44 protein-coding genes and 1 pseudogene (1 of these 45 running past the window's edge) are annotated in these 57,671 nt (G+C 68.4%); 31 read left to right on the top strand and 14 right to left on the bottom strand.

Features of this window, described 5'->3' with window-relative positions; all coding sequences use genetic code 11:
• The 5 genes from PHP91_RS04865 to PHP91_RS04845 form a co-directional block, all read left to right on the top strand.
• On the top strand, positions 1 to 1,469 hold the 3' portion of the coding sequence (locus PHP91_RS04865; protein ID WP_300137680.1) for a CHAT domain-containing tetratricopeptide repeat protein. 1,513 nt of this gene lie to the left of the window's left edge; only the last 1,469 of its 2,982 coding nucleotides appear in the window; the start codon falls outside the window, past its left edge; the stop codon is at positions 1,467 to 1,469.
• 351 nt (positions 1,470 to 1,820) lie between these two features.
• Positions 1,821 to 2,669 carry a hypothetical protein gene (locus PHP91_RS04860; protein WP_300137677.1) on the top strand — a complete coding sequence of 283 codons (849 nt, stop codon included), beginning with the start codon at positions 1,821 to 1,823 and terminating at the stop codon, positions 2,667 to 2,669.
• A gap of 186 nt (positions 2,670 to 2,855) precedes the next feature.
• Positions 2,856 to 5,141 (top strand): xanthine dehydrogenase family protein molybdopterin-binding subunit, encoded by a 2,286-nt coding sequence (locus PHP91_RS04855; protein ID WP_300137674.1) that lies wholly within the window; start codon positions 2,856 to 2,858, stop codon positions 5,139 to 5,141.
• The gene (locus PHP91_RS04850) at positions 5,138 to 5,617 is read left to right on the top strand and encodes a (2Fe-2S)-binding protein (protein WP_300137671.1); all 480 of its coding nucleotides are present in this window, start codon (positions 5,138 to 5,140) and stop codon (positions 5,615 to 5,617) included. Before PHP91_RS04855 ends, PHP91_RS04850 begins: the two co-directional genes overlap by 4 nt.
• Positions 5,614 to 6,465 (top strand): xanthine dehydrogenase family protein subunit M, encoded by an 852-nt coding sequence (locus PHP91_RS04845; RefSeq protein ID WP_300137668.1) that lies wholly within the window; start codon positions 5,614 to 5,616, stop codon positions 6,463 to 6,465. The genes PHP91_RS04850 and PHP91_RS04845 overlap by 4 nt, the downstream gene beginning before the upstream one ends.
• Positions 6,466 to 6,487: 22 nt before the next feature.
• Here the strand turns inward: PHP91_RS04845 and PHP91_RS04840 are convergent, their stop codons facing one another.
• Positions 6,488 to 7,675 carry an MFS transporter gene (locus PHP91_RS04840; RefSeq protein ID WP_300137665.1) on the bottom strand — a complete coding sequence of 396 codons (1,188 nt, stop codon included), beginning with the start codon at positions 7,673 to 7,675 and terminating at the stop codon, positions 6,488 to 6,490.
• Positions 7,676 to 7,859: 184 nt separating this feature from the next.
• On the opposite strand from PHP91_RS04840, the gene PHP91_RS04835 reads away from it, so the two are divergent.
• The gene (locus tag PHP91_RS04835; protein ID WP_300137662.1) at positions 7,860 to 9,167 is read left to right on the top strand and encodes a hypothetical protein; all 1,308 of its coding nucleotides are present in this window, start codon (positions 7,860 to 7,862) and stop codon (positions 9,165 to 9,167) included.
• Positions 9,151 to 10,260, top strand: coding sequence for a histidinol-phosphate transaminase (gene hisC, locus PHP91_RS04830; RefSeq protein ID WP_300137659.1), 1,110 nt, complete (start codon positions 9,151 to 9,153; stop codon positions 10,258 to 10,260). The genes PHP91_RS04835 and hisC overlap by 17 nt, the downstream gene beginning before the upstream one ends.
• A 396-nt stretch (positions 10,261 to 10,656) precedes the next feature.
• Here hisC and PHP91_RS04825 read toward each other — a convergent pair whose 3' ends face one another.
• Entirely contained in the window at positions 10,657 to 11,373 is a 717-nt protein-coding gene (locus PHP91_RS04825) for a DUF599 domain-containing protein (RefSeq protein WP_300137656.1), read from the bottom strand.
• Positions 11,374 to 11,564: 191 nt separating this feature from the next.
• Here PHP91_RS04825 and PHP91_RS04820 point away from each other — a divergent pair, with 191 nt between their 5' ends.
• Positions 11,565 to 13,829 (top strand): mechanosensitive ion channel family protein, encoded by a 2,265-nt coding sequence (locus tag PHP91_RS04820; RefSeq protein WP_300137653.1) that lies wholly within the window; start codon positions 11,565 to 11,567, stop codon positions 13,827 to 13,829.
• A 40-nt stretch (positions 13,830 to 13,869) separates the two neighbouring features.
• Here the strand turns inward: PHP91_RS04820 and PHP91_RS04815 are convergent, their stop codons facing one another.
• Positions 13,870 to 15,066, bottom strand: coding sequence for an MFS transporter (locus PHP91_RS04815; RefSeq protein ID WP_300137650.1), 1,197 nt, complete (start codon positions 15,064 to 15,066; stop codon positions 13,870 to 13,872).
• Between the two features lie 267 nt (positions 15,067 to 15,333).
• On the opposite strand from PHP91_RS04815, the gene PHP91_RS04810 reads away from it, so the two are divergent.
• The 15 genes from PHP91_RS04810 to PHP91_RS04740 all read left to right on the top strand — a co-directional run bounded on the left by PHP91_RS04810 (position 15,334) and on the right by PHP91_RS04740 (position 30,619).
• Complete coding sequence (locus PHP91_RS04810) at positions 15,334 to 16,392, top strand: extracellular solute-binding protein (protein ID WP_300137647.1); 1,059 nt, start codon at positions 15,334 to 15,336, stop codon at positions 16,390 to 16,392.
• Between the two features lie 86 nt (positions 16,393 to 16,478).
• The gene (locus tag PHP91_RS04805; RefSeq protein ID WP_300137645.1) at positions 16,479 to 17,561 is read left to right on the top strand and encodes an ABC transporter ATP-binding protein; all 1,083 of its coding nucleotides are present in this window, start codon (positions 16,479 to 16,481) and stop codon (positions 17,559 to 17,561) included.
• A 2-nt stretch (positions 17,562 to 17,563) separates the two neighbouring features.
• Positions 17,564 to 18,418, top strand: a complete 855-nt coding sequence (locus PHP91_RS04800; RefSeq protein WP_300137642.1) for an ABC transporter permease — start codon at positions 17,564 to 17,566, stop codon at positions 18,416 to 18,418.
• Positions 18,415 to 19,269 (top strand): ABC transporter permease, encoded by an 855-nt coding sequence (locus PHP91_RS04795; RefSeq protein WP_300137639.1) that lies wholly within the window; start codon positions 18,415 to 18,417, stop codon positions 19,267 to 19,269. Before PHP91_RS04800 ends, PHP91_RS04795 begins: the two co-directional genes overlap by 4 nt.
• Positions 19,270 to 20,127, top strand: a complete 858-nt coding sequence (locus PHP91_RS04790; protein WP_300137636.1) for a glycerophosphodiester phosphodiesterase family protein — start codon at positions 19,270 to 19,272, stop codon at positions 20,125 to 20,127. It abuts the gene before it with no gap.
• Positions 20,128 to 20,410: 283 nt separating this feature from the next.
• Positions 20,411 to 21,811 carry an ATP-binding protein gene (locus tag PHP91_RS04785; RefSeq protein ID WP_300137633.1) on the top strand — a complete coding sequence of 467 codons (1,401 nt, stop codon included), beginning with the start codon at positions 20,411 to 20,413 and terminating at the stop codon, positions 21,809 to 21,811.
• Positions 21,811 to 23,175: a sigma-54 dependent transcriptional regulator gene (locus PHP91_RS04780; protein ID WP_300137713.1), complete on the top strand. Its 1,365-nt coding sequence runs from the start codon at positions 21,811 to 21,813 to the stop codon at positions 23,173 to 23,175. The genes PHP91_RS04785 and PHP91_RS04780 overlap by 1 nt, the downstream gene beginning before the upstream one ends.
• A 130-nt stretch (positions 23,176 to 23,305) precedes the next feature.
• Positions 23,306 to 23,578: a hypothetical protein gene (locus PHP91_RS04775; RefSeq protein ID WP_300137630.1), complete on the top strand. Its 273-nt coding sequence runs from the start codon at positions 23,306 to 23,308 to the stop codon at positions 23,576 to 23,578.
• Between the two features lie 85 nt (positions 23,579 to 23,663).
• Positions 23,664 to 24,086, top strand: coding sequence for a universal stress protein (locus PHP91_RS04770; protein ID WP_300137627.1), 423 nt, complete (start codon positions 23,664 to 23,666; stop codon positions 24,084 to 24,086).
• Between the two features lie 124 nt (positions 24,087 to 24,210).
• On the top strand, positions 24,211 to 25,143 hold the full coding sequence (locus tag PHP91_RS04765) for a sulfite exporter TauE/SafE family protein (RefSeq protein ID WP_300137624.1): 933 nt from the start codon (positions 24,211 to 24,213) through the stop codon (positions 25,141 to 25,143).
• Between the two features lies 1 nt (position 25,144).
• Positions 25,145 to 25,879: a TIGR02186 family protein gene (locus PHP91_RS04760; RefSeq protein ID WP_300137621.1), complete on the top strand. Its 735-nt coding sequence runs from the start codon at positions 25,145 to 25,147 to the stop codon at positions 25,877 to 25,879.
• A gap of 15 nt (positions 25,880 to 25,894) precedes the next feature.
• A complete protein-coding gene (locus PHP91_RS04755) occupies positions 25,895 to 28,486 on the top strand; it encodes a PEP/pyruvate-binding domain-containing protein (protein ID WP_300137619.1) in 2,592 nt (863 codons plus the stop codon).
• A 17-nt stretch (positions 28,487 to 28,503) separates the two neighbouring features.
• Entirely contained in the window at positions 28,504 to 28,896 is a 393-nt protein-coding gene (locus PHP91_RS04750) for a response regulator (protein ID WP_300137616.1), read from the top strand.
• Positions 28,897 to 28,936: 40 nt separating this feature from the next.
• A complete protein-coding gene (locus PHP91_RS04745; protein ID WP_300137613.1) occupies positions 28,937 to 29,731 on the top strand; it encodes a universal stress protein in 795 nt (264 codons plus the stop codon).
• 21 nt (positions 29,732 to 29,752) lie between these two features.
• Positions 29,753 to 30,619, top strand: a complete 867-nt coding sequence (locus PHP91_RS04740) for a universal stress protein (RefSeq protein ID WP_300137610.1) — start codon at positions 29,753 to 29,755, stop codon at positions 30,617 to 30,619.
• A gap of 149 nt (positions 30,620 to 30,768) precedes the next feature.
• On the opposite strand, the gene PHP91_RS04735 is transcribed toward PHP91_RS04740, so the two are convergent.
• The 3 genes from PHP91_RS04735 to PHP91_RS04725 all read right to left on the bottom strand — a co-directional run bounded on the left by PHP91_RS04735 (position 30,769) and on the right by PHP91_RS04725 (position 35,908).
• Positions 30,769 to 33,957, bottom strand: coding sequence for a multidrug efflux RND transporter permease subunit (locus tag PHP91_RS04735; protein WP_300137607.1), 3,189 nt, complete (start codon positions 33,955 to 33,957; stop codon positions 30,769 to 30,771).
• A gap of 6 nt (positions 33,958 to 33,963) precedes the next feature.
• Positions 33,964 to 35,154 carry an efflux RND transporter periplasmic adaptor subunit gene (locus tag PHP91_RS04730; protein WP_300137604.1) on the bottom strand — a complete coding sequence of 397 codons (1,191 nt, stop codon included), beginning with the start codon at positions 35,152 to 35,154 and terminating at the stop codon, positions 33,964 to 33,966.
• Between the two features lie 127 nt (positions 35,155 to 35,281).
• Positions 35,282 to 35,908: a TetR/AcrR family transcriptional regulator gene (locus PHP91_RS04725; protein ID WP_300137601.1), complete on the bottom strand. Its 627-nt coding sequence runs from the start codon at positions 35,906 to 35,908 to the stop codon at positions 35,282 to 35,284.
• Between the two features lie 230 nt (positions 35,909 to 36,138).
• On the opposite strand from PHP91_RS04725, the gene PHP91_RS04720 reads away from it, so the two are divergent.
• The 8 genes from PHP91_RS04720 to PHP91_RS04685 all read left to right on the top strand — a co-directional run bounded on the left by PHP91_RS04720 (position 36,139) and on the right by PHP91_RS04685 (position 46,951).
• Positions 36,139 to 37,224 carry an HlyD family efflux transporter periplasmic adaptor subunit gene (locus PHP91_RS04720; protein WP_300137600.1) on the top strand — a complete coding sequence of 362 codons (1,086 nt, stop codon included), beginning with the start codon at positions 36,139 to 36,141 and terminating at the stop codon, positions 37,222 to 37,224.
• Positions 37,221 to 39,950, top strand: a complete 2,730-nt coding sequence (rbbA, locus tag PHP91_RS04715; protein WP_300137597.1) for a ribosome-associated ATPase/putative transporter RbbA — start codon at positions 37,221 to 37,223, stop codon at positions 39,948 to 39,950. Before PHP91_RS04720 ends, rbbA begins: the two co-directional genes overlap by 4 nt.
• A gap of 1 nt (position 39,951) precedes the next feature.
• Positions 39,952 to 41,082: an ABC transporter permease gene (locus PHP91_RS04710; RefSeq protein ID WP_300137595.1), complete on the top strand. Its 1,131-nt coding sequence runs from the start codon at positions 39,952 to 39,954 to the stop codon at positions 41,080 to 41,082.
• A gap of 95 nt (positions 41,083 to 41,177) precedes the next feature.
• The gene (gene ybaK / locus PHP91_RS04705) at positions 41,178 to 41,639 is read left to right on the top strand and encodes a Cys-tRNA(Pro) deacylase (RefSeq protein ID WP_300137592.1); all 462 of its coding nucleotides are present in this window, start codon (positions 41,178 to 41,180) and stop codon (positions 41,637 to 41,639) included.
• Between the two features lie 134 nt (positions 41,640 to 41,773).
• Entirely contained in the window at positions 41,774 to 42,751 is a 978-nt protein-coding gene (locus PHP91_RS04700; RefSeq protein WP_300137589.1) for an ABC transporter substrate-binding protein, read from the top strand.
• 34 nt (positions 42,752 to 42,785) lie between these two features.
• Positions 42,786 to 43,487 carry a GTP-binding protein gene (locus PHP91_RS04695; RefSeq protein ID WP_300137586.1) on the top strand — a complete coding sequence of 234 codons (702 nt, stop codon included), beginning with the start codon at positions 42,786 to 42,788 and terminating at the stop codon, positions 43,485 to 43,487.
• Entirely contained in the window at positions 43,477 to 44,247 is a 771-nt protein-coding gene (locus PHP91_RS04690; RefSeq protein WP_300137583.1) for an ATP-binding cassette domain-containing protein, read from the top strand. Before PHP91_RS04695 ends, PHP91_RS04690 begins: the two co-directional genes overlap by 11 nt.
• 937 nt (positions 44,248 to 45,184) lie before the next feature.
• The gene (locus tag PHP91_RS04685) at positions 45,185 to 46,951 is read left to right on the top strand and encodes a HAMP domain-containing methyl-accepting chemotaxis protein (protein ID WP_300137580.1); all 1,767 of its coding nucleotides are present in this window, start codon (positions 45,185 to 45,187) and stop codon (positions 46,949 to 46,951) included.
• A gap of 52 nt (positions 46,952 to 47,003) precedes the next feature.
• Here the strand turns inward: PHP91_RS04685 and PHP91_RS04680 are convergent, their stop codons facing one another.
• The 8 genes and pseudogenes from PHP91_RS04680 to PHP91_RS04645 all read right to left on the bottom strand — a co-directional run.
• Complete coding sequence (locus PHP91_RS04680) at positions 47,004 to 49,871, bottom strand: NHLP bacteriocin export ABC transporter permease/ATPase subunit (protein ID WP_300137577.1); 2,868 nt, start codon at positions 49,869 to 49,871, stop codon at positions 47,004 to 47,006.
• A gap of 1 nt (position 49,872) precedes the next feature.
• Positions 49,873 to 52,041, bottom strand: coding sequence for an NHLP family bacteriocin export ABC transporter peptidase/permease/ATPase subunit (locus PHP91_RS04675; RefSeq protein WP_300137574.1), 2,169 nt, complete (start codon positions 52,039 to 52,041; stop codon positions 49,873 to 49,875).
• A gap of 2 nt (positions 52,042 to 52,043) precedes the next feature.
• Positions 52,044 to 53,312: an NHLP bacteriocin system secretion protein gene (locus PHP91_RS04670; protein WP_300137571.1), complete on the bottom strand. Its 1,269-nt coding sequence runs from the start codon at positions 53,310 to 53,312 to the stop codon at positions 52,044 to 52,046.
• Positions 53,313 to 53,349: 37 nt separating this feature from the next.
• Complete coding sequence (locus tag PHP91_RS04665; RefSeq protein ID WP_300137567.1) at positions 53,350 to 53,610, bottom strand: hypothetical protein; 261 nt, start codon at positions 53,608 to 53,610, stop codon at positions 53,350 to 53,352.
• A 270-nt stretch (positions 53,611 to 53,880) separates the two neighbouring features.
• A complete protein-coding gene (locus PHP91_RS04660; RefSeq protein WP_300137564.1) occupies positions 53,881 to 55,149 on the bottom strand; it encodes an amidohydrolase family protein in 1,269 nt (422 codons plus the stop codon).
• A 208-nt stretch (positions 55,150 to 55,357) separates the two neighbouring features.
• Positions 55,358 to 56,299: an ABC transporter permease gene (locus tag PHP91_RS04655; RefSeq protein WP_300137561.1), complete on the bottom strand. Its 942-nt coding sequence runs from the start codon at positions 56,297 to 56,299 to the stop codon at positions 55,358 to 55,360.
• A gap of 3 nt (positions 56,300 to 56,302) precedes the next feature.
• A complete protein-coding gene (locus PHP91_RS04650) occupies positions 56,303 to 57,352 on the bottom strand; it encodes an ABC transporter permease (RefSeq protein ID WP_300137558.1) in 1,050 nt (349 codons plus the stop codon).
• Positions 57,349 to 57,671, bottom strand: a pseudogene (locus tag PHP91_RS04645) (heme ABC transporter ATP-binding protein); the annotation flags it as partial. The pseudogene PHP91_RS04645 and the gene PHP91_RS04650, both read right to left, overlap by 4 nt.

The raw sequence follows: 57,671 nt of genomic DNA, 5'->3' as shown, positions 1-57,671 counted from the left end.
TCTTCGAGTCCCAAGCTCGGTATCGGCAGGCGCTCGGGAACGCTCCGGCAGAGGAAACGGGAGCTGCGGCGGAGTTGGCGGCCGTACGCGCCCAACTCGCCTATGCGGCGTATTCCCCCTCCTCCGAAGGCCGTAGCGGCCGCTCAGTCATCGCCGAGTTGACGGCAAGGAGGGATGAACTCCTGCGTTCACTGAACGCAAAGAACCGGAAGGCCGACGGGCTGGGAGTTTCACCGGAAACGCTTTCCCTGCCCGCGAATGCCGCGCTGGTGGATTTCGTCCACCTCCCCCCTGCGGCGGAACGGCCCGGCGGCTACTGGGCGTTCGTGGTCCGGCCGCAGAAAGGCGTCAACCTGATTCCTCTGGGCGACGCCGAAGAGGTGAATGACGCCATCGCCGCCTGGCGCGGCGAGATTGTCAAGGGAAGCCGGGCCGACGCCGCCGTCCTGGGAGCCCAGGCCGGGCGATTGCGGGCCCTGCTGGTCGATCCTCTGGCCCCGGCCCTTGCAGGAGCCCGGCGACTCCTGGCGGTGCCGGACGGTCCGCTTCAGCGGCTGCCGCTGGAGATCCTGCAACGGGCGGACGGCTCCTTCCTGGCCGAGCATTGGCGCATCACCTATCTGGCCACGGCCAGGGAGCTGGCCCGGCCGAAAAAGCCGGGCGACATCAATGGCGCGGTCGTCATCCTGGCCAATCCGGATTTCGGAACGGCGACCGTGCCGGGTGCGAACGTCAAAGAGTCTCCGAAACCAGGGGCCGACAGCCGGGTGGTGCGACTCTCCCTCGCGCCCCTGCCGGGCACCGAGGCGGAAGGCCAGGCGATTCGGGAACTGGCCGGGAACAACGCCCATCTCATCACCGGAGCCGCCGCCAGCAAATCCGCCCTGTTCGGCGTGCGCCGCCCCAGAGTGCTGCACCTGGCCACCCACGGGTTCTTCCTGGACGACGGGGATGCCGCCGTCGCCGACGAGCGGCGCTCCTTCCGCATCGAGACGACGGGGAGCGCCTCGGTCCAGGCCTGGCTGTCCCCCGCCGCCGATCCGCTGCTCCGGTCGGGCCTGATCCTGGCCGGCGCGGCCGAGGGAGGGAACGGGAACCGCCTGGCCGCGCAGGGCGTCCTCACGGCCGAGGAGGTGCTGGGACTGGACCTCGCGGGGACGGAACTGGTGACGCTGTCGGCCTGCGGCACAGGGCTGGGAGCCATCGCCGACGCCGACGGGGTGTATGGTTTGCGGCGTTCGTTTCTCCTGGCCGGAGCGCGCCACCTGGTCGTCAGCCTGTGGAGCGTTCCCGACGAGGAAACGCGGCGGACCATGGTCGACATGTATGACCGTTTTCTCCAGCAAAACATGCCGGTGGACGAGGCCTTCCATCAGGCGATGCTGGATCGCCTCGCCGCCGAGCGGAAGGCGGGGCGTGCGGACAATCCCTTTTACTGGGCCGGATTTGTTGTCTACGGAGCTCCCTGATGCGTTGGGCATGGCTTCTTGCGGGCGCACTCGTCCTTGCAAGCCTTCGGGGCGCTGCGGCGGGGCAATGGCTGGCCCGGCTGATTCACGCCGGACCGCCGGTTCCGCGAAACGCCAACGGGCTGCTCGGTCATGTTTATTCCCAGTATCTCCGCATGGCCTGACGCTGCCATCTCCAGGTTTATACAGCAAGTCCGAACGGATACTGAAGGACAGAAGTCGCGCGATAGACTTGCGTCGGCGTCGGCCCGCGCCAAAAGCTCCCTGGGCGCGTCACTTTTTCCGCGCATGTCCGACTCCTTGTGCAAAGGCCCGAACGGGCCAGCAAAAAAACAACACAAGGAGTCCGCAATGCGAAACACGTTCACCATCCTGTTCTGGCTGATCCTGGCCCTGGCCGCTTCCGGCTGCGGCATGAAGAACACCGCCGAGACCTTCACCGCCGACGCGGGCGTCTCCGGCGACATCCCCTGCTTCCAGGGAAAAAAGGTCGCCGTATTCGCCCGCTGGGCGCCGGACTATCCCAAAGAGCCGCTTGCCGAGCACCCCTACGTCGCCACCGGGTACAAGGACATCCTGGCGAGGACCGCGAACAACGGCTCCAAGCTCAACGAGAGCACGGCGGGCCAGGCCGTTCTGTCCTCGATGCAGACCGAAAACCAGTTCCAGTACATGCTGGCGGCCGCCCTGGAAAAGGGCGGGGCCGTCCCGAATCTCGTTCTCATCAATCCGGAGGCGTTCAGCGGGATGGCGAGCAGGGAGCAGAGGGAGGCCGAAGCCGCACGCCTGTTGAAGGTCATCAAGCGGAAGCTGGCCGAGGACGGGTACGACTACTTCATCCTCGCGTCCGACCGGAAGGCCATGCCCGGCCAGAAGTCCATCCTGGAGATCGACGGGCACCACGGATCGGAAGCGCTGCGCGGATTCCTGACCCTCGGTCTGGACGCCCTGGTCGCCTCGGACACGGACACCCACACCTATTCCTGGTGCCGGGACGTGAAGGTCACGGACCTGCGGCAGGGACAGGTCGTGTACGAACAGAAATTTCTGACCAACGAAAGCCGGGACATCTCCGTGCACGAGGGCAGTCTGGTCAAGACGCAGAGCAAGTACGTGGAGACGCTGCGGTTCGAAACGGACATCCACAAGAAGGAAGTGCGGCGGGTCGTCGACGACATGACCCGAAAGCTGGCGTCGTAAAACGAAAACAACGCAAGCCGCATCCGCCCGGCAGGCCTGGCCTGTCGGGCGGAACACATTGGAGGGCTGGCCTTTTGCGGGGATCGCGGCGAAAGGAGCGGCGCCGGGCCATGGCCCAGCTCGGCGGGTTTGTTGACAATCCCTGGCGGGTGTATCAATCTTTGCGGAATCAAACCAGGAGCTTCCATGTCGCCTTTGCCTTCCATGGGCTCCCGCTCCCGCCGTTTTGACGCGCCGGACAAGGCGCTCGGCAGGGAGCGGTTCGCCGCCGACGAATATCCGGAGAACCTGCTCTGGGCCGGGGCCTTGCGCGCCGGGGCGCCCCACGGGCTGGTGCGCGGCGTGGACACGGCCCGGGCCGAGGCCATGCCCGGCGTGGTGGCCGTGCTGACCGCCGGGGACGTGCCGGGCGCAAACCGGCAGGGCTTCATTTACTGGGACATGCCGGTCCTGTGCGGCGACAAGGTGCGCCACGCGGGCGATCCCGTGGCCCTGGTCGTCGCCGAGACGCGGGAAATCCTGGCAGAGGCCCTGCTCGCCATCGAACCCGACATCGAGCCGCTCCCCGTGGTGGACGGGCTGGACGCGGCCCTGGCCCCGGACGCGCCCAGGGTGCACGACCTCGAAACCGGCAACGTCCTCAAGCAGGCCACGGTGCGCAAGGGCGACGCCAGGGCGGCCCTCGACCGGTGCGACGTCGTGATCGAGGAGACCTTTTTCACCCCCCAGCAGGCCCACTGCTTCCTGGAGACGGAAAACGGCACGGCCCGCATGGACGCGGCCGGGATCATCCACATGACCGTCTCCACCCAGTCCCCGTTCCGCGACCGGTACGAGGTCGGCCAGGCCCTGGGGATTCCCCAGGAGCGGCTGCACGTCATCGCCCCCTTCCTGGGCGGCGGGTTCGGCGGCAAGGACGGCGTCACGGTCCAGTGCCTGCTTGCCCTGGCCGCCATGCACGCCGGGGGACGGCCGGTCAAGATGTGGTGGAGCCGCGAGGAGAGCCTGCTCGCGGGATACAAGCGCCACGCGGCGCGGATGCGTTTCCGCCTCGGGGCCGGAGCCGACGGGGCCCTGCGCGCCCTGGTCTGCGACCTGGACTACGACACCGGGGCCTACGCCCACCTGGGCGTGGAGATCATGGCCCTGGGCCTGGAGCACGCCAGCGGCCCCTACCGGGTGGAGACCCTGGAGGCCAACGGCCGGTGCGTCTACACCAACAACCCCGTGGCCGGTGCGTTTCGCGGCTTCGGCGTTGCCCAGGTCAGCTTCGCCTTCGAGGGCATGATGGACCGGCTGGCCGACCGGCTGGGCATGGACCCCCTGGAGCTTCGGCTCCAAAACGCCATCCGCCGGGGGGACCGGAACGGGGTGGGCGTGGCCATGACCGCCTCCACCGGCATGGCCGAGTGCCTGGCCGGGCTGCGCGAACACCCGCTCTGGCGGACCCGCGGCGCGTGGGTGCGGGAGGCCCCGCCCCTGACCCGGCGCGGGGTCGGCGTCGCGGCCGTGCTCAACGGCATGGGCTATGGCCGGGGGCTGGCGGACATGGCCGTCGCCAAGGTCCGGCTGACCGTGGACGGGCGCTTCCGGATCTACAACGGCGTCAGCGACATGGGCCAGGGCAACAGCCCGACCTTCGTGCGCATGGCCTGCCATGTCCTGAACCAGGACGAGTCGGGCATGGAGCTGGTCCAGCCCGACACGGACCGTTCGCATCCCTCGGGCTCGGCCGCGGCCGGCCGGACGACCTATACCTACGGCAAGGCGCTGATCCGGGCGTGCGAGGCCATGCGCGACAAGCTGCTGCACCGGGCGGCCATGGCGCTCCTGGTGGACGACGTCGCCGACCTGGAGCTCGCGCCCGGCGCGGTCCGCCATCCGGCCACCGGGCGGGCGCTGCCCCTGGCCCTGCTGGGGAGCAAGCTCCACCCCGACGACCGGTGCTGCGTCAGCGAGGCCATGATGCCCGTGACGCGGGACGTGCCCGAGGGCGGGGAGGCCTTCCGGCTCGGCTTTCCCCATCTCATCTTTCCCTATGCCGCCCACCTGGCGCGGGTGGAGGTGGACGAGCTCACCGGACGGGTGGCCGTGGCCGACTACGTGGCCTTCACCGACGGCGGCCGGGTGCTCGACCCGCAGACCTACGAGCAGCAGGTCCAGGGAGCCGTGGCCCAGGGGCTGGGCTACGCCCTGTGGGAGGACTGCGCGGCCGAGGGCGGGCGGCTGCTGGCCACGGACCTGTCCACCTACGTCATTCCCGGCGCCGGGGACCTGCCGGACATCGAGTCCCACGCGGTGGAGACCGTGGAGGAGTCCGGCCCCTTCGGCATGAAGGGCATCGGCGAGGTGGGCATGAACGGCCCGCTCCCGGCCGTGGCCTCGGCCCTGCTGCGCATGGGGCTGCCCATGACCCGCGCCCCCTTCACCCCGGAACGCATCCTGGCCGCGCTCGGCGGAGACGATTCATGATCCTATCCTTCACCCTCGACGGAGAGCCCCGGACCCTTGACCTGGACCCCGGCCTGCGCGCCGTGGACGTTCTGCGCGAGCATTGCGGCGTCACCGCGCCCAAGGAGGGCTGCGGCACCGGCGAATGCGGAGCCTGCGCCGTGCTGGTGGACGGCGAGGTCCGCCTCTCCTGCCTGATGCTGGCCGCCCAACTGGACGGCCGGACCGTGACCACGGCGCGGGGGCTGGGCGGGGCCGGCCCGCACCCGGTCCAGGAGGCCCTGGCCGACCGGGGCGGGGTCCAGTGCGGCTTCTGCACGCCGGGCGTGGCCGTCACCGCCGCCGCGTTCCTGGAGCGCCATCCCGACCCGACCCGGGCGGAGATCCGCGACGCCCTGTCCGGCAACCTCTGCCGCTGCACCGGCTACCACAAGATCGTGGACGCCGTGGAGGACGCGGCCGAGCGGATGCGCAAGGAACGCGGGGGGCGGAAATGAACGTCCTTTTCCCCGCCACCGCGGACGCGGTTCTGGAGGCGCTGCGGGCCCATCCGGACGCCCGGCTCATGGCCGGGGGAACGGATCTGCTGGTCCGGCGGCGCGCCGGTGCGGTTGCGCCCGGCGTCCTGGTCTGCCTGGAGCGGGTCGCCGACCTCAACGGCGTCGAGGTCCTGGGCGACGCCATCCGCATCGGGGCGGCCACGACCCTGACCGCGATTCTGGAGAACGGCGCGATCCGCGAGCGTCTGCCCCTGCTGCGCGACGCGGCCGGGGCCTTCGCGTCCCCGCCCGTGCGCAACATGGCCACCCTGGGCGGCAACCTCTGCACGGCGTCGCCCGCCGCCGACACCCTGCCGCCCCTGTGCGTCCTGGGCGCGGAGGCGGAGATCCTTTCGTCCTCGGGGACGCGGCGTATGCCCGTGGCGGATTTCGTGACCGGGCCGGGCCGTACGGCCCTGGAGCCGGGCGAACTTCTCGGCTCGGTGACCGTGCCCGTTCCGGGCGGGGGGACCATCCAGCATTTCGAGAAGGTGGGGCGGCGCAAGGCCATGGCCATCGCCGTGGTCAGCCTGGCGGCCCTGCTCCGGGTCGAGGGCGGCGTCATCGCCGAGGCGCGGTTGGCCTGGGGCAGCGTGGGGCCAACGGTGGTCCGTTGCCCGGAGGCCGAGGCCCTGCTCGCGGGGCGCGCGCCGACCCTGGAGACCTTCCGCGCGGCCGGGGAGAGCGTCCGGCGCGCGGTCCGGCCCATCGACGACGTCCGCGCCTCCGCCGGCTACCGGCGGCGGGTGGCGGCCAACCTGCTGCTCCGGCTGGCCGAAAAGGCGGGCCCGGCAGCCCTCGGCTGAGGCGTCGCCCGCCGGTTCCCCGTCAGGATTCCCGTCCGGTCCCGGCGTCTCCGGTGGCGGCCGGGCGCGCCGTCCGGGCCAGGACGGCCCCCAGCAGCGGGCAGACGGCCGCCCAGACGAACAGGTGCGCCGTGGTCGCGCCCGCGGCCAGCAGCCCTCCGGCCAGGAGCGGCCCGAAGACGTACCCCCCGTCCATGGTGAAGAGCATCAGGTTGGTGTTGAACCCCCGCAGGTGGGCCGGGGAGACGTCGACCATGGCCGCGTTCAACTGCGGCAGGGCGAAGCCCAGGCAGGTCCCGTAGGCCCCGGCCAGGGCGAGGAGCGCGCCGGCGTCCCCGGCGAGGCTGAACAGGGCGATGACCGCCGACAGCGCCAGCAGCATGACGAGCAGCATGGCGAACCGGTCCATCCGGTCCAGGAGCTTGCCGAAGAGCACGCGCACCCCGATGGTGGCGGCCGTGGACACGCTGAAGAACAGCCCCGCGTTGAGCGCGCCGAGGGACTCCAGCAGGTCCTTCATGAAAAAGAAGACCACGGTGGTGGCGGTGAAGACCAGGCCGTTGGCCAGCAGCAGCGGTCCGACGCCGGGCGCGCGCAGGTCGGCCCGGATTTCGGCGGGGGTGGGGCGGCGCAGCGCGGCGGCCCCGTCGTTGCCGGGCCGCAGGATGCGTCGGCGCAGGTACGGGAGCGCGGGCAGGGCGAGGAGCAGGGCCGGGGCGAACAGGGCGTAGACGCGGGTCTCGTCGCCCACCAGCGGCAGGAGCCGCTCCACCGCCGGGGGCAGGACCGCGTAGGGCAGCAACCCCGCGATGGCGAAGACGCCGAACCCCTGTCCGGTCCGGCCGGGAGGCAGGGATGCCACCAGCAGCATGGTCAGCGCGGACGCGAGCAGCACAAAGCCCGCCCCGTGGACGATGCGCACCAGGGCCAGGGTCCCGATGGACCCGGCCAGGGAATAGGAGCACAGCGCGCCCATGAGCAGCAGCAGGGAGCCCGCCGCCACCGTGACGCTGTTGCGCACGGTCAGGAACGGGCTGACCAGGGGCCGGAGCACCAGGGCCGTGCAGGGCTCCAGCCCGAGCAGCACGCCGCGCCACATCGAGGGGACGCCGCGCGCCGCCAGGTAGTCGTTCAGCCCGTAGAACAGGGAGACGTTGCAGAAGGTCAGGAAGGTGATCCCCATGAGCACGCAGAACTCAGGGGTCAACAAGGATTTGTCATTTCGGCGGAAAAGAAGCATTGTTACGGCGTTCGGCAATGGTCGCCGATGGTTCGTTCGGGTTCGGGGGCGGGGCCTTCCTGCGAGTACCGCCCCGGCGGGCCTGTTGTAAAGGCGTTCGGCAGGAGCGCCCCCCTTTTCGTCAACGTCGTCAACGTCGTCAGCGAGGATTTCCGTGAACACCGCCGCGCCGCGCATCCGTCTCCAGTTGCCCGCCGACGCCGCCTGGGCCGGGCTCGTCCAGGCCTCGGCCGAACAGGCGGGCCGGGTCTTCGGTCTGGACCCCGCCAAGTCCCTGCGCCTGGTTCACTGCGCCGAGGAGCTGCTGCTCTTTCTCGCCTCGGCCGAGACCGGGGAGGTCGAGGCGACCCTCCGGCCCGTGGCCACCGGCGTGGAGGTCGGGTTCTCCTTCGCCTCGGCGGGCGTGGACCTCTCGGCCCTGAACCTGGCCTCCGACCCCGGCGCGGGCGGCGAGGACGGGGACTGGACCTCGCTCCCCCTGCTGCTGGCCTCGCGCATGACCGACGGGTTCCGGGTGGGGCTGGACGGCCGACGCATGGAGATCGTCCTGCGGGTGGACAAGGCCTATCCCGCGCCCGAGCTGCTTCCGGCGGAGCGCCTCCGGCCGCAGGGGCGGCCGGTCCTGGCCGAGGCCGGGGACGCGGGCGCGCTGTTCGAGGCGTGCAGCGCCATCGCCGGGCTCTACCCGGCCCACGTCGCGCCCGAGTGGTGCCTGAGCCCTGGCCGGACGGCCGACCTGGTCCGGGCCGGGGAGCTTTCGGCCATCGAGGCGCGGGACGCGGGCGGCCGCCTGTGCGGGATCATTTTCTGGCGGATGCGCTCGGAGCGGAGCGTCACCTTTTTCGGCCCCTACGACTTCACCGGGGACGGTTCCATGGCCGGTGAGCTGGTCGAGGCCCTGCTGCGGGCCGTGGGGCGGACCAGCGCCAGGAACGTGTTCAGCAGCCTGGCCACGCAGCCCCTGGCCGACCACGGCTTCGAGCTGCTGGCGGAGTTGCCGTACCTCCTCGCGGACTCGCCGGAGCCGGTCGTGCACCCGGTCTGGGGCCGGATGCTCCAGGAGGACTTCGGCGCGGCTGCCTGGACTCACGAAGGGTTCGCGGACTTCCTGCGCGACCGCTACGACGCCCTGGAGCTGCTGCGCGACCTGCGCCCGGTGCGCGACCTGGGCGAGGCCGTCCAGGCCGGATCGGTGCTCGGGGCGCGCCTGACTCCCGGCCTGAGCGAGGTCTTCCTCCACCCGGAGCTCAACGGCGCGGACATCGGCGACAACATCGCCCGGCACGTCTCGACCCTCGCCTCGGCGGGCTACCGGAACATCTTCTTCGAGATCGACCTGGCCAAGGGCTGGCACGCCGCCATGGGCGGGCACCTGATCCGCTGCGGCTTCCGGCCCGAACTGCTGCTGCCCCTCGGCGGGCAGTCCGACACCCTGATCTTCCGCCATGCCGCTGAATCTTGAGCATCTCATCCCGGAGCACATCCGGCTCTTCGATCCGTACCGCCCCAGCCCGCCTGACGCGGAGCTGATGCGCCTCTACGGCCTCAAGCGCCTGCACCGGCTGAACAACAACGAGAACACGCTGGGCCCCTCGCCCGCCGTGCGCGAGCTGCTGGCCGGTCTGGAGGCGGGCGTCATTCCCGTCTATCCCCACGGCGACAGCCAGGACCTGCGCGAGACCCTGGCCCGGACCCTGGGCCCGGACCGGTCGCAGTTCCTGGTGGGCAACGGCTCGTGCGAGCTGATATCGAGCGTGGTCAAGGCGTTCTGCGAGCCGGGCGACAACATCGTCACCGCCGACAAGACCTTTGCGGTCTACGAGTGGGTGGCGACCTTTTCCGGCGTCGAGGCGCGGCTGATCCCGCTGGACCGGGACCAGCGCTTCGACCCCGACGCCATGCTGGCCGCCGTGGACGACCGGACCAAGCTCGCCTTCGTCTGCAACCCCAACAACCCGACCGGGACGTACTGGGACGAGGCCACCATGCGCCGTTTCCTGGACGGCGTGGACGGGCGGTGCATCGTGGTGGCGGACGAGGCCTATTTCGAATACGTGGAGCGGCCCGACTACCCGGACTGCATCCGGCTGCTGGACGACTACCCGAACCTGGTGGTCTTCCGGACCTTCTCCAAGATGTACGCCCTGGCCGCTTTGCGCGTGGGCTACCTCTGCGCCGGGGAGGCGGTCACGGACGTCATCGGCCGCGCCCACGTGGCCTATTCCGTGAACACCCCGGCCCAGATGGCCGCGCGGGCCGCCCTGCTGGACCGGTCCCCGTTCATCGAGCGGACGAGGGCCATGGTCCGACGGGGGCGCGAGCTGATCCGCGAGACCTGCGAGGCCCTCGGGTTCGAGCACATCATCGGCGAGGGCAACTACGTCATGATCCGTACGCCCATCTCGGACACCCTGCTGCAACGCAAGCTCCTGCGCCGGGGATTCCTGGTCCGCACCATGACGGGCTTCCGCTTTCCGAACTGGATTCGCGTCAGCCTGGAGCGGGAGCCGGTCCTGCGGGAGTTCTGCTCGGTCTTCCGGAGCCTGTTCGAGTAGCCCTTTGCCTCGTGAGCCTGCGGGCGGGGTCCGGTCCCGGCCCTTTTGCCGCCGTTTGCGGCGTCCCGTTCATTTCGCGAGCAACGCCGCCGTCCGCCCCTGGCGGCGCGGAGGGAGAACGGCAGCGAGCGGCGTGAGGAAACGCGACCTCGCCCGGTTGCGCGGGGAGGCCTACGCCATCGAGCCGGGGCGGAAGTTCACGGTGGACGCCTTCCGGCCCGAGGACGCGCCGGGAGTGGCGCGCCTTTGCTACGCCGTCTACGGGAGATGTTCCCCGTGGACCACGTCTACGGCCCCGAGGAGCTGGTCCGCGTCAACGGGGGCGAGACCTCTTCCAGGTGGCCGAGGCGGACTGGCGGGCGCTTCAGGTCGGCGACTGAGCCCCGGCCGGGCTCCCTACCGCTTGGGCAGCGTGCAGGACTGGCGGAAGAAGGACGAAAGGTATTCGCAGTCCAGCTTGGGCGTGCGCTCGATGCGGGCGATCAGGACCACCACCACGGTGGTGGACAGGAGCATGAGCAGGGGGCCGAAGAGCCAGAAAATGAGCGGCACCAGGAAGTAGTAGGCGCGCATCCCCATGTGGAAGTAGTCGCCCGCCTTGTTCAGTTGCATGGCCACGAAGGTGATGGAGGAGCCGTAGCTCGCCTCCTCCGAGGGGGCGTTGATGAGGAAGCCCACGTGGCTGAACAGCCGGATGGCGAAGGAGAAATTGAAGAAGGCGATGAACAGGTTGACCAGGATGACCAGCAGCTTGAGGGTGATGGTGCTCTCCGCCGTGGAGCCGAGCATGTTCATGGTGTGCCAGATCTGCCCCAGCTTTTCCCCCTGGCCGGAAAGGGTGAGCAGGCCCACGGCCAGCAGGATGGAGGTCGAGGCCAGGAAGGTGGCGGCCATGGTCGAGTTGCGCAGGGTCTGGACCGCGAGGATGTCCTTGCGCTCCTCCATGACGCCCACCACCCAGGCGGTCTTGGCCAACTGGTTGGCCCCGAACAGGGTGTAGATGGGGTTGGTCTTCAGCTTCCGCCGCGCATAAAAGTGGTAGGTCGTGAAAAGGCCTGTGGAGATGAGCAGGCAGAGTATGTCCAAGAGGTGCGGGGCCACCATTTCCTTCATCAGGTCCTCCGGCGGGAGTTGAGCGTCGCGCCCCGGGCCTGCGGGGCGATGGTTCCGTCCTCTTCTTTTTACGACGCCGGGGCGCGTTTTGCAACGATCCGGCGGGATTCTTCCGCAACGGTTTACAGGGATTGCATAAATCGGTAATTGAAGGACTATCGACAATTCCTGTCTCGCCCCCGGAGGACGCCATGCGCACACGGCCCCTTTTCGCCATCCCGACCCTGTTGCTGCTCGGTCTGCTCGCGGCGGGAATCCTTGCCGGACCGGCTCTGGCGAATAGCCCCAAACCTGGCGGGAAGGCGGACGCCGACGTCTCCATCCCGCCCGACGCCACGCCGGAGCAGGTCCGCGCCGTCCTGGCCGGGATGAGCGACGAACAGGTGCGCCGCCTGCTCATCAGGGAGTTGAATGCCGCCGCGCCCGCCCCGGCCGCGCCCGAGGAATCGGGCCTGGTGACGGCCCTGCGCAAGTCCAAGGCCGTGGCCCAGGCGGTCCGGACCCGGCTGGCCGCGCTCTTTTCCGGCGACACCGCCGCGCCCCGGCTCCTGCCCGAGGCGTTGCGCGATTCCCTTTCGGGCCGGGGCGTCTATCCCCCCGGCCGCCTGGCCCTGGGCGTGGCCATGGTCCTGGCCGTCTGGCTGGCGGTCCGCCTGCTGCTGGCCCGGCGGATGGCCGGGGTCCGGCTGTCGGTGGAGGACGCGCCGGCCGGGACCGCCGCGCCCGTCCGCGCGGGGCGGCTGCTGGCCCGCGCCGGGCTGGACCTGGCCGCGATCCTGGCCGCCGTCCTCATCACCCTCGTGCCCTACCTGATCGTCTTCGACGAACCGGCGGACGGCCGCCCGGTCATCTTCGCCTGGCTGGCCGCCCTGGCGGGCATGGCCGTGGTCCGGGCCGGGCTGCGGGCCGCGCTCTCGCCCGACGCGCCGGGGCTGCGCTTCCTGCCCCTGTCCGACCAGGCGGCGCGGTATCTCTTCCGCTGGGGGCTGCGTCTGGCCTGGGTGGTGGTCCTGGGCGCGCTCCTGAGCTGTCTGGTGAGCATGGCCCACGGGCCGGAGCTGGCCTATATCCTCGTCCTGGCCCTGACCGGCTTCGCGGCGGCGGCCATGGTCTCCCTGCTGGCGCTGTGGAACAAGCGCCGCGTGGCCGAGGCCATCCGGGCGGCCACGCCCGAGGGGTCCCTGCGCCACCAACTGGCCGGGGCCTGGGCCTCGGGCGTCATCGCCTACGCCATGGTCTTCTGGCTGTTCTGGGTGGTGGCCCTGCTGGCCTTCGGCCGGAAGGCGCTCTCGGCCGGGGTGGCGACCCTGCTCCTGCTGCCCGGCTACCTGCTGGCCGACTGGATGACCCAGCGGCTGGTAGCCTTCGCCGTGAACATGGCCGGGGTCCCGGCGGCAAAGGGTGAAGACGGGGACGGTGAGGGCGCGCGGCCGCCCATCTCGAAGTTCGAGCGCTTCCTCTCGGCCGGATTCCGCATCCTGGTGGCGGCCGGGGCGGTCTTCGCCCTCCTGCGCGCCTGGGGGGCGGACATCCGGTTCGGCCGCAACATGGTGGACGCGGGCCTCAACACCCTCATCACCCTGGTGCTGGCCTACATCTTCTGGATATTCATCTCCAACTTCATCGAGCGCAAGCTGCGGGACAAGCACCCGGCGGGCGACCGCGACCACGGCGAGGGCGACGGCGGGGGCCACGGCGGGGACCGCTTCTCGACCCTGCTGCAACTGGTGCGCAAGTTCATCTTCGCGGCCATCACGGTCATCTCCGTGCTGGTCATCCTCTCCTCGCTCGGCGTGGACATCGGGCCGCTCATCGCGGGCGCGTCCGTGTTCGGCATCGCCATCGGCTTCGGGGCCCAGACCCTGGTCAAGGACATCATCTCCGGCATTTTCTTCCTCATGGACGACGCCTTCCGCGTGGGTGACTACATCGAGACCGGCAGCGCCATGGGCACGGTGGAGGAGATTTCCGTGCGCTCGATCAAGCTTCGGCACCACCTGGGCTTCCTCTACACCATCCCCTTCGGCTCCATGAAGCTCATCAAGAACAACTCCCGCGACTGGGCCGTGATGAAGCTCAAGTACACCGTGCCCTTCGACACGGACCTTCAGAAGGTCAAGAAGGTCATCAAGCGGATCAACAAGGAGATTCGCGCCGTGCCGGAGCTGGACGAGATGATGCTCAGCGACATCAAGAGCCAGGGCGTCAAGGCCATGGAGGAATACGGAATGCTCATGCGGGTCAAGTTCATGACCAAGCCGGGCGGGCAGTTCACCCTGCGCAAGCTGGTGCTGGCCAAGATGCGCAAGTATTTCGCCGAGGAGGGCGTGGAGTTCGCCAAGCCCAGGGTCACGGTGCACATGCCCGTGGCCGGGGACTTCGGCGACGAGGAGCGGGCCGCCCTGGCGGCCGCCGCCACTCGCGCGATGGAGAAGAAGGAAGAGGAAAAGGAGTGACGCCCGGCCGCGCCTATGGCTCCCGGACCATGCGCCAGGCCTATGAAGCCCGGCCGGCCCGGCGGAAGGGGATCAGCCCGGCGGCCACGGCGAGCAGAGCGGCCGCGCCGCCCATGATGAAAGGCGCGCGCGGGCCGATGTGGTCCCAGGCCAGCCCGGCCGCCAGGCTCCCGGCCAGGGTCGTCAGCCCGGTGACCATCAGGAAGAAGCCCATGGCCGTGCCCTTGCGCTCCCTGGGAATGCCAGAGGCGATGATCGCCTTGCCCACGCCCTCGGTCAGGCCCATGTACAGGCCGTAGACCGGGAACAGCGCCCACAGCCCGGCCGGCCCGGTCAGGGCGAAGCCGAAGTAGACCAGGGCGTAGAGCGTCCACCCCCCGAGCATGAGCCGCCAGCGGCCCACGCGGTCGCTGAGCAGCCCGGCCGGATAGGCCGTGGCAGCGTAGGTCAGGTTGAAGAGGACGTAGGCCGCGATGACCTGGAGGTCGCCGAGACCGAGGTCCTTGGCGCGCAGCAGGAGCAGGGCGTCGGTGCTGTTGGCGAAGGCGAACAGGGAGAGCAGGGCCAGGGACCGCCAGTATTCGCCGGGCAGGCCGCGCAGGGACTCGCGCAGCGGGAGCTTGGGCGCGGCCGGGGCGGAAGCCTTGTCGGCGTCGGCGGGCCGGTCGCCGGGCTCGCGCAGACGGAAGGTCAGCCAGACGGCGGCCACGCCCGGCAGGGCGGACAGCAGGAAGATGGTCCGGTACGAGCCGGGGAGCAGGGCGAGGAGCCCCATGGCGGCCAGCACGCCCACGATGGCCCCGGAGGTGTCCATGGCGCGGTGGAAGCCGAAGGCCCCGCCCAGCCCGGCCGGGGGCGCGGCGTCGGCGATCATGGCGTCGCGCGCCGTGGTCCTCAGCCCCTTGCCCAGCCGGTCGGCCAAGCGGGCCACGAAGACCAGCGGCCAGGAAAAGGCCAGGGCCAGCAGCGGCTTGGACAGGGCGGAGAGCCCGTACCCGGCCCGGACGTAGGGGGCGCGGCGGCCCATGCGGTCGCTGTGCCAGCCCGAGACGCCCTTCATCATGCAGACCAGGGCCTCGGCGGCGCCTTCCATGGCCCCCAGGACCACGGCGGGCGCGCCCAGGACCGAGACAAGAAACAGGGGAATGACCGGGTAGACCATCTCCGAGGCCACGTCGGTGAAGAAGCTGACCCAGCCCAGGGTGACGATGGCCCGCGGCAGGGGAGGCCGTTTCATGCGCGGGAGTTTCACGACGCCCGTCCTTTCGGACGGAGCGGAGAGGCCGGAGTCCGGCCGGAGGGAATGCGCCCTGTCTGCATGGCCGGGATTCTGCCCCTGTAAGCCCCGCCGCGCAACAGGGAATCGCGCCGGTTTGTCACGAGAACTTGACGTCGCCGTGACGGGTGGGCGTTGCGCGGCCGTCCCTGGCTCTGCGACAATTGATTGTAGCAAGCAATTGTACTATCCATTTCACTTCACAACTTTTCAATCCGGAGCGTGCTCATGAAAAAGGTTCTCGTATTCGTGCTGATGGCGATGTTCGCCCTGGCCGGGACGGCTCGGGCCGAAACCCTGAAACTGCTCACTTGGAAGGGGTACGCCCCCCAGCAGGTGATCGACGCCTTCGAAAAGGAGACCGGCATCAAGGTCGAAGTGACCTTCTCCAACAACGAGGAAATGATCGCCAAGCTGCGCGCCACGCGCGGCGCTGGCTTCGACCTGGCCCAGCCCTCCCAGGACCGTATCTCCTCGGTCCAGGAGAAGTACAATCTTTACCAGCCCATGGACTACGCCAAGATCGACGCCAAGCTCTTCATCCCCTCCATGCTCGATGCGGTGAAGAAGAACACCCTGGTGGGCGGGAAGTCCTACGCCGCGCCCTTCTGCTGGGGCACCTCCGGCCTGGTCGTGAACAGCGACAAGGCCGCCGGGGCCGATTCCTGGAAAGCGCTCATCGATCCCACGTACAAGGGCCGGGTGAGCTACCGCCTGAAGCGGCCGACCCTGATCGCCATGGGCTTCGCCCTGGGCTACGATCCCTTCGCCCTGTACAAGGACCCCAAGGCCTACAAGGAGATGCTCGACAAGATCGCCGACACCCTCATCGCGGCCAAGCCCATCGTCAAGAACTACTGGGCCAACGGCGACTCCCTGATCGAGTCCATGCGCTCCGGCGAGGTGTTCGTGGCCATGGCCTGGGACGCGGGCGGGTGGAAGCTCAACGCGGACAACAAGGCCATCGACTTCAAGGCCCCCAAGGAGGGCGCGCTGGGCTGGATCGACACCTTCGCCATTCCGGCCAAGGCCGAGAACGTGGCCGCCGCCTACAAGTGGATCAACTTCATCATGAAGCCGGAGAACGCGGGCTACTTTTCCTCCCAGGAGAAGTGCGCCACGGCTTCCCCGGACGCGCTCAAGTACACCGACAAGGCCGTGGCCGCCAACTTCGCGCGCTCCTTCCCCCAGGCGACCATCGACAACATCAAGTGGTACCCGCCCGTGCCCGCCCAGCTTGAGAGCATGGAAGGCAAGGTTCTGGACAAGATCAAGGCCGCCGAGTAGGCTCGGCAACAGACGATCCGAAAGGGGGGGCGGGGGGCGGCGAAACGGCCCCCCGCCTTGTTCAATCCCTCAACCGGCCCGGGACTATGACCAACGACCTCTCCGTCCGCAACGTGGTGAAACGGTTCGCGGATTTTACAGCGGTGAACGACGTCTCCTTCGACGTGCCCTCGGGCTCCTTCTTTTCCATCCTCGGTCCGTCCGGCTGCGGCAAGACCACGCTGCTCCGGATGATCGCCGGGTTCGACTCGCCCACCTCGGGCGACATCGACATCCGGGGCGCGAGCGTGATCGGCGTGCCGCCCAACCGGCGGCCGGTCAACCTCGTCTTCCAGCACCTGGCCCTCTTCCCGATGATGAACGTGGCCGAGAACGTGGCCTTCGGCCTGCGGCGGCGCGGCGCGTCCGGGAACGAGATCAGCCGCAAGACCGCCGCCATCCTCGACCGCGTCGGGCTGCCGGGCTACGGGCGCAAGCGCATCGATCAGCTCTCCGGCGGGCAGAAGCAGCGCGTGGCCATCGCCCGCTGCCTGGTCCTGGACCCCTCGGTGCTCCTGCTCGACGAGCCGCTCGGGGCCCTGGACCTCAAGCTGCGCGAACAGATGAAGCTGGAGCTCAAGAAGCTCCAGGCCAAGATCGGGACCACCTTCATCTACATCACCCACGACCAGTCCGAGGCCCTGGTCATGTCCGACCGGGTGGCCGTGATGCACGACGGCCGGTTCGAGCAGGTGGGCGCGCCCCAGGAGCTCTACGGCCGTCCCGCCACGCCCTTTGTGGCCCGGTTCGTGGGCGACAACAACAAGTGGCGCGGCCGCATCACCCAGCGGGTGGGCGACGACGTCCTGGTGGCCACGGACGAGGGCTTCTCCTTCCGCGCCAGGGCCCAGGGATGCTGCGGGGACGGCAGCGTGGTGGACCTCTTCCTGCGGCCCGAGGCCATGCGCATCGAGCCGCGCGAGACCGACGGGCTGAATCTCTTCGACGTCACCGTGAAGAGCATCCTCTTCGACGGGGCCAACAGCCGGCTGCTCACCGTGACCCGCGAGGACCACGAGCTCCTCGTCACCCTGCCGCAGAACCGGCGGTTCGACCACATCGAGCCCGGCAACGACATCCGCGTGGGCTGGCACCCAGAGTCCGGCATCTGCTTTGAGGCGGAGTCCTAGGCATGCCGCGCTCCCGCCTGGTCTTCTGGCTCTTCTTCGCCCCGGTCCTGCTCTGGCTCCTCCTGCTCATCGTCCTGCCCCACCTCGATCTCCTGACCATGAGCTTCAGGGGCGAGAACGACTACGGCGAGATGGGCTGGACCCTCCAGAACTATCGGAATTTCTTCACCGAGCCGGTCTACTGGCTGACCTTCGTGCGCACCGCGCTCTACGCCCTGATAACCACCTTCATCACCTTCCTGCTGGCCATGCCCGTGGCCTTCTACATCTCGAAGCTCGCCCGCTCGCGGGTGCGCGGGGCGCTGATGATCCTGCTCCTGCTGCCGTTCTGGGTCAGCGAGCTGGTCCGGGTCTATGGCTGGATGATCCTGCTGCGCGAGTCCGGGGTGCTCAATTTCGTGATGCTGAAGCTCGGGCTCATCGACAAGCCCGTCGAGATGCTCTACAACGACGCGGCCATGATAATGGGGCTGGTCTACACCTCCATGCTGTTCATGATCGTGCCCCTGGTCTCGGTCATGGAGAGCCTGGACGACTCGCTCATCGAAGCGGCCCACGACCTGGGCGCGGGCAAGATCGCCATCTGGCGGACCATCATCCTGCCGCACTGCAAGCCCGGCATAACCTCCGGGGCCATCGTGGTCTTCATGCTGGCGCTGGGCAACTACCTGACGCCCAACCTGATGGGCGGCAAGAACTCGCTCTGGTTCACCGAGCAGATCTACAACCAGTTCATCGCCAGCTTCAACTGGAACCAGGGCTCGGCCTTCGGCTTCCTGCTGCTGGCCCTCAGCTCGCTCATCATATGGGCGGGCCTCAAGCTCACGGGCCAGAGGCTCGGGGAGGTGGCGTCTTGATCCGCTCCCTGCCTCGCGGCCGGGGCTATTCCTGGTCCTTCAACGCCTTCATCATCCTGTATTTCATGTTTTTGTTCGCACCGCTGGTGGTCACCTGCGTGCTGGCCTTCAACAATTCGGACTTCCCGTCCCTGCCCTGGCAGGGGTTCAGCCTCGACTGGTTCGCGGCGCGCGGGCCGGAGCGCATCGGCCTGTTCCACGACGACCAGATCCTGCGTTCGCTCCTGACCAGCCTGCAGACGGCGGTCTGCGTCTCCCTGCTCAGCGTGGCGGTGGGCACCTGCGCCAGCTTTCTGTTCGAGAAGGAGAACTTTCGGTTCAAGGGCGTGCTCTACCTGCTGATGCTCGCGCCCCTGGTCATCCCCGGCGTCATCCTGGGCATCTCGCTCCTGCTCGCGTCCAACTCGGCCGGGGCCTTCCTGGACGAGACCTTCGGGCTCGACTTCGCGGTCTTCCGCCCCAGCTTCTGGCTGGTGGTGCTCGGCCAGTTCTCGTTCATCACCACCTTCGTCACCCTGGTGGTCTCGGCCCGGCTGCGCAAGTTCGACCCCTCGCTGGAGGAGGCGGCCCTGAATCTGGGGGCCACCCAGTTCGGCGTCATCCGCCACGTCACCCTCAAGTTTCTGCGGCCCGCCCTCATCGGGGCCGGTGCCGTGGCCTTCCTGATGAGCTTCGAGAACTTCAACACCACCCTGTTCCTGGTGGGCTCGGAACCGACCCTGCCGGTCAACCTCTACCTGCAGGTGCGCGACGGCAGCACCCCGGTCATCAACGCGGTCTCCCTCCTGCTCGTGGTCGGGACCTCGCTGCTCGCCCTGGTCAATCTCTACTTCACCAAGCGGGAGGACTAGATGTTCTTCGATCGGCTGCCCGGCTCGGGCTACGTCTGCGCCCATCGCGGCGCGCGGGCCCTGGCGCCGGAAAACACCCTGGCCGCCGCCCGGCGCGGCCTGGAGCTCGGGGCGGATTTCTGGGAGATGGACGTGCAGAAGACGGCCGACGGCCGGCTTGTGGTGGTCCATGACGACACCCTGGAGCGGACCACGGACGTGGCCGACCGGCCGGAGTTCGCGGCCCGCAGGCCGTGGTGGACCCAGGAATTCACCCTGGCCGAGTTGCGTTCCCTCGACGCGGGCTCCTGGTTCGCGCGGACCGATCCCTACGGCGCCGTGGCCTCGGGCGAGGCCGGGCCGGAGGAACTGGCCCGGGCCGACGCCCGGCGCATTCCGACCATGCGCGAGGTCCTGGCCTTCACCCGCGCCAACGGCTTTCCGCTGAACATCGAGATCAAGGACCAGGTGCGCACGCCGGGCGACCTGTCCATCGTGGCCGACCTGCTGGACCTGGTGCATGAGCTGGAGGCCGAGGACCTGATCCTGGTCTCCTCCTTCAATCACGACTACCTGCGCGAGCTGCGCCGCCTGAACCCGGCCATTCCCCTGGCCGCCCTGACCGAGGAGCGCCATCCCGACGACCTGGCCGACTACCTGCGCTCCCTCGGCTGCGTCGGCTACCATCCGGACGAGGCCGTCACCGACCTCGCCCTGGTGCGCCGCCTGGCCAGCCTGGGCTTCCGCGTCACCCCCTACACGGTCAACGACATGGACCGGGCCGTGGACCTCATCGACGCCGGGTGCTTCGGCATCACCACCGACTACACCCACACCCTGCGCGCCAGGCTGGACGGCGACGGCGGCGAGGCGGCCTGACCCGTCACCGGGAGCCCGCCGCCCCGGAGCGGATCGGCGGGGGCGCAACTCCGCGCCCTCCGTGCCGGGCCGGTCGTGCCGGGGACCGCAACCATTTCACGGTGTTGCGCGATCCGAGCCTCGCCGAGGGTCTGCCGCCGGGCGCGGTCTCGGGAGGCCTCGTGCGCGGGAAGTTGATTTTTTCCCCCGTTTGGAGCGATGTTAGAGAGCGGGTCCGAGGGAAGGCCCCCGCCGACAGAGCGGGGGGCCTTTCACGTCGCGGGCCCGCGCAAAGGGAGTCCGTATGCAAGCGCTCAAGATCAAGGGACTGGTGCTGTTCGGCGCCTACGTCCTGTTCATGCTCCTGACCATGGGCATGTACTGGTGGAACATCGACGCCTTCCGCGACCGGCTGACCACCATGGACGAGTTCCACAACGTCCTCTCCGACATCCTGGAGACCCGGCGCTACGAGAAGAATTTCATGTTCTATCCCGAGCCCAACAGCCTGAAGGAGGCCCTGGTCTACCTCGACCGCGCCGAGGGGACCGTGGAGGTGCTCCGGCCCAAGATCGTGGAGATCGAGGGCGAGGCCCGCTACGCCGAGCTGCGCGCCAGCATCGGCGAATACCGGACGCTGCTCCATTCCCTGGCCGGGGGCGACAAGACCGTGGCCGTGCGCACCCGCGAATACGGGGCCGGGCTGGTCCGGACCGCCCAGGACCTGCTGCGGGAAAAGCAGCAGCGCATCCACAGCGCGCTTGACCGCATCAAGTTCATGCCCATCCTGGTCATGCTCACGCTGCTCGTGGTCATCACCGTGGTCTTCGTCTGGCAGGCGCGCAAGATTCTGGAGCGGCTCAACTACGTGCAGCGCGCGGCCGAGGGCGTGGCCAAGGGCGACTACGAGGCCATCCAGCACCTGCGCAGCGAGGACCCCATCTCCGTGCTGATGCGCGCTGCCTTCACCAACATGGCCGACGAGCTGGACAAGCGCCAGGAGCAACTGGTCGAGGCGCGCAAGCTCGTCTCCATCGGCACCCTGACCTCGGGCATCGCCCACGAGCTGAACAACCCGCTCAACAACGTCTCGCTCACGGCCGACACCCTGCTTGAAGAGCTGGACGCCATGCCCAGGGCCGAGATGCGCGAGCTGTTGCAGGACATCATCGGCGAGACCGCGCGCGCCAGCGAGGTGGTGCGCAACCTCCTCGACTTCTCGCGGGCGGAGCAGCGCACGCTCCGGCCCCTGGGCATGGCCGCGGTCATCCGCCAGACCCTCAAGCTGGTGGGCAACCAACTGGCCTTGGGCGGGGTCAAGGTGGAGACCGACGTGCCCGTCGACCTGCCGGACATCCGGGGCGACATGCACTACCTGCAGCAGGTCTTCATCAACCTCTTCCTCAACGCGGACCAGGCCATGGAAAAGGGCGGCCACCTGCGCATCACGGGCCGCCGCCAGGGCGACATGCTGTGCGTGGACGTGGCCGACACCGGCTGCGGCATGGACAAGGACACCCTGAGCCGGGTCTTCGACCCCTTCTTCACCACCAAGCCCGTGGGCAAGGGCACCGGGCTCGGCCTGTCCATCATCTACGGCATCGTCAGGAAGCACGGCGGGTCCGTCGGCGTGCGGAGCGAACCGGGACGGGGCACCACCTTCACCGTGTGCCTGCCCATCCAGGACGGCGGGGGGGAGGCGTGATGCGTCCCTTCCGCGCGGCGGTCATCGACGACGAGGCGCAGGCGGCCAGGATGGTCGGCCGCGCCCTGGAAAAGCTCGGGTTCGAGGTCGAGACCTTCGGCCTGGGCCACGCCTTCCTGGCGCGCATGAGCGAGGACCCGTTCCAGCTCGTGTTCATCGACCTCCAATTGCCCGACATGGGCGGCATCGAGATCCTGGAGGCGGTCAAGATGGGCTACGACAGCGTCGAGGCCGTCATCATCACCGGCAACGCCTCCATCCCCTCGGCCGTGGAGGCCACTGCCAAGGGCGCGTCGGGCTACATCGTCAAGCCGTTCCGGCTCCAGGAGGTCAAGACCTCGGCCCGCGAGGCCCAGGAGAAGCTGGAGCTCCGGGCCGAGAACCGCCGCCTGAAGGAGGCCCTGCGCGAGGCCCCGCCGCTCAACGATTTCCTGGGGACCAGCCGGGTCATGCTCGACGTCTTCGCCATGATCCGCAAAGTGGCCGGGGTCAACTGCAACGTCCTGCTCCAGGCCGACACCGGCACGGGCAAGGAGCGGGCGGCCAAGGCCATCCACGACCTGAGCCCGCGCAAGGACAGGACCTTCGTCTCCTTCAACTGCGGCGGCTTCACCGAGGAGCTCATTTCGAGCGAGCTCTTCGGCCACGAGAAGGGGGCCTTCACCGGGGCCACGGCCACCAAGATCGGCCTGCTCGAATCCGCCAACGGCGGTACGGTATTCCTGGACGAGATCGGCGAGATGCCGCTGAACATGCAGGTCAAGCTGCTCCACGTCCTCCAGGAGCGGCGCATCCTGCGCGTGGGCGGCACCCAGCCCATCGACCTGGACATCCGGGTCATCGCCGCCACCAACCGGGATCTTCAGGAGGCCATGGCCGCCGGGCGGTTCCGCGAGGACCTCTTCTACCGCCTCAACGTGGTCCGCATCCGCCTGCCCGCCCTGGCCGAGCGCAAGGAGGACATCCCGCTGCTCGCCAACCACTTCCTGGAGACCTTCAACGCCCGGTTCGGCAAGAGCGTCCGCTCCATCGCGCCCCAGGCCATGGAGGTGCTCAACCAGTACAACTATCCGGGCAACGTCCGCGAACTGGAGAACATCGTCCAGCGCGCCGTGGCCCTGGCCGACGGCGAGGTCATCGGCGTGCGCGAGCTGCCGTCCGACCTGCTCAACCTGGCCTTCAGCAGCTTCGGCACCCCAGGCCTGCTCCCCCTGGAGGAGGTGGAAAAGCGGCACATCGAGCGCGTCCTGGCGGCCACGGGCCACAACAAGGGGCTGAGCAGCAGCATCCTCGGCATTCCGCGCACCACCCTGTGGCGGCGGATCAAGAAATACGGCCTGGAAACCACCGACGACGAGGCGTAGCGCCCGCGCGCCGTTCCCGCGTCCTCCCTCCCGCCGCCTTGCTTTCCAAAGGCCCGGCCCCCTCGGCCGGGTCTTTTTTTCGCCTTTTTTCGCGCCCCGTCCGGCCGCTCCGCAGCGGGAGGGGAGGACGTTGTTCATTTTGAAACGCGGTTTTTTTCACAAAACCCGATTCCCCGCCTTTGGTCCGCAGGACGTTGTTCAGATTGAAACACGAAAAGCGCGGTTTTCGGCGAAAGCGCGGTATGCGCATTATATAAAATTAATTTATTCAAGTATGTTATTCAAGAAACTTCCCTGCCAGCCCCTGCGCTTCGCCGGTTCGGCTGTTTCGCCGCCAGTTTTTCAGATTGAAACGCAATTTCCCGAAAACCGGCCGGAGCGCGCCAACCGTGAAAATAAATAACAAGCAATTATAGCGTGTTGGCTTGTTCAGCCCGCTGCGTGCTTCTGGCACCGCCATTGCTATGGCCTGTTCAACGGAAGGCATCATGAAGAACGTACTGATCGTCGTGGACACATCCCAGTCGAGCCTCTGGCTTGCGTATTACGCGATGGGGCTGACCCGCCGCATCGCGGCCAGGGTCTCCATCCTCCTGGTCATCGACCCGGACTATGGCGACGAAACCGGCGACGCGGACGAGTGGATCGGCTCGCCCGAGAAGCGGTTGGAGTCGATCCTGGCCGAGGACCATTCCGGCGGGCGAAGGGTCGAATTCTTCGTCGCCCGGGGGCGCATGGAGGAGGAGATCCCGAAATTCATCAGCGAAAACGACATCTCCAAGCTGTTCATCGGCAGCCCGCAGAGCAAGCGGGCCGAGGTGTACGTCAGGCTGATGCGGACCATCGACGCGGTGAACACGACGACCGGGTGCGACGTGGAAGTGGTGCAGAAGGTGTCCGCACAGAAGTGACGGCCGCCCCTCCCGCACCGGTTGCGGGACGGGGAACCGGCCGCGCGGTGCGGCGGGACGCGGCGGGCGAATGGAGGCCCGGCGCGATCCGGAGAAGGGAATGCAAACCGTGGAGGAGTTCTTGATGTTTCATATGTATCTTCCCATCGCCGGGAACAGCGTGAACGTGTTCCTGGTGTTCGCCCTGGGAGGGTTCGTCGGCCTGCTCTCCGGCATTTTCGGTGTCGGGGGCGGGTTCCTGATGACCCCTCTGCTGATCATGTTCGGCATCCCGCCCACCGTGGCCGCGGCCTCGGATTCCAACCAGATCGTCGGCGCGTCCACTTCCGGCTGCCTGGCCCACTACCGGCTGGGCAACGTGGACTTCAAGATGGGTTTTCTGCTGCTCATCGGCGGCGTGCTCGGCGGCTTCGCGGGCGTCCAGGTCATCAAGGTCCTGCGCGCCATGGGCAATGCGGACTTCCTCATCAACATCACCTACGTGCTCATGCTCGGCGGCGTGGGGGCCTACATGTTCCTGGAGAGCGTCCAGAGCCTGCGCAAGAAGGCCCCGGAGGCCTCGGCGACGGCCGCGGCGCCCAAGAAGAAATCCCGCTACGCCGCCATGATGGAGGCCCTGCCCCTGCAGACGGACTTCGTCAAGTCCGGCGTGCGCCTGTCCATGCTCATGCCGCTCCTGCTGGGCGTCATGGTCGGCATCCTGGCGGCCATCATGGGCGTGGGCGGCGGCTTCATCATGGTTCCGATCATGGTCTACCTGCTGCGCATGCCCATGCACGTCGTGGTGGGCACCAGCCTGTTCCAGATCCTCTTCACCTGCATCAACGTGACCATCCTCCAGTCCTACACCAACCACACCGTGGACTTCGTGCTGGCCGTCCTGCTCCTGCTCGGCTCCACCCTGGGGGCCCAGTTCGGCACCCGGATCAGCCGCAAGCTCAAGGGCGAGCAGCTCAAGATCCTGCTGGCCTCCCTGGTCCTGGTGGTCATGGTCAAGATGCTCCTCAACCTGCTGCTCACGCCCGACGTGCTGCTCGCTTACGCCGGAGGCCACTAGCATGAACAAGATCGCGACAACCTGCCTGCTCGGCCTCGCGGCCCTGCTGCTCGCCGCTTCCCTGGCCCTGGCGGCCGGGACCGACCTGACCATCCGGCCCAACCTGGTGACCATCGGCACCAGCTTCAACGGCGCGCAGCTCACCGTCACAGGCCACGTGCCCGAGGGCGACTCGGCGGTCATCCGACTCATGGGCGAGCCGCAGCACCGCACCTTCCGCCAGAAGGGCAAGGCGCTGGGCGTGCTGTGGATGAACCTCAAGACCGTGGAGCTCCGGGGCGTGCCCGACGTTTTCCTCATGGGCACCGACGGAGTGGCCCAGGTCAACTGGGAGCACTCGGATCTCGGGTTCCAGTCCATCAAGGGCGACGCCGACGACCTGATCTTCGACGAGTTCATCAAGCTCATGGAGCGCGACGGCTTCTATGAAGTGGAGAACGGCGTGGTCGCCTACGAGCCCGCGGACAACGGCGAGCGGCCCTTCAAGGCCACGCTGGCCATCCCCTCGGCCATGCACCAGGGCGTCTACCGGGTGGAGGTCCTGGCCGTGAAGGACGGCCGGGTGGCCGACGTGGCCGCCCGGGAGCTGCACACCCGGCTCACCGGCCTGCCCGAGTTCCTGTCCGCATTCGCCTTCGATCATTCCCTGCTGTATGGCGTAGCCGCCGTGATAATCGCCATCCTGGCCGGTCTGGCCATGAGCCTGATCTTCAAGGAACGGGGGGGCGTCCACTAGGGCGCGGAGCTGGAAATGAGACGGTTGTTCGAACAGATCCGCAACCTGCTGTCCACGGGGCGGCACAGGGAACACCGCTCCCTGTCCGCCCTGTTCGGGCATTTCCAGCGCGTGCTGGAGCTCAACAACCGCACCCTGGCCATCATCGCCTCCATGCACGACAAGCTGGGCGGCGACTACATCTTCGACCTCCAGTACCTGCGCGGCTCCAAGCAGTACGTGGCGGGCACGGTGCGCGAGCTTATCGAGGCCTTCGACGCCATGGCTCCCGGCCGTCATCCGGACCTGCTGACCCGGTTCCGGGCCATCCGCTCCCAGTTGGAGAGCGAGCTGGAGCGCAAGCCGGTCCTGCCCGACATCATGGTGATGCCGCTCTCCGGAGTCACCGCGAGCGACATGGACGCCGTGGGCGCCAAGTCCGCCCGGCTGGGGATCATCGCCTCGTCCGGCGCGGCCGGGGCGCCCGACGGGTTCGCCGTCACCACCTCGGCCTACCTCCTCTTCGTGAGGGAGAACGGCCTGGCCGAGCCGGTGGAGCGCTATGAGCAGGCCTGGCGGGACGGGGCCATGTCCGCCGCGGAGGCCTCGGGCAAGATCCGCTCCCTGATCCTGGCCGGGGCCATCCCCGGCCGGTTGCGTCGGGCGCTGAGCCGCGAGCTCGAAGCCCTGCGCCGCCGCCTGGGCGACCGCGAGCTCCGGCTGGCCGTGCGCAGCAGCGCCTGGGGGGAGGACGGCGACCTGTCGTTCGCCGGGCAGTACGACAGTTTTCTCAACGTGGACCCCGAGGACCTGAACGACGCCTACAAGAAGGTCCTGGCCAGCACCTTTTCGCCCCCGGCCATGGCCTATCGCCGCGAGTACGACTACAAGGCGAGCGAGGTGCTCATGGCCGTGTCCGTGCAGGCAATGGTCGAGGCCCGCGCCAGCGGGGTGGTCTACAGCCTCTCGCCCGTGGAGCCCGCGCGCAACGTCATGGAGATCGCCGGGACCTGGGGGCTGGGCGCGCCGCTGGTCTCGGGCGCGGTGGCCGCGGACCGGTTCACCGTGTCGCGCGACGGCGAGCACCACGTCCTCTACAAGTCCGTCTCGGACAAGCCCGAGGCCATGCGCTTCAAGCCGGGCGGATCGGTGCACATGCGGCCCGTGGACGACGGGCTGCGGCGCGAGCCCTGCCTCTCGCCCGGGGAGGTCCGGCTGCTGGCCGAGACGGCCATGCGGCTGGAGCGGTATTTCAAGAAGCCCCAGGACATGGAGTACGCCTTTGACGAGGCCGGGAACCTGACCGTGCTTCAGACCCGCCAACTGCGCATCGGCGCGGGCGGCGAGGCCGAGGGCGCGGACCTGAGCGACGTGCTCAGGCGCTACCCCGTGCTCCTGAGCGGGGAGGGCGACGTGGCCCAGCAGGGCGTGGGCGCGGGTCCGGTCTTCGTGGCCTGGGAGGGGCGCGACCTTGCCGCCTTTCCCGACGGCGGCATCCTGGTGGCCCGCCTCTCGTCGCCGCAGTACGCCTCCATCCTGAACCGCGCCTCGGGCGTGGTCACGGACATCGGCTCCCCCCTGGGCCACATGGCCACCATCGCCCGCGAGTACCGCGTGCCCACGCTGCTCAACGCGAGCCGGGCGACCATGGTCCTCCAGGAGGGCGAAACCGTCACCCTCGACGCCGAGCAGAAGACCGTCTACCAGGGGCTGGTCCGCGAGCTGAAGCTGCACGACTTCATGCTCGACCGCATGGAGGAGACCTACGAATACCGGCTGCTGAGGCGGATGCTGAGGCTCGTCGAGCCCCTCAACCTCTTCGACCCGGACGCGCCCAACTTCACCGCCCAGGGGTGCCGGACCCTGCACGACATCGCCCGGTTCATCCACGAGAAGGCCGTGGAAATCCTCATCGACATTCCCAACGCCACGGCCAAGGGCGAGCCCTGCCCCGGCGGGCGGCTGGCCCTGCCCGTGCCGCTGGACCTGGTGGTGCTCGACATCGGCGGCGGCCTGGACGAGTCCTGCGCCGGGGGCCTCGACGGCCTGAAGCTGAGGCGGACCATCCTGCCCGAGCAGGTCCGCTCCGCCACGCTGCGCGCCTTCATCGACGGTCTGACCCGGGACGGCGTGTGGCAGTCCACGCCGGTGGCCGTGGACTTTTCGAGCTTCATGTCGAGCATGACCCGGACCTTCTCGGCCTCCGGGGCCGGGGCCGGGCGCATCGGCCAGAACCTGGCGGTCATCTCGGACCGCTACCTGCACCTGAGCCTGCGCCTGGGCTACCACTTCACCATGATCGACTGCTACGAGAGCCCGGACGGGACGCGCAACAGCGTCCAGTTCCGGTTCGCGGGCGGCGTGACCGGGGCGACCCGGCGCTCGCGGCGGGCGCGCTTTCTCTATGAGGTGCTCAAAACCTTCGATTTTTCCGTCACCGTGCGGGAGGACCTGGTGGTCGCCCGCGCCAAGGGGTGGATGGCCAGGGACGTGGGGCGGCTGATGCGCCTGCTCGGCGTCCTGGTGGGTTATACACGGCAGTTGGACGTCTCCATGATCGACGACGCCCAGATATACGCGCACTGCGAGGCGTTCATACGCATCGCCGAACAGGCGGCAGGCACCTAGCCATTTGGAGGATCGCCATGACTACTTCGACGAAGACCAGCATTCTCATCCTGGACGACGAACCCATCGTCAGCAAACGGCTCCAGCCCGCCCTGGAGAAAATGGGCTACGAGGTGGAGAGCTTCTACGACAGCTCCCGGGCCATGGCTCGCGTCCTAGAGCGGAGCTTCGACATCGTCGTCACCGACCTGAAGATGGAAGGCGTCGACGGCATGCAGTTCCTGGCGGCGGTCAAGGACCGGTCGCCGAAAACCGAGGTCATCGTCATCACGGGCTTCGCCACCATGGACACGGCCAAGGAGTCCATGCGCAAGGGCGTGTTCGACTTCCTGGCCAAGCCCTTCAAGCTGGGCGAGATCCAGGAGGTCATCCGCAAGGCGGAAGCCCACGTTTGCGGAGAGGATAAGTAATGAATTCCAATAAGATGAAAAGCGAGGTGCGTCCATGGACATGTTGAAAGCACTCGTCCCCGTGGAGATGACCCTGGCGTCCAATATCGCGCTGCGTTACCTGTGCCGCAAGGCCGACCAGCTCGGCATCGCCATTCAGCCCATCCACGTGGAGGAACCCGACCACAAGCCGCACTCGTCCGAGACCGGGTGGATTCGGCGGTCCTGGGAGTCCGGCCTGCGCCAGGCCGGTCTGGAGGAGGTGCGGCGTATCCTCAAGAGCGAGCGGCTGGACTGCTTCGTCCTGCCCAACCCGCTCGTCCGGGTGGGCGCGCGCGAAGACGAGCTGCTCGACGAGCTGCGCATCGGCGGCCACGACCTGTTCGTGGAAGGGGAGGTGGCCAACTTCAACACCGGCGAGTTCCGCAAGCGGCTCAAGTCGAAACTCTACCGGCAGATGCCCTGTCCGGCCCTGGTCGTGCGCAACATGATCCAGTCCGACCGGGCGGCCCTGGTCCTGGACGAGAAGACCGACGTGGAGCTTCTGGTCAACCGGTTCCGCCGGTTTTTCCGCGACCCGGCCAAGGCGGACTTCGACCTGTGCGCCTACGCCATGGACGACCTGCAGCGGGCCACCCATCCCGACGAACTGCTGGCCGAGGGCAGGCGGCTGCTGAAGGGCGCGGGCTACGCCCCGGCCCGGTCCTTCTCGCTCCTGGGCTCGCCCGAGACCGCGGCCAAGGCCCTGCACGACTATGGCATGATCGTGGTCCACCTGGACCGCAAGTCCAACCGCAAGACGCCGCTGACCGAGGTCCTCGGCCTGGCGTCCAGCCCCCTGCTTTTATGCTGGTAGCCCCGGCAAGGGAGAATTCCGATGAAACTGCTCGTCGCCGTTGATGAAAACCCCTACAGCCGGTACGCGGTGGGACAGGCCGCCCGGCTGGCCGCCAACACCTGGGCGGACGTGGTCATGCTGGCCGTGGAGAAAAGCCGCGCCTATCTTGACGAAGATGACCTGGACCAGGAGCATGCCCACCCCAAAACCCTGACGCTCAAGCGCTACCTGGCCGACTTCCTCGGCTCGGTGGGGCCGGAGGCGGACATCTACGGCCCAGGCCGGGACGTCCCCTTCGGCCGCAGGGACGGCGACGTGCTGGAGGCCGACGCCTCGGGCCGCAAGGGCATGGTCCTGCGCGTGCGCAGCGGCAACCCGGCCAAGGCCATCGCCGCCGAGGCCAGGGCGTCCGGCAGCGACCTGGTCATCCTGGGCTCCAGCCAGCACGAGGGCGGCTGGGGGCGCGGCTCGGACGTGCCGGGCAGGGTGGCCGACGCGGCCGACTGCCCGGTCTTCGTCCTGCGCGAGAACGTGGTCCCCTCCAAGGTGGCCTGCTGCCTGGACCACGCCAACGTGACCCAGGAGTCCCTGGAGCTCATCAACCAGTGCGTGACCCTCTACGGGGCCGAGCTGGAGGTGGTCGGCGTGCTGAGGCGCGGGGAGCTGAGGGAGGACGTGGAGGCCAAGATGGGCGAGGTCCTCGGCTACTACCTGGACCGCGACGTCCGCGCCCTGGTCCGCGTGGTGGGCGAGGACAGCCTGGAGTCCTTCATCGAGTCCGGCGGCCGCGAGGACCTCATGGCCCTGTGGCTGACCCGCAAGTCGCCGCTGCAAAAGCTCCTGCCCGGCCACCGCGTGGCCTCGCTGGTCAACCACGCCTCGGCCTCCATTCTTGTCCTGCGCTGATTCCGGCCCCGACAGCGGCAACGAAGACGCCCCGCCGCGAAAGCGACGGGGCGTTTCGCCGTTCTGCGGGACGAAGGGCGGGGCGCCAAAAGGGGGGAGCGGCTTGTCGGCCGCTCCCCCCGGTTCCTTCGTTGTGCTGGCCGGGCCGCCTAGGCGTCGCCCTTGGGCTGCCCGGCTTCGGGCGGCGCGGGCTTGATCTCGCCCAGGTCGTCGGGATCGGTGATGGGTCGGCTCTTCCCGCGCACGAACCGGTTCGCCTTCTGGATGAGGACGAAGAACAGGGGCACGAAGAAGATGGAGATGCCCGTGGCCGCCGCCATGCCGCCGATGACGCCGGTGCCGATGGAGTGGCGCGCGGCCGAGCCCGCGCCGGTGGAGATGGCCAGGGGCACCACGCCGAGGATGAAGGCCAGCGAGGTCATGACGATGGGCCGGAAGCGCATTCGGGCCGCCTCCAGGGCGGACTCCGCGAGCCCCATGCCGGAGCGGTAGGAGGACACGCAGAACTCCACGATGAGGATGGCGTTCTTGGCCGAGAGCCCGACCAGGGTGAGCAGGCCGATCTGGAAGTAGATGTCCTGCGAGAGCCCGCGTCCCCAGACCGCCGCCAGCGCGCCCAGCAGGGCGATGGGCAGCACGCCGAGCACGGCGATGGGCAGGGACCACATCTCGTACTGGGCGGCCAGGACCAGGAAGACCACCAGGATGCCGAAGGCGAGGACCTTGGGGGCCTGGTTGCCGGTCTTGACCTCCTGGTAGGACGCGCCGCTCCACTCGAAGCCGTAGCCCTGGGGCAGGGTGTCGGCCGCGAGCTTGACCACGTCGTCCATGGCCCGGCCGGAGCTGACGCCGGGCGCGGGCGCGCCGGTGATCTGCACCGAGGGGAAGCCGTTGAAGTGGGAGACCGCGTTGGGCCCGGCCCGGAAGGTGACGTCGGTCACGCCCGAGAGCGGGACCATTTTGCCCTGGTCGTTGCGCACGAAGATGCGCCCGATGTCGGACGGCGCGTCGCGGAACTTGGGCTCGGCCTGGAGCTGGACGCGCCAGATGCGGCCGTACTTGTTGAAGTCGTTGACGTAGAGCGAGCTGAGGTAGGCCTGCATGGCTTCGAAGACCGAGGCCACGGGCACGCCCATCATCTTGGTCTTGTCGCGGTTGAGGTCCACGTAGAGCTGCGGCTGGGTGGCGCGCAGGGTGCCGCGCACGCCGGCCAGTTCGGGGTTGGCGTTGGCGTCGGCCACGAACTTCTGGGCCGTGGCGATAAGGTCCTCCACGCTGCCGCCGCCCCTGGCCTGGAGCTCCATCTGGAACCCGGCCCGCGCGCCAAGCCCCTGGATGGCGGGCGGGTTGAAGGCCAGGACGCGCGCGTCCGGGTCGCCCGAGAAGCGGATGATGGTGCGCATGGCCAGGTTCTGGGCGCTGTGGGCCTCGCCCTTGCGCTCGGCAAAGGGCTTGAGCTTGACGAACATGGTCACGGCGCTGGTGCTGGTGATGCCGCCGGAGAGGTAGTCCAGGCCGCCCAGGAGGACGAAATCCTCCACCTCGGGCTGGGCCAGGAAGAAATCCTCCACGCGCCGGGCCACGCCGTCGGTGCGGTCCAGGGACGAGCCGTCGGGCAGCATGATGAAGGCCAGGACGAAGCCCTGGTCCTCGTCGGGCAGGAAGCCGGAAGGGATGGCGCGCTGCATGCCGACGGCGGCCGCGCAGAGCACGCCGAACACGGCCATGGCCATGGCCGAGCGGCGGATGGCCCGGCGCACGCCCTCGGTGAACCCCCGGGTCATGCGGTCGAAGAGCCGGTTGAAGCGGCCGAAGACCCCCTCGGAGTGGCTCCGTTTCGGCTTGAGGATCAGGCGGCACATGGCCGGGCTGAGCGTCAGGGCCACCAGGCCGGAGATGGCCACGGACACGGCGATGGTCACCGCGAACTGGCGGTAGAGCTGGCCGGTCAGCCCGCCCAGGAAGGCCACGGGCACGAAGACCGCCGAGAGGACCAGCACGATGGCGATGACCGGGCCGGTGACCTGCTCCATGGCCTTGATGGTGGCCTCGCGCGGGGGCAGGTGCTCCTGCTCCATGATGCGCTCCACGTTCTCCACCACGACGATGGCGTCGTCCACCACGATGCCGATGGCCAGGACCAGGCCGAACATGGTCAGGGTGTTGATGGAGAACCCGAGGGCGAGCATGCCGCCGAAGGTGCCGATGATGGCCACGGGCACGGCCAGGAGCGGGATGATGGTTGCCCGCCAGGATTGCAGGAAGAGGAAGACGACCACCAGCACGAGCACGATGGCCTCGACCAGGGTGTCGACCACCTCGGACATGGAGTCGCGGATGTACAGGGTGGTGTCGTAGGGCACGCGGTAGTTCACGCCCGCCGGGAAGCTCAGGGCGGCCTGGTCCATGGCCTTGATGACGCCGTCCATGGTCTCCAGGGCGTTGGCCCCCACCTGGAGGTAGATGGGGATCAGGGTGGAGGGCTTGCCGCTCACCCGGCCGAAGAGGTCGTAGCTCTGCGCGCCCAGCTCCACGCGGGCCACGTCCTTGAGGCGCAGGGTGGAGCCGTCGGGATTGGCCTTGAGGATGATGTTCTCGTATTCGGACACCTCCTGGAGCCGCCCCTTGGTCAGGACCGGGACGGTCAGCTCGACCCCGCCGTCGGACGGGCGCTGACCGATGGTCCCGGCCGGGAACACGGCGTTCTGCTCGCGCACGGCGGCGGCCACCTCGGTGACGGTCAGCCCGCGCGCGGCCAACTGGTCCGGGTTCACCCAGATGCGCATGGCGTAGTCCTTGGTGCCGAATACCGAGACGTCGCCCACGCCGGGCACGCGCTTGAGCATGTCCACCAGGTTGATGGTGGCGTAGTTGCTCAGGTAGATGTCGTCGTAGCGGCCGTCGGACTCCAGGTCGAGCACGCCGAGCATACTGGTGGAGGACTTGGTGACGGTGATGCCCTGGCGGGTGACCTCGCCGGGCAGCCTGGGCTCGGCGATGGCCAGGCGGTTCTGGACCTCCACGGCGGCCAGGTCCTGGTCCGTGCCGATCTCGAAGGTGCAGACGATCTTGACCGAGCCGTTGTTGGAGCAGAGAGAGCTGTAGTAGATGAGGTGCTTGATGCCGCTGAGCTGCTGCTCGATGGGCGAGGCCACGGACTCGGCCGCGGTCTTGGCGTCCGCGCCGGGGTAGATGGCGTCGATCTGGATGGTCGGCGGCGTGATCTGCGGGTATTCGTCCACGGGCAGGACGAAGATGGCCACCAGGCCGCCGAGAATTATCAGGATGGAGACGACGAAGGCGAAGACCGGCCTGTCGATGAAGAAGCGGGAGAACATGCTCGGCTACCCCTCGCTCGTTCCGGCGGCCTGGGGCTTGGCCTCGGGCGCGCGGGTGACGGCCATGCCGGGCCGGACCTGCATCAGGTGGTCCGTGATGACCGTCTCGCCCGGCTTCAGGCCGTCCTCCACCACCCACTGGCCCGCCTGCCACTCGCCCAGCTTGACCGGCCGCAGTTCCGCCTTGTCCCCCTCGCCCACCACGTAGACGAAGGCCCCGGTGGGGTTCTGGATCACGGCGGACTTGGGCACGAGCAGGGCGTTCAGCCGGTTGATGCCGTCCACGCGCACGTGCACGAACTGGCCGGGCCTGAGCTGGCCCCCCGGGTTGGGGAAGGTGCCGCGCATGACCGACGAGCTGGTGGACGGGTCGATCTGCGGGTCGGTGTACGAGATTTTCCCCTTGAGGGGATAGGGGGCGCCGTCGGCCAGGGTCAGGGAGAGGGTGATCTGGTCCACCAGGGGCTGGTTGGTCCGGCCCGAGGCGGCCATGCGCCGCGCCTGGAGGATGTCCTGCTCGGACACGGTGTAGCGCACGTAGATGGGGTCGGTCTTTTCGACCACGGCCAGCAGGCCGCCCGTGGAGCCGTCCACGTAGCTGCCCACGTCCTTTTGCGCCATGCCGATGTGGCCGGTGATGGGCGAGGTGATCGAGGTGTAGCCGAGGTCCAGGTCCGCCTTCACGATGCGCGCCCTGGCCATCATGATGTTGGCCTGGGCCACCAACTGGGCGGTCCGCCACTGGTCCAGCTCGTCCTGGGTGGTGGACCCGGACTTGCGCAGCCTGGTGTAGCGGTCGACCTTCTTCTCGGCCTGGGCGTATTCGGCCTGGGCGCTGGCGAGCTGGGCCTTGGCCAGGTCCAGGTCCGCGCCGAAGGAGCGCGGGTCGATCCGGAAGAGCAACTGTCCCTCCTCGACCGCGCCGCCCTCCTCGAAGTGGCGGCTCTCCAGGAACCCGTTGACCCGCGCGCGGATCTCCACGGTCTGGGAGGCCTCGGCCTGGCCCAGGTAGAGCGGCTGCATGGGCACGGTCCGGGCGGTCAGGGTGACCATGCCCACGGGCAGGGTCTGCGGGCCCCGGGCCTGCATGGCCTGGGGGGTGGAGTCCATGTGCTGCAGGTAGTACAGGCCGCCCGAGACGGCCCCGAGCACGATGACGAGCATGATGGTCCTGCGGATGAGGCATGAGCGGCGCATCAGCGCGGAATCGTTATTCTTTTCGCAACCGATCACGAGTTCCTCTCAAGTTGTTGAAATGTTGGCTTTTCCCGGGCGGATGCCCGCTGGCCGTCTGGTCCCGGTTCCGGGTCGCCCAGGTCCCCCTTCAGGGGCGGGCGAGCAACCCGTTGAGGAGCAGGTCGGTGATGTCGCTGGCCTGCTGTTCGAGGCAGGTTTTCCGTTTGGCGAAGTAGTTGGTGAAGATGGTGCCGTAGAGCAGGTCGCTGATGATGTCGAAGAGGCGGTCGGCGGAGAGTTGGCGGAACACGCCTTCCGCGCTGAGTTTCTCGAAGAAGCCCTTGTGCTCATCCCGGTGGGTGTCGCAATACTCCAGGTAGGTGGGCTTGGCCCTGTCCTTGAAGACCGCGCGCTCCTGGATGAGCAGTTCGATGTAGGCCGGGTTCTCGTCGAAGTAGCGCAGGAAGGCCTCGATGGCCCGGCCGAAGCCCTCGACGGAGCCCTCGTCCTCCGGATCGGAGGTGGCCTTCACCAGTCCGTCCATGACGTGGTCCACGGCGTCGCGGAACAGGGCTTGCTTGTTTTCAAAGTAATTGTATACCGTGCCCTTGGAGCACCCGGCCGCCTCGGCGACGGCGGCGACGTCGGTCCGGGCGAACCCGTCGCGGGCGAAGTGGGTGACCGCCTGGGTGAGGATGGTCTTCCGGCGCTCGGACCGCTTGTCGGGGTCGGGCGGCCGGCCTGGCCCCCGACGGGAGGATGGTGAGTTCGGCATGTTGGCTCCAATAATATGACTGACAGGTCAGTCATTTATTATTTCCGGGTTGGCCTGTCAAGGGCCTCGGGCCGGGGAGAACTGACCGTCAGTCAGGCGTCGGGCTGGGGCGGCTTCGCGACTGTTGACATATAACTATTCGGAGTTATTATGTGTTATCTGCGTCCAAACAGCCGTCGCCATTCGGGCGCGCGCCCTTCGGCACAGACCACGTCCATGGAGACAACACTATGAAGCCGACCCGTTCCATTCCCCTCGTACTCGTGATCGTCGCCGCCCTGGCGGCGGGCGGCTGGTTCGCCTGGAAAAACTGGCGGTCGTCCGAGGACCTGGCCGGTTTCGCCTGGAGCAACGGCCGCATCGAGGCCACCGAGGTGAACGTGGCCACCAAGCTGAGCGGCCGCCTGGTGGAGGTGGGCGTGGAGGAGGGCGACATGGTGACCAGGGGGCAGGTTCTGGCCCGCATGGACACCGCCACCCTGGAGGCCGACCTGCGCGAAGCCGAGGCCACGGCGCGCCAGGCCGAGCACAAGGTGGCCCAGGCCACGTCCCTGGTCCAGAGCCGGTCCAACGAGGTCCGGGCGGCCAAGGCCCTGGTGGCCCAGAGGCTGAGCCAGAAGACCCTCTCCGCCCGCGAGGCCGCGCGCCGCGAGGAGCTGTTCAGGCGCGGTGTCGTCGCCCAGGAGGCCCTGGACGTGGAGCGGACCGCCAAGCGGTCGGACGAGGCTCAGTACGGCGCTTCCCTGGCCCAGTTGGACGCCGCCCTGGCCGCTCTCGACTCCTCGCGCTCCGGCGTGGACGAGGCCCGGGCGGGCGTGGCCGCCGCCAGGGCGCGGGTGGAGACCATCCAGTCCAACATCGACGATTCCCTCCTCAAGTCGCCCATCTCCGGCCGCGTGCTCTACCGGCTGGCCGAGCCGGGCGAGGTCCTGGGCGCGGGCGGCAACGTTCTGACCCTGCTCGACATCACCAACGTCTACATGACCTTCTTCCTGCCCACGGACCAGGCCGGGCTGGTGGCCCTGGGGGCCGAGTCGCGCATCGTGCTCGACGCCCTCCCCGAGTGGTCCATTCCGGCGTCCATCACCTTTGTTTCGCCCGAGGCCCAGTTCACGCCCAAGTCCGTGGAGACCAAGACCGAGCGCGAGAAGCTGATGTTCCGCATCAAGGCGCGGATCACGCCGTCGCTGCTGGCCGAGTACGCCAACCGGGTCAAGACCGGGCTGCCCGGCGTGGCCTGGGTCCGGCTGACCGGCGACGCGCCCTGGCCGGGCCGGGTGCCGCCCCTGTTCACCTCCGGAGCGGAGGCGAAATGACCTCCGGCGGGCCCGTGGCGCGCCTCGGCGGCGTGGGGCTGTCCTACGGCAAGGTCGAGGCCGTGTCCGGCGTTACCCTGGACGTCCCGGCCGGGTGCATGGCCGGGCTCATCGGCCCGGACGGCGTGGGCAAGTCGAGCCTGCTGGCCCTGATCGCCGGGGTGCGCGTCATCCAGCGCGGGACCGTGGAGGTCCTGGGCGGCGACATGGCCCGGCGGGACCACCGCCGGGCGGTCTGCCCGCGCATCGCCTACATGCCCCAGGGGCTGGGCCGCAACCTGTACATGACCCTCTCCGTCAGGGAGAACATCACCTTTTTCGGCAACCTCTTCGACCTGCGGGGCGAGGAGCGGACCCGGCGCGTGGACGAGCTCATGGCCGCCACCGGCCTGGCCCCCTTCGCCGACCGCCCGGCGGGCAAGCTCTCGGGCGGCATGAAGCAGAAGCTCGGCCTGTGCTGCGCCCTGATCCACGATCCGGACCTGCTCATCCTGGACGAGCCGACCACGGGCGTGGACCCGCTCTCGCGTCAGCAGTTCTGGAAGCTGGTGGGCCGCGTCCGCGCCCGGCGCGCGGGCATGTCCGTGCTGGTGGCCACGGCCTACATGGAGGAGGCGGAGCGGTTCGACTGGCTGGCGGCCATGGACGCGGGCCGGGTCCTGGCCACGGGTTCGCCCGCCGAGCTCATGGCCCGCACCGGAACGGCCGACCTGGACGCGGCCTTCATCGGCCTGCTCCCGGAGGAGCGTCGGCGGGGGCACCAGGCCGTGGTCGTGGCCCCGTGGTCCGGCGACGCGGCCGACGTGGCCATCGAGGCCAAGGGGCTGACCAAGAAGTTCGGCGCCTTCACCGCCGTGGACCATGTGGACCTGGACATCCGGCGCGGCGAGATCTTCGGATTCCTCGGCTCCAACGGCTGCGGCAAGACCACCACCATGAAGATGCTCACCGGGCTCATCGAGCCCACCTCGGGCCAGGCCCGGCTCTTCGGCAGCCCGGTGGACGCCCGGTCCATCGAGTCGCGGCGGCGCGTGGGCTACATGACCCAGTCCTTCTCCCTCTACGGCGAGCTGAGCGTGCGCGACAACCTGATGCTCCACGCCCGGCTCTTCCACATCCCTCGCGAGCGGCGCGCGGCCAGGGTGGCGGAGGTGCTGGACCACTTCGGCCTGGCGAAATACGCGGCGGACGCCTCGGGCGACCTGCCTCTCGGCATCCGCCAGCGCCTCTCCCTGGCCGTGGCCGTGATCCACGACCCGGAAATGCTCATCCTGGACGAGCCCACCTCGGGCGTGGACCCGGTGGCGCGCGACGGGTTCTGGCGGCTGCTCATCGACCTCTCGCGCAACCGGGGCGTGACCATCTTCATCTCCACCCACTTCATGAACGAGGGCGAGCGGTGCGACCGCATCTCGCTGATGCACGCGGGCCGGGTGCTGGCCTGCGACGCGCCCGCAGCCATCGTCGAGGCCCACGGCGCGGCCTCCCTGGAGGAGGCGTTCATCGACGTGCTCAGGGGCTCCATGGGCGAAGGGGAGAGCGAGGGCGAGATTCCCGTGGCCGAGGCCGGGGCGGCGTCGGACGGCGGCGCGGGCCGACGGTTCAACCCCCGGCGCATGTTCGCCTTCATGGGCCGGGAGCTCCGGGAGGTCCTGCGCGACCCGGTGCGCCTGGTCTTCTCGCTCCTCGGGTCCGTCATCCTGCTCCTGGTGCTCGGCTACGGCATCACCTTCGATGTGGAGCACCTCAGGTTCGCCGTGCTCGACCGCGACGACTCGCCCGAGAGCCGCGACTACATCTACAACATGTCCGGGTCCCGCTATTTCGACAGGCAGTCGCCCATCCGCTCCACGGCCGGGCTGGACCGGCGCATGGCGGACGGCGAGCTGGCCGTGGCCCTGGAGATTCCGCCCGACTACGGCAAGGACCTGCGCGCCGGGCGCGACGTGACCATCGGCGTGTGGATCGACGGGTCCATGCCGTTTCGGGGCGAGACCATCCGGGGCTACATCGAGGGGCTGCACGCCCAGTACCTGAAGGACCTGACCCTGCGCAGCACCGGGATCGCGGCCAAATCCTCCGCGGCGGGCATCCAGGTGCGCTACCGCTACAACCAGGGGTTCGAGAGCCTCTACGCCATGGTCCCGGCCGTGCTGCCGCTGCTGCTGGTCTTCATCCCGTCCATCCTGACCGCCCTGGGCGTGGTGCGCGAAAAGGAGCTGGGCTCCATCACCAACGTCTACGCCACGCCGGTGACCCGGCTGGAGTTCCTGCTGGGCAAGCAGGGGGCCTACGTGCTGGTCAGCATGGTCAGCTACCTGGGACTCATGGCGGTCTCGGTCTTCTGGCTCGGGGTGCCGCTCAAGGGGAGCTTCGTCACCATGACCCTGGCCGCCCTGGTCTTCGTCTCGGCCACCACCGGGCTGGGGCTGGTCTTCTCCTCCTTCGTCCGGACACAGGTGGCGGCCCTGGCGGGCACGGCGGTCATCACCCTGCTGGTCACGGTGACCTTTTCCGGCCTGACCACGCCGGTGGCCTCGCTCCAGGGGCCGGGCTCGGTGCTGGGCCAGCTCTTCCCCATGTCCTATTTCATCACCATCAGCCGGGGGCTGTTCACCAAGGCCCTGCATTTCGGGAACATCTGGCCCGACTTCCTGAAGATGGCCCTGTTCGTCCCCGTCTACACCCTGGCCAGCGCGCTCCTGTTGCGCAAGCAGGAGAAGTGACGTGAACCGCCGCCTGCTCAACGTCTACAACCTCGGCATCAAGGAGCTGCGCTCCCTGTGGCGGGACAAGGTCATGCTCCTGCTCATCCTGTGGGTCTTCACAGGCGGCATCTACACCGTGTCCAAGGCCGCTTCCCAGGAACTGCACAACGCGCCCATCGCCGTGGTGGACCACGACCGCTCGGTCCTGTCCGAGCGCATCGTCCAGTCCTTCTACGGCCCGTATTTCCTCCCGGCCGAGCGCATCGACGCGGCGAAGGAGGACGCGGGCCTCGACGCGGGGCGCTACATCTTCGTCCTGGACGTCCCGCCCGACTTCGAGAAGGACGTCCTGGCCGGGCGCGAGCCGGACGTCCAGGTGAACATCGACGCCACCAGCATGTCCCAGGCCTTCATCGGTGCGGGCTACATCCAGAACATCGTCCTGGGCGAGGTCAACGCCTTTGTTGCGGGCAAGCGGGAGAGCGCCGACCCGGTCATCGCCACCGAGGCGCACGTCAAGTTCAACCCGAACCTCATCAGCTTCTGGTTCGGCAGCGTCATGGAGCTCATCAACAACATCACCATGCTCTCCATCATCCTGACCGGGGCGGCCGTGGTCCGCGAGCGGGAGTACGGCACCCTGGAGCACCTCCTGGTCATGCCGGTCGACGCCATCGAGATCATGCTGGCCAAGGTCTGGTCCATGAGCCTGGTGGTGCTTGCGGCCACGGCGATGTCGCTGGAGCTGGTGGTCAAGGGCGTGCTCGGCGTGCCCGTGGCCGGGGCCGTGCCGCTCTTCCTGCTCGGCGCGCTGCTCCAGCTCTTCGCCACCTCGTCCATCGGCATCTTCCTTGGCACCGTGGCCCGGAACATGCCCCAGCTCGGGCTGATCATGATCCTGGTCATCCTGCCGCTGGAGCTCCTCTCGGGCGGCGTCACCCCGCGCGAGTCCATGCCCCGGGCCGTCCAGATGGTCATGGAGGTCGCGCCCACCACCCATTTCGTGGCCCTGGCCCAGGCCATCCTCTACCGGGGCGCTGGGTTCTCCATCGTCTGGCCCCGGCTCCTGGCCATCCTCGCCATCAGCGTCGGCTTCTTCGCCGCGGCCCTGAGCCTGTTCCGCAAGAGCCTGGCCCGCTCCTCGGGATAGGCCCCTCGCCGCCGGACGGCCTTGTCCGGGTTGATAATGCGCGGCGATGGCGGTAGAGAAGGCCCCTGCGCAACCTCAGCCATTCGGGAGCAGCCATGACGCCAGCCATCAAACGGGCCAAGCAGGCCAAGATCAAATACACCGTCCACGAATACGACCACGACCCGGCCGCCGAGTCCTACGGCAAGGAAGCGGCGGAGAAGCTGGGCGTGGACCCCGGTCGGGTCTTCAAGACCCTGGTGGTGGACGGCGGCGCGCTCTACGTGGCCGTGGTCCCGGTCCTGCAACAGCTCGACCTCAAGCTCATGGCCAAGGCCGTGGGGGCCAAGAAGCTGGCCATGGCCGACGTCAAGGTGGTGGAGCGGACCACGGGCTACGTGGTCGGCGGCGTCTCCCCCCTGGGGCAGAAGAAGCGGCTCGCGACGGTCATCGACGAGTCCGCCCTGGAGGGCGAGACCCTGTTCGTCAGCGGCGGCAGGCGCGGGCTCGACATCGAGCTGGCCCCGCGCGACCTGGCCGACCTGACCGGCGCGACCTTCGCTCCTGTGGCCCGATAGGCGCAACGCCCGCCGGGCCGGTTTTCGGCACGCCCCTTGCTACTCCTTCGATGTCGCGCTCCAATCGGGGGCGTAAGGAACAATTTTGCAGAAAACCGCAAAATTGTGGATACATTCATGTAGAAGGGGCGCGCATGAAGACACTCGATCAGCTCATGGCCACGGTCAGCCAGGAAGGGCGGGCCGACAATCCGGACCCGGCGGGACTCGACCTGCTGCTCTATTCCCCCTGCCCGGTGAAGCTGGCGGTCAAGGAGAAGCTCGACGCCATCGTCCGGGCGAGCGAGGCGGCGGGCGATCCGCTCAAGATCCACATCCCCATGGGGTGCACCTCGGTGGACCCCTACGACCCGCTGCACCTGGAGACCGACCCGGCCCGGCTGCCCGCCATCATCGCCTCCATCGGGTTCGGCGACTTCTTCCGCAAGGGCTTCCGCGAGCGGTTCATCGACACCGGCCTGTTCGAGGCCGTGCCGCCGAAGCGGGTCACCCCCCTGCACGAGCGGGCGGGCGTGGTGGACCCCGAGGGGCGCTACACGGTCTACGCCCTGACCCCGTACATCTTCATGGTCGACCTGGACCGGCTGGGCGACGTCCCGCCGCCCCGGCGCTGGGAGGACCTGCTGGACCCGCGCTATAAGGGCCAGATCAACATGTGCGGCGACGGCGACGACATGGCCGACGCCGTGCTCATGTCCATCTGCCAGTCGTTCGGCATGGAGGGCATCGGGCGGCTGGCGGCCAACTCCCACGGGCTGATGCACTCCTCGCGCATGGGCAAGTCCGGCGGCTCGGCCAGGGGCGGCGGCATCTACATCCTGCCCTATTTCTTCGCCGAGACCTCGCGCCAGCCCGACAACATCCGGGTGATCTGGCCCGAGGACGGCACGGCCGCGAGCCCGATCTATTTCCTTGCCCGGCCGGACGCCCGGCCGCGCATCGACCCGCTCCTGACTTCTTCACGCGCGGCTTCGGCGAGATTCCGAGCGGCCGCTGGTTCCTGCCCCTGGGCGGGCCGTTGCCCGATACCCTGTCGCCCGGCGCGGCGATCAAGTGGGTGGGGTGGGACTTCATCCGCGAGCGGGACATCACCGCCCTGCGGGACGAGCTGAACGGGACCTTCCGCAAGCTGGTCAGGGAGACGCCGTGCGACTCGTGACCGTTGCCGGGCCGCCCTCCTGCGGCAAGACCTCGCTGCTGACCCGCGCCCTGGCCGAACTGACGAGCCGGGGCACGTCCTGCGCCGTGGTCAAGTTCGACTGCCTCCAGACCCGCGACGACCGGACCTATGCGGCGGCGGGCATCCCGTCCACGGCCGCGCTCTCGGGCGGGCTCTGCCCGGACCACTTCTTCGCCACCAACCTGGAGGAGGCCTTCGGCTGGGCCGAGGGGACCGGGGCGGAGTGCTGCGTCATCGAAACGGCCGGGCTGTGCAACCGCTGCTCGCCCCACCTGCGCGGGGCGCTGGCCCTGTGCGTCATCGACAACCTCATGGGCATCGAGGCCCCCAGGAAGATCGGGCCCATGCTCAAGCTCGCGGACCTGGTCCTGGTGACCAAGGGCGACCTGGTCTCCCAGGCCGAGCGCGAGGTCTACCGCCACCGCATCCGGCAGATGAACGGACGGGCGGTCATCCGGCACATCAACGGCCTGACCGGCCAGGGGTGCCGGGAGCTGGCGGACATCCTGGCCATGGCCCCCGAGGTGGAGCGGGTCACGGAGATGCGGCTGCGCTTCGCCATGCCCGCGGCCGTCTGCTCCTACTGCCTGAGCGAGACGCGCATCGGCGCCCGCTACCAGAAGGGCAACGTGAAAAAGGCGGCGTTCGGAGGCGGCGATGAACATTGAGCGACCCGTGCTGGCCGGCCTGACCGTCACGGCCGGGCGCGACAAGTCCGGCCGGGCCGAGTCCGGCGGCGTGGACTTCGCCCCCGGCGTCATCACGGCCCTGCTCGGGCCCACTGGATCTGGCAAAAGCCGGTTTTTGCAGGACATCGAGTCCCTGGCGGACAACGACACGCCGTCGGGCCGGTGCGTGCTCCTGGACGGGGCGAAGCCCGCCCCGGACCTGCGCTTCGAGCTCCAGGGGCGGCTGGTGGCCCAGCTCACCCAGAACATGAATTTCGTCCTGGACATGGGCGTGCGCGACTTCATCCTGACCCATGCCGAGAGCCGCGAGGTCCCGGACCCGGCGGAGGCGGCCGACCGGGTCATCGACGCGGCCAACGACCTGGCGGGCGAACCGTTCACCCCGGCCACCCAGCTCACCCAGCTTTCGGGCGGCCAGTCCCGCGCCCTGATGATCGCGGACGCGGCCCTGCTCAGTTGGTCGCCGGTGCTGCTCATCGACGAGATCGAGAACGCGGGCGTGGACAAGGTCCGCGCCCTGGACCTGCTGCTCAGGAGCGACAAGATCGTGGTCATCGCCACCCACGACCCGGTCCTGGCCCTGTCCGCCCATCGGCGGCTGGTCTTCGAGCACGGCGCGGTGCGGTCCGTGCTGCATCGCTCCCCGGCCGAGGAGCGCCTCCTGTCCCGTCTGGAAACGCTGGAGGGCGAGTTCTCCCGCGTCCGCGAACTGCTGCGCCGGGGCGCCCCCCTGGACTGACCCCCTGGTCCGAGAGGCCGGGTCGCCGTCCGTTGGCGGCCGCCTCCGGCTGGGCTCCACCATCCGTCGGCCCTTTCTGCCGATGCGCCTTCCGCCCACCTTCCCCATCGGCTCCGGCGGATGCGCCTTCCGCCTGTCTACCCATCGGCTTCTCCGACGGATGGCCCGCCCGAGGTCTCTCCCCCCGCCTCCTGGTGTGGTTCACCAATTCGAGGGCCCTTCGGCCGACGGCTTGTCGATAGGCTCTCCCCCGCCCCAAGTCGGACGCATCCGGCGGACCTCCGCCATTCTTTGGGGGCCCGCACGCCGGTCGCCTCCCTCCGGCGGCCGATCCGACCGACTGCCCGCAGCCTCCCGGCGGTCCTCCCCCGGACGGCACGCCCGTACGCCCTTGCGCCTTGACCTTTTCCGGCTTTTCCTGGCGGTCCCGCCCCCGCTGTCTTCTGGGCCACTCCTCCGCCGAGCCGGCGGTCTCTCCCCTCGTTTGTCAGGACCGGCTTCAACCGTTCGTCCGGATTTTTTGCGCAAGTTGCGACAACTGGCCATTTGCAAGGCGTTTTGCGCGTTTTGCGCGATATTGCAAAAATATCTATTTGTAATAATTGAATATAAAAAGTGCATGGTTTTTGCAGTATACCCGAATTCGTTTTCCACTTTGCCATAGGGGGGTGCCAATATGAGCATCAAGAGTAAGCTTATACTGATCTTTGTATCCGTCCTGGTCGGGCTGGCCGGTATCTTCGCCGTCAATTTCGTGGGTGGTCGCTATGTGGAGAAGGCCAGGCAACTGTCGCTTCTCGCCAACGATGGGACCGCATTGTTCCTACAGGCGAGGCGGCATGAGAAAAATTTTCTGCTCCGGCGCGATGAGCAATATACCGCAAAAGCCCTGGCAAGCGCGGATAAGGCTTCCGATGTGCTGAAGGAAATTGCCAAATTGAAACCTGTCCTTGCCGGACGTTGCCAGGAAGCTCTCGAATTTCTCAACCAGTACAAGGACGCCCTGGCCCGGGTTTCGGAGCTGTACGTGGTCATGGGCCTGACCATGAAGGACGGATTGCGCTGGGATTTCATCCAGGCCGCCCGCAACATGGAGAGTGAATTCAAGAAAGGGGCCATGGGCCAGGAGTTCGTGGTCAAGCTGCTCCAGATGCGCCGCCAGGAAAAGAACTACATCATTCGGGGCGGCGACGAGTATGTGGCCAAGGTGGACAAGGGCGTGGCCGGGCTCCGGGACATGATAAACCAGGTCTACTCCCCCGAGGAGGGGGCGGGCCAGCTTGCGGCCCTGCAAGGCTATCTCGACGCCTTCCACAAGTACGTCGATGCGGAAAAGGCCATTGCCGCGCTGACGGCGGTGCTCATCAAGTCCGCCCGCACCCTGGAGCCGGTCTATGACGAGATTGCGAAGGACAGCGCGGCCCAGTCCCGGCACGACTCGGAGATGATCAATTACATGGTGATCGGCGTGGAGGTGGCCGTGGGCGTGACCATCCTCCTGCTTCTTCTGTGGGTCATGCGCGCCATCACCAGGCCGCTCATGCGCCTCAACGCCTATGCCAAGATCGTGTCCGGAGGCGACCTTGAGGTCGAGCCCGAGGGCGAGTTTTCCGCCGAGCTCGGCGAGCTCAAGGCCGCCCTGGTCGACATGGTCGGCAACCTGCGCGTGGTCATCAACGAGGCCCGCGAGATGGGCGAGGACGCCAAGCGCCAGGCCGGGGCCGCCGGAAAGGCGCGCGACGAGGCCCTGGCCCAGCAGGAGCGCGTCCAGGCCCTGCTGGAGCGCATGGGCGAGGCGGCCGTCCGGGCCGACGAGGTGGCCCAGCGGCTGGCCTCGGTCGCCCGCGACCTGAAGGACCGCACCGGCCACATCGCCGAGAGCGCCGTGGTCCAGCAGGAGCGCATGTCCGAGTCGGCCACGGCCATGGAGGAGATGACCGCCACGGTCACCGAGGTGGCCATGAACGCCAACGACGCCTCCAATACGGCCAGCGGGGCCAGCGAGGAGGCCAGCCAGGGCATCGGCGTGGTCCAGCGGACCGAGAAGTCCATGTCCGAGGTGGGCAACACCGTGGCCGTGCTCGAAGAGGGCATGACACGGCTGGGCTCGGACACCGAGTCCATCGGCCAGGTCATCAACGTCATCAACGAGATCGCGGACCAGACCAACCTGCTGGCGCTCAACGCGGCCATCGAGGCCGCCCGCGCGGGCGAGGCGGGCAAGGGGTTCGCCGTGGTGGCGGACGAGGTGCGCAAGCTCGCGGAGAAGACCATGGTCGCCACCAAGGAGGTGGAGGAGCGGATCACCGCCATCCAGGAGGCCACGGGCCGCAACATCCGCGACGTCAAGCAGACCCTCACCCACGTTGAGGCGGCCAACAGCGAGGTCGCCAACTCGGTCAGCGCCTTCGAAAAGATTCAGGAGTTTTCGGCCAACGTGGCCGAGCGCATCGAGGGCATCGCCATCGCCACCCGCCAGCAGTCCGCCGCCACCGAACAGATCAGCGGCGCGGTGCTGGAGGTGAGCCGGCTCGCCTCCAGCACGGCCGAGGCCGTGCAGGAGTCCGCCAAGGCCATCGCGGACCTGACGGCCATGGCCGAGAGCCTCCAGGGGATCATCGGCGACCTGAACGGCGACGAGGCCGACGCGGGACCGATGACCAGCCGGGGCGGACGCCCGGGCGGCATGGAAGCCCTGCAATAGCGAAGTGGACGCCGGTCGCTGACCGGCGAAGCGGCGGCCGGGGGCGGGCGGTTCAGGACATCTGGCGTTTGGCCAGGTCGTGAAATACGCCCCCGGCCGCCATCAGTTCCGCGTAGGTCCCGCTTTCGGCGATCCGGCCGTCGCGCAGGACGATGATTCGGTCCGCGTCCTTGATGGTCGAGAGCCGGTGGGCGATGACCACCCGGGTCACGGGCAGGTCGTTCAGGCTCCGGGTGACGATGTCCTGGGTGCGGTTGTCCAGGGCGCTGGTGGCCTCGTCGAAGAGGAGCACCTTCGGGTCGCGGGCCAGGGCCCGGGCGATGATCAACCGCTGCCGTTGTCCGCCGGAGAGGGTGGACGCCCCCTCGGAAATGACGGTGTGCATGCCCATGGGCATGGCCTTGATATCCTCGGCGAACCCGGCCATCTCGGCCGCGCGCCAGGCGTCGTCCAGGGTCAGGGTGGACGCCCCGATGATGTTGGTGAAGATGTCGCCCGGCATCAGTCCGCCGTTTTGCAGGACCACGCCCATCTGGCGGCGGACCTTGGCCGCGTCGAGCTGGCCGAGGTCCTGGCCCTCGTAGAGGATGGCGCCGGTGTTGGGAGCCTCGAATCCGAGCAGGAGCCGGAGCAGGGTGGTCTTGCCCGAGCCGGACGGCCCGGTGACGGCCACGAACTCGCCGGGCCGCACCGTGAAGGAGACGTCGGTCAGGACCTGGGCCCCGTCGTCGCCATAGCGGAAGCTGACGTTGGCCACCTCGATGTTGCCCCTGATCTCGCCGGGGTTTCCCTTGGCCTCGGCGTTTTCCGGGGCTTCCTCCAGGATGGGCCGCAGCCGCTCGAAGTAGGGCACGGCCTTGAACACGCTGGTCACCGCTCCAACCAGGGAGAGAATGCCGCTCTGCAACCCGCCGAAGGCCGCCCAGAAGGCCATGAACGTACCCATGTCCATGGGCGTCTCGCGCTCGAAATAGACCACGCCGGTGAAGATCAGGGCCGACCCGATGGTGCCGAAGGCCGAGTTGAACGCGCTGAACGCGTTGCCCACGCTTCCGAGCTTGTAGCTGATGCGCCGCTGCTCGGCGAACTTGTCGGCCCAGAGCATCAGGGCGCGGTCCTCGGCCCCGCCCGCGCGCAGCTTGGACACGCCGGAGATGAATTGCAGGGTCTGGCCGGAGATCTGGCCGCCCAGGTCCACGGCCTTGCGCTGGTACCGAATCTGGACGGCGCTGACCAGGGCCGTGGCCAGGGCCGAGACCAGGACGATGAGCAGGGCCAGCAGGGCCAGTTTTGTGTCGAAGTAGAAGAGCTGGGCCAGGTAGATGAGCGAGAAGAAGGCCGAGAACATGCTGCTCAGGGAAGCGCCTGAGAGCATCTGCTGCACCGTGTTCAGGGCCATGGCCCGCTGGGCCAGGTCGCCCGCCGAGAATTTGCGGAAGAAGTTGGCGGGCATGCGCAGGAGCCGCGCCCAGATGGCCGTTTCCAGGTTGTGGTCCGTGCGCATCTTGACCCGGAGCATGGCGATGGACTTGGCCACCTCGAAGAGGAGCGAGGCCACGGTGAAGCCCAGGAGAATGGCCACCACCTGGAGCAGGCGGCTCCGGTCCGCGCCGGGGATGACGTCGTTGAAGATGGTCCGGGTCAGCAGCGGGGTGATCAGCCCGACCAGCCCGAGCACGCCGCCCAGCACGCCCACCTGGATCAGCCCGCGCCAACTGCCGTGCAGGCCGAAGAGCGGGATGTCGCGCAACCGCAGCCTGGTCGGGGGCAGGGGGCGGTAGAGGGAATAGGCTGCGGGCTCCAGCCCCTCGGCCGTTTCGGCCGTGACCGGGCGGACCGAGCCGTCGCGCGGGTCGTGCAGCCGGTAGGCGCGGGGCGAGACGGGCAGCAGGGCCACGGGGTGGCGGTTCCCGGCGGTGAAGGCCACCAGCGGGCCGCCGTCCTCCCGGAACCACCGGCCGCGCAGGAGCACGCGCCGGGCCCGCAGGTTGCCGGACTCGGCCACCTCCTCCACGGTCCGGCCGGTGAGCGGGCCCTCCAGGCCGTCCATGTCCGCGCCCAGGGCGCGGGCGGCCATGGCGCAGGCCGAGGCAAGGGCGTCATCCCCCGCGCCGGGCGAGGGCGGGACAATGGTGTCGTCCATGATGGAGGCCAGCCGGAGCAGGCCGTTGCGGGTGACGCGCACGTCGGCCGCCGATTTCTCGCGCAGGGCGGCCAGCCGGTCCGCCGAGGCGAAGGCCGCGCCCAGCGAGAGGCAGGCCAGGACCGTCTGCTGGCAGCGCTCGTAGAGGGCCCAGCGGTCCTTGCGGCGCATGATCTCCACGGTGGCGCACTGCTCCAGTTCGGCGTCGGCCAGGGCCTGGACCCAGGCGGCCGCGGGGACCGGAATCCAGCCGGTCTCCACGTCCAGGTCCTGCATTCCCATGAACAGGGACGCTCCCTTGATGTGACGCACCCAGACCGGCGCGCCGTCGCTGCGGGCCACGGTCAGGCGGGGCAGCTCCGCGCTTCGGCCGGGCGCGAGGATCACCCCGGCCTCGGGCGCGGATTCGATGTTCCGCGCCAGGGCCCCGGCCAGGAGGTCCAGGTGGTCGTCCACGAGCCGGGCCATGGCCTCGGGGTCCAGGCCCTCCAGCCCGGCGCGGGTGAGGCGGCGGACCTCGGTGCCGGGCGTGCCCACGGCCAGCAGGCTCACCCCGGGCCGGTCCTTGTGGCCGAAGACGGCGTGTCCGGCCCAGGCGCTGTAGCACGGGGTGCGCTCGCCGCGTCCGCCCCCCTCCTGGACCAGGAAGACGTCCACCCGGCCGGAGACGACCAGCCAGACCGCGTCGGTCCCGGCCAGGGAGAAGGGCGTTCCCCCGTCCGGGCGCACGGACTCGCCGTGCTCGGAGAAATAGGCGTTCAGGCGGTTTTCGGGCATGTCAGCTCTCGATCAGCCGTTTGTAGGGGCCGTCCACGCGCACCATGTCGTCATGGCGTCCGCGCTGGACGATCTTGCCCCGGTCCAGGACCACGATCTCGTCGCAGTCGCGGATGGTGGACAGCCGGTGGGCCACGATGAGGCAGGTGCAGCCCCGGCGGCGCAGGTTGTCGTCGATGATCTTTTCCGTTTCCGCGTCCAGGGCGCTGGTGGCCTCGTCCAGCACGAGGATGGACGGGTCGCTCGACAGGGCGCGGGCGATCTCCACCCGCTGGCGCTGCCCGCCCGAGAGGTTGGCCCCGTTCTCGTCCAGGGGCGCGGCGTAGCCGCCGGGCCGGGAGGCGATGACCTCGTGCACGCAGGCGTCGCGCGCGGCCTGGACCATCTGGGGCTTGGGGATGGCCGGGTTCCACATGGTCAGGTTGTCGCGCACCGAGCCCTGGAAGAGGATGATGTCCTGGTCCACGAAGGAAAACGAGTTGAGGAATACCTCGCGCGGAATTTCGCGCATGGCCCGGCCGTCGAAGAGGATGTCGCCGGACCACGGCTCGAACAGGCCGCTGACCAGCTTGGCCACCGTGGACTTGCCGGACCCCGAGCCTCCCACCAGGGCCACGCGGCTGCCGGGCGCGAGCGTCAGGTCGAAGTCCTCGATGAGCGGCGGGTCGAGCTTGGAATAGCCGAAGGACAGGCCCCGGATGTCCAGCCGTCCGCTCAGGCGGATGCCCTCCTCGGGCCCGGCTTTGGCGTCGTTCCGGTAGATGGGGTCCTCGCGGTACTTCATGACGTCGTCGAGCCGGTTCATGTCGCCCTGGAGGGTCTGGAGCTCCGTGCCGAGCTGGACGATGGAGTTGAAGGGCGCGAGGAAGCTGGCCATGAGCGACTGGAAGGCCACGAGCATGCCCACCGTCATCTGGCCGTCCATGACCTTGAGGGAGCCCAGGCCGAGGATGGCCGCCGTGCTCAGCCCCGAGACCAGGGACGGGATGGGCATGACCAGGCTGGTCCAGCGGTTCATGTCCTGGAGCGCGTTGCGGAACTTGGCCACCTGGCCGGAGAAGCGGGCGAAGAAGTCGGATTCCGAGCTGGAGGCCTTGATGGTCTCGATGAGCCGAAGCCCGCCCATGGCCGTGCCCGAGAGCTTGCCGTTCTCCTGGAGGACGCGCTGCTGGAGGTCGGCCCGGCGGCGGTTGACCCACTTGAGGACCAGGATGTTGACCATGGCGAAGACCACGCCGATGGCCGTCAGGGTCGGGTCGTAGAGGACCATGATGGCCGCGAAGAACACGGCCGTGACGATGGAGATGCAGGTGGAGGCCAGGGTGCCGGTCAACAGCCCGGCCACGGTGTCGTTGAGGCCCACGCGGCTGCCGATCTCGCCGCCGTAGCGCTGGGAGAAGAAGCTCATGGGCAGCCGCAGGATGTGGCGGAAGAAGTTGGCCGAGGAGATGACCGCGAGCTTGGTCTGCTGGCGCAGCAGGGCCTGGCCCTGGAGCCAGCCCAGGACCGCTCGCAGCAGGGCGGTCAGGGCCATGCCGAGCAGCAGGGGCCGGAGCCAGTCCCGGCTGCCGTTGATCAGGATGTTGTCCACAAAGACCTTGGAGAAGATGGGGATGACCAATCCCGGCAGGACCAGGGCCAGCCCGGCCGTGACGGCGAAGGCCACGCCGCCCTTGCCGATGGTCAGGCGGCGGCGCAGGGCGCGCAGCACGCTCGGCTTGTCCCCGCCGGGCTTGAAGTCCGGGCCGGGCTCCAGAACCAGGGCTACGCCGGTGAAGGCCTGGTCGAACTCCTCGTAGGGAGCCACGCGCGGGCCGGTGGCCGGGTCGTTCAGGTAGACCTTCTTGCCCCGGATGCCCTCAAGCACCACGAAGTGATTGAAATTCCAGAAGAGGATGACCGGCAGATTCACGGTCTTCAGGTGGTCGGGCTCCATGCGGTAGCCCGAGGCGGTCATGCCGTGGGCCCGTGCGGCGCGCAGGATGTTGCCCGCCTTGCTGCCGTCGCGGTTGACGCCGCAGTCCTCGCGCAACTGCTCCAGGGGAATGAAGAGCCCGTGGTAGGCCAGGACGATGCCCAGGGCGGCGGCCCCGCACTCCAGGGCCTCCATCTGGATGACGGTGGGCGTCCGGACCCGCTTGCTGTTCCAGAGCGGCTTGTCTTCGGCCATGCTCAGTCGGCCTCCCCGACGCCGAGGACGGTTTTCTTGAGATAGGGGATAATAAGGCTGATGGGATGCTGCTCCTCCACCACCACCTCGGCCTGGCACATGGTGCCGGTCTGGATCTGGATCGGCGCGCCCTTGCCCGAGGTCCAGCGGAAGCCGCTGACGGAGGCCGGGTCCTTGTCCAGCCTGGCGCGGACCTTGATGGGCGGCCCGTTCTTGGAGAGCATCTCGACGAGCTTCTCGTTTTCCAGCCGGTGCATCATGCCCCGGGGCGAGGCCGGGAAGGCGGACACGCGGTCCACCGTTGCCGTGATGACGCCGTACTCCTCGCGCTTGGCCGTGGATGGAGCCACGAGCATGGTCATGCCCTGGCGGATGCGCTTGCCCTGGTCTGGCGCGAAATAGGCCGAGGCGTAGAAATTGTCGTCCGGGGAGTGGGTCTCGATGTTGAGGATGGCCTCGCCGGTGTGCAGGAACGAGCCGGGGCCCTTGAAGACCTCGTTGATCCGCCCGGCCTTGGGCGTGATGACCTGGGAGGCCAGGTCCAGCATGTCGCGCAGGGTGGCCACGGTCTCCTCGGCGTGGATGACGCGGCGCTCCACGTCGATCTCGTCCTTGCGCCGCTCCGAGGTGGCCTGGAAGGTGGTGGTGGGCAGGGAGGCGAGCTGCTCGCGGTACTTGAGGACCTCCTGGAGAACCTGGTTGTACTCGGCCTTGGCGTCCAGGTAGGTCTTGCGGGCCACGATGCCCTGCCTGAGCAGCTCCTCGTGCTGCTCCACCCGCTCGTGCAGGTCGTCCAGCCGCGTCTCGGCCAGCTTGATGGAATCGACCAGGGTCTTGCGCTGCTGGGCGATGTGCTGGGTGCGCGAGGTGTGGATTTCGGAGCCGAGCTTGCCGATGAAGGCGCGCTCCTCCAGGAGGTGGTCCAGGGTGCGCTGGGCCTCGGCCAGCTCGTGCTCGACCTGGGGCTGGCGGATGCGGGCGATGACCTCACCGGCCTGGACCTGCTGGTCCACATCCACCAGGACGTCGATGATCTGGCCCTCCCCCAGGGAGACCACGTCGAAGAGCGCGCCGGTCTCCACCAGGATGCCCTGGCCCATGACCTTGGTGGGGATGGTGCCGAACACGGACCAGACCCCGGCCATGGCGATGAGCAGCAGGCAGGCGGCCAGCGCTGCCCAGCCCACCGGCGAGGTGACGCGCATGACCTGGTCGAGCTGTTCGGGTGAGGAGAGCCGGTCCAGGGCCACTTTGCGGAATATCTGCGACATGGTGGGTCGTTCCTTGGTGGATGCGGCCGGTTGCGGGTCAGAAGATCGGTCGCCTCGGCCCGCCCGGCCGGGAACCGTCGATGGCGTGGAGCACGATGCGGCCGCCCGAGAGATTGTCCAGGTCGTCGTCGCTCAGTTTGACCTTGGGCGCTGCGGCCGCGAGCTGGTCCACGGTCACGCCCATGTGGTGCGCTTCCAGCCAGGCGTCGATGTCCGTATCATGCAGGGCGCAGAACTCGTCGAGCTTGCCCGCTTCGTTGAGCCGCTCGATGAACCGGTCCCAAAGTGTATTTTCCATGGCTCCTTTCCTTCGTTGTATCAACCGGATGGCCGTGGGCCGCGCCTGTCGCGGGGCCGCATGGATAGACATACCAAAGTCCGCGGCGGAGCGTAACCCCCTTGGCGGACCCGGGGCGCAAAAAGCAAGATCCCGGAATGCGGCGCGCCGCTCCCTCCCCGATGGGAGGGGGCGGCGCGCGAATATGCGGAATTGATTAAAATACGCAGCTATCAATTGGTTGAATTGTTTGCCGATTGATTACAATCTGTCAAGCTGGCCTGCGGCCGGTCAGCAGAAGTCCACCAGGCGTTCGCCGTCGGCCAGTGTCACGGTGGCGGCCATGGCCGGGGTGCGGCTGATGACCCTGCCCCGGCGGACCACGAAAAGCCGGGCCGGGTGCAGGCGCAGGGCCTCCAGCCGGGAGGCCGCCTGGAGGACCACCAGGTCCGCGTTGCAGCCGGGGGTCAGGCCGTAGCCGGTCAGCCCCAGGGTCTTGGCCCCATTGAAGGTCACGGCGTCGAACAGGGCCTCGCGCTGGGCCACGCCGGTCATGAGCAGGGCGTGCGCGCCCATGTGCGCCACCTCCAGCATGTCGTGGGTGCCCATGGGATACCACGGGTCCATGACGTCGTCGTGGCCGAAGGAGACGTTGACGCCCATGGCCATCAGCTCGGGCGCGCGCATCAGCCCGCGCCGCTTGGGATAGGTGTCGTGGCGGCCCTGGATGATCAGGTTGACCATGGGGTTGCACACGCAGTTCAGCTCCGCCTCGGCCATGAGCGGCAGAAGCTTTGAAACATAGTAGTTGTCCATGGAGTGCATGCTGGTCAGGTGCGAGCCCGTGACCCGGCCCTCCAGCCCCAGCCGGTGCGTCTGGTAGGCCAGGGTCTCGACGTGCCGCGACAGCGGGTCGTCGGTCTCGTCGCAGTGCATGTCCACCGGCAGCCCTCGCTGGGCCGCGATTTCGCAGAGGATTTCCACGGACCGGCGGCCGTCCTCCATGGTCCGCTCGAAGTGCGGAATGCCGCCCACCACGTCCACGCCCTTGTCCAGGGCGCGTGTGAGCAGCTCCACGCCGCCCTCGGTGCGCAACACGCCGTCCTGCGGAAAGGCCACCAACTGGATGTCGATGTAGTCCCTCATCTCCTCGCGCACCTCAAGGAGCACGTCCACGGCCATGAGCGTCGGGTCCGTGGTGTCCACATGGGTGCGGATGGCCAGGTTGCCCTTGGCGATGGCCCAGGAGCAGAGCTTGAGAGCCCGCTCCTTGATCCCCTCGGGCGTGAGCAGCGGCTTGAGTTCGCCCCAGACCTGGATGCCCTCCAGCAGCGTGCCGGACTCGTTGAGCCTCGGCATACCCATGGACAGCGTGGCGTCCATGTGAAAGTGCGACTCCACAAAGGGCGGCGTGACCAGGTTGCCCCCGGCGTCGATGACCTCCACGGCCTCGCCCGCGATGGCCGGGCCGACCTCGACGATCCGCCCGTCCTGGCAGGCGATGTCCACGCGGCCGTTCGTGCCGTGAATGACGGCGTTTTTGACCAGTAAATCGAGCATGATCCGTTACTCCTGCTGTGGGATGCCTCCGGCGGCCCTACCGGGGGTCGCCTTCGGCGGGACCAGAGAACCGTTTGAAAAAGGTTCTCTGGACTCTCCAAAACTTTTTATCTCCGCTGCGCGGGGTGGTTTCTTCAAAAAATGTACGTTTTTTTTTCATACCTCTTCCCCCGATGCAACGGCAAGCCGCACCTGCCTTTAGCCCCCCTCATCGTTCGCCCTTGCGGAACGGGACGAGCAGGGCCTTGGGGTAGGCGGCGCGGCGCGACATGACGATCAGGGCGATGATGGAGAAGACGTAGGGCATCATCAGGTAGAACTGGTAGGGGATGGCCATGCCGGACTGTTGCTGGACGCGCATCTGCACGGCGTCGAAGGCGGCGAAGAGCAGGCATCCGAGCAGCGCCTTGGACGGTTTCCAGGACGAGAACACGACCAGGGCGATGCATATCCAGCCCCGGCCGTTGACCATGCCGATGTAGAAGGCGTCGAAGGCGGACATGGTCAGGAACGCGCCGCCCACGGCCATGAGGGCGGAGCCGGTCATGACCGCGCCGGTGCGGATGGTGAAGACGGACAGCCCCTGGGCCTCCACGGCCATTGGGTTTTCGCCGGTCATGCGCACGGCCAGGCCCACGGGGGTGCGGTAGAGCACGTAGCCCACGGCCAGGACCGAGAGGAAGGCGAGGTAGGTCAGGGCGGACTGGTTGAAGAGGATCTGGCCAACGAAGGGCAGATCCGAGAGGTACGGGACGGCGAAGGGCTTGAAGGGGATGATCTTGGGCGGCGTGGTGGCCTTGGGCAGGATCATGCGGAAGACGAAGGAGGACAGGGCCGAGGCGAGCATGGTGATGCCCAGGCCGGTGACGTGCTGCGACAGCCCGAGGTGAACGGTGAAGAGGGCGTGGAGCAGGCCGAAGAGCGCGCCGATGAAGGCGGCGAAGAGGATTCCGGTCCACAGGTCGCCGCCGAGGTAGACCCAGGTCCAGCCCGCCATGCAGCCCGCGGCCATGATGCCCTCGATGCCGAGGTTGAGCACGCCCGCGCGTTCGCAGATCAGCTCGCCCAGCGTGCCGAAGAGGAGCGGAGTGGCCATGCGGATGGTGGCCATCCAGAAGCCGGTTTCCAGGAGGAAGTTGACGACGTCCACGGCTTACCTCCAGCGGATGCGGTAGTTCGCCAGGAATACGGAGACCAGGACCGACAGCAGGCAGACGGCGGTGGTCACGTCGGCGATGTAGTTGGAGATGTTGATGGCCCGGCTCATGGAGTCGGCCCCGATGTAGATGACCGCCACGAAGATGGAGGCGGCCACCACGCCCAGGGGGTGCAGCGCGGCCAGCATGGCGACCACGATGCCGGAGTAGCCGAAGCCGGGAGAGAGGTCGAGGGTCAGGTATTCCTTGACGCCGCAGAGCTCGGACACGCCCGCCATGGCGGCCAGGCCGCCGGAGATCAGCGCGGTGCGGACGATGGCCGCGTTGACCGGCATCCCCGCGAAGCGGCTGGCGCGAGGGGACGCGCCCACGGCCCGGATTTCGAACCCCCAGGTGGTGGAGCGCATGAACCACCAGGCGGCCAGGGCGCAGGCCAGCGCGATGGGAAAGCCGAGGTGGAGCCGGGTCTTGGCCAGCAGCTGGGGCAGCAGGGCGGAGTCCGCCACGGGCGCGGCCTGGGGCCAGCCCATGGCCATGGGGTCCTTCCAGGGGCCGAAGACCAGCCAGTTGACGAAGAGCAGGACGATGAAGTTGAGCAGCAGGGTGGTCACCACCTCGTCCACCTGAAGCTTGGTCTTGAGCAGGGTGGGCGCGAGCAGGAGCAGCCCGCCGCCGACGGCCCCGGCCAGGAAGAGGTAGGGGATCATGACGTAGGACGGCCATTCGACGGAGCCTGCGCCGAGCCAGGTGGCCACCACCGCGCCGATGTAGAGCTGGCCCTCCGCGCCGATGTTCCAGAGCTTGGCCCGGAAGGCCACAGCGGCCGACAGGCCGGTGAAGATGAGCGGCGTGGCCCGGGTCAGGGTCTCGCTGATGGCGAACTTGGAGCCGAGCGCGCCCTTGAGCATCAGGGCCCAACCTTCGAGCGGCGAGGCCCCGGCCCAGAGCAGGAGCACGGAGCAGACGGCCATGGCCGCGGCCACGGCCGCGACCGGGGCCAGGGTGCGCAGGGCCAGGGAGGCGTGTTCACGGGCTTCGATCCTCATGCCGCGCCTCCGATGACGGCGGCCGGAGCCGGGTCGGGCGGCCGGTTGCCGGACATGAGCAGGCCGAGCTCGGCGCGGTCCACCTCGGCCGTGGGCGCGGGGGCGGAGAGCGCGCCCTGGTAGATGACCTGGATGCGGTCCGCGAGTTGGAAGATTTCATCCAGGTCCTCGGAGATCAGGACCACCCCCGCGCCGCGCGCGGCGGCGTCCAGGAGCTGCTGGTGGACGTAGGCCGTTGCGCCCACGTCGAGCCCCCAGGTGGGCTGGTTGACCACGATGATGGACGGCGCGCCCGAGAGGACGCGGGCCAGGATGAGCT

Source organism: Pseudodesulfovibrio sp., assembly GCF_028692895.1.
Taxonomy (GTDB): Bacteria; Desulfobacterota; Desulfovibrionia; order Desulfovibrionales; family Desulfovibrionaceae; genus Pseudodesulfovibrio.
The sequence above is the reverse complement of the archived record's forward strand: the minus strand, read 5'-3'. Positions and strand labels throughout refer to the sequence as shown.

Bases quoted from the DNA above. Each gene is read 5' to 3' on its own strand.
- hisC (WP_300137659.1), top strand. From the start codon at position 9,151: ATGCCGCTGAATCTTGAGCATCTCATCCCGGAGCACATCCGGCTCTTC.
- PHP91_RS04690 (WP_300137583.1), top strand. From the start codon at position 43,477: ATGAACATTGAGCGACCCGTGCTGGCCGGCCTGACCGTCACGGCCGGG.
- PHP91_RS04675 (WP_300137574.1), bottom strand. From the start codon at position 52,041: ATGGCCGAAGACAAGCCGCTCTGGAACAGCAAGCGGGTCCGGACGCCC.
- rbbA (WP_300137597.1), top strand. From the start codon at position 37,221: ATGACCTCCGGCGGGCCCGTGGCGCGCCTCGGCGGCGTGGGGCTGTCC.
- PHP91_RS04855 (WP_300137674.1), top strand. From the start codon at position 2,856: ATGTCGCCTTTGCCTTCCATGGGCTCCCGCTCCCGCCGTTTTGACGCG.
- PHP91_RS04765 (WP_300137624.1), top strand. From the start codon at position 24,211: ATGTTTCATATGTATCTTCCCATCGCCGGGAACAGCGTGAACGTGTTC.
- PHP91_RS04680 (WP_300137577.1), bottom strand. From the start codon at position 49,871: ATGCCCGAAAACCGCCTGAACGCCTATTTCTCCGAGCACGGCGAGTCC.
- PHP91_RS04820 (WP_300137653.1), top strand. From the start codon at position 11,565: ATGCGCACACGGCCCCTTTTCGCCATCCCGACCCTGTTGCTGCTCGGT.
- PHP91_RS04825 (WP_300137656.1), bottom strand. From the start codon at position 11,373: ATGAAGGAAATGGTGGCCCCGCACCTCTTGGACATACTCTGCCTGCTC.
- PHP91_RS04670 (WP_300137571.1), bottom strand. From the start codon at position 53,312: ATGTCGCAGATATTCCGCAAAGTGGCCCTGGACCGGCTCTCCTCACCC.
- PHP91_RS04745 (WP_300137613.1), top strand. From the start codon at position 28,937: ATGTTGAAAGCACTCGTCCCCGTGGAGATGACCCTGGCGTCCAATATC.
- PHP91_RS04665 (WP_300137567.1), bottom strand. From the start codon at position 53,610: ATGGAAAATACACTTTGGGACCGGTTCATCGAGCGGCTCAACGAAGCG.
- PHP91_RS04845 (WP_300137668.1), top strand. From the start codon at position 5,614: ATGAACGTCCTTTTCCCCGCCACCGCGGACGCGGTTCTGGAGGCGCTG.
- ybaK (WP_300137592.1), top strand. From the start codon at position 41,178: ATGACGCCAGCCATCAAACGGGCCAAGCAGGCCAAGATCAAATACACC.
- PHP91_RS04725 (WP_300137601.1), bottom strand. From the start codon at position 35,908: ATGCCGAACTCACCATCCTCCCGTCGGGGGCCAGGCCGGCCGCCCGAC.
- PHP91_RS04790 (WP_300137636.1), top strand. From the start codon at position 19,270: ATGTTCTTCGATCGGCTGCCCGGCTCGGGCTACGTCTGCGCCCATCGC.
- PHP91_RS04770 (WP_300137627.1), top strand. From the start codon at position 23,664: ATGAAGAACGTACTGATCGTCGTGGACACATCCCAGTCGAGCCTCTGG.
- PHP91_RS04730 (WP_300137604.1), bottom strand. From the start codon at position 35,154: ATGCGCCGCTCATGCCTCATCCGCAGGACCATCATGCTCGTCATCGTG.
- PHP91_RS04815 (WP_300137650.1), bottom strand. From the start codon at position 15,066: ATGAAACGGCCTCCCCTGCCGCGGGCCATCGTCACCCTGGGCTGGGTC.
- PHP91_RS04810 (WP_300137647.1), top strand. From the start codon at position 15,334: ATGAAAAAGGTTCTCGTATTCGTGCTGATGGCGATGTTCGCCCTGGCC.
- PHP91_RS04750 (WP_300137616.1), top strand. From the start codon at position 28,504: ATGACTACTTCGACGAAGACCAGCATTCTCATCCTGGACGACGAACCC.
- PHP91_RS04780 (WP_300137713.1), top strand. From the start codon at position 21,811: ATGCGTCCCTTCCGCGCGGCGGTCATCGACGACGAGGCGCAGGCGGCC.
- PHP91_RS04650 (WP_300137558.1), bottom strand. From the start codon at position 57,352: ATGAGGATCGAAGCCCGTGAACACGCCTCCCTGGCCCTGCGCACCCTG.
- PHP91_RS04860 (WP_300137677.1), top strand. From the start codon at position 1,821: ATGCGAAACACGTTCACCATCCTGTTCTGGCTGATCCTGGCCCTGGCC.
- PHP91_RS04850 (WP_300137671.1), top strand. From the start codon at position 5,138: ATGATCCTATCCTTCACCCTCGACGGAGAGCCCCGGACCCTTGACCTG.
- PHP91_RS04735 (WP_300137607.1), bottom strand. From the start codon at position 33,957: ATGTTCTCCCGCTTCTTCATCGACAGGCCGGTCTTCGCCTTCGTCGTC.
- PHP91_RS04805 (WP_300137645.1), top strand. From the start codon at position 16,479: ATGACCAACGACCTCTCCGTCCGCAACGTGGTGAAACGGTTCGCGGAT.
- PHP91_RS04700 (WP_300137589.1), top strand. From the start codon at position 41,774: ATGAAGACACTCGATCAGCTCATGGCCACGGTCAGCCAGGAAGGGCGG.
- PHP91_RS04800 (WP_300137642.1), top strand. From the start codon at position 17,564: ATGCCGCGCTCCCGCCTGGTCTTCTGGCTCTTCTTCGCCCCGGTCCTG.
- PHP91_RS04760 (WP_300137621.1), top strand. From the start codon at position 25,145: ATGAACAAGATCGCGACAACCTGCCTGCTCGGCCTCGCGGCCCTGCTG.
- PHP91_RS04740 (WP_300137610.1), top strand. From the start codon at position 29,753: ATGAAACTGCTCGTCGCCGTTGATGAAAACCCCTACAGCCGGTACGCG.
- PHP91_RS04660 (WP_300137564.1), bottom strand. From the start codon at position 55,149: ATGCTCGATTTACTGGTCAAAAACGCCGTCATTCACGGCACGAACGGC.
- PHP91_RS04785 (WP_300137633.1), top strand. From the start codon at position 20,411: ATGCAAGCGCTCAAGATCAAGGGACTGGTGCTGTTCGGCGCCTACGTC.
- PHP91_RS04720 (WP_300137600.1), top strand. From the start codon at position 36,139: ATGAAGCCGACCCGTTCCATTCCCCTCGTACTCGTGATCGTCGCCGCC.
- PHP91_RS04755 (WP_300137619.1), top strand. From the start codon at position 25,895: ATGAGACGGTTGTTCGAACAGATCCGCAACCTGCTGTCCACGGGGCGG.